General features: G+C 45.7%; 55 protein-coding genes and 2 tRNA genes (1 of these 57 running past the window's edge). 32 read left to right on the top strand and 25 right to left on the bottom strand.

Going from position 1 to position 57,671, the window contains the following annotated elements; translation table 11 throughout:
- The 8 genes in view from DK430_RS08135 to DK430_RS13365 are tightly spaced (at most 37 nt apart) and all read right to left on the bottom strand, a layout consistent with a single transcriptional unit that may run on beyond the window.
- Positions 1-490: the 5' portion of an AMP-binding protein gene (locus DK430_RS08135; RefSeq protein ID WP_109078581.1), read on the bottom strand. It extends 857 nt beyond the left edge of the window; 490 of the gene's 1,347 nt are visible here — the first part of the coding sequence; the start codon lies at positions 488-490; its stop codon lies beyond the left edge, outside the window.
- A complete protein-coding gene (locus tag DK430_RS08130) occupies positions 487-1,035 on the bottom strand; it encodes a COG4648 family protein (RefSeq protein ID WP_109078580.1) in 549 nt (182 codons plus the stop codon). Before DK430_RS08130 ends, DK430_RS08135 begins: the two co-directional genes overlap by 4 nt.
- Before the next feature lie 37 nt (positions 1,036-1,072).
- Complete coding sequence (locus DK430_RS08125) at positions 1,073-2,740, bottom strand: ApeI family dehydratase (RefSeq protein WP_109078579.1); 1,668 nt, start codon at positions 2,738-2,740, stop codon at positions 1,073-1,075.
- The gene (locus tag DK430_RS08120) at positions 2,740-2,991 is read right to left on the bottom strand and encodes an acyl carrier protein (protein ID WP_109078578.1); all 252 of its coding nucleotides are present in this window, start codon (positions 2,989-2,991) and stop codon (positions 2,740-2,742) included. The genes DK430_RS08125 and DK430_RS08120 overlap by 1 nt, the downstream gene beginning before the upstream one ends.
- A gap of 2 nt (positions 2,992-2,993) precedes the next feature.
- Complete coding sequence (locus DK430_RS08115; protein ID WP_109078577.1) at positions 2,994-3,257, bottom strand: phosphopantetheine-binding protein; 264 nt, start codon at positions 3,255-3,257, stop codon at positions 2,994-2,996.
- Positions 3,235-4,017, bottom strand: coding sequence for a lysophospholipid acyltransferase family protein (locus tag DK430_RS08110; protein WP_109078576.1), 783 nt, complete (start codon positions 4,015-4,017; stop codon positions 3,235-3,237). The genes DK430_RS08115 and DK430_RS08110 overlap by 23 nt, the downstream gene beginning before the upstream one ends.
- Complete coding sequence (locus DK430_RS08105; protein ID WP_109078575.1) at positions 4,002-4,745, bottom strand: beta-ketoacyl synthase chain length factor; 744 nt, start codon at positions 4,743-4,745, stop codon at positions 4,002-4,004. Before DK430_RS08105 ends, DK430_RS08110 begins: the two co-directional genes overlap by 16 nt.
- A gap of 6 nt (positions 4,746-4,751) precedes the next feature.
- The gene (locus tag DK430_RS13365) at positions 4,752-5,171 is read right to left on the bottom strand and encodes a hypothetical protein (RefSeq protein WP_239496803.1); all 420 of its coding nucleotides are present in this window, start codon (positions 5,169-5,171) and stop codon (positions 4,752-4,754) included.
- A 177-nt stretch (positions 5,172-5,348) separates the two neighbouring features.
- Between DK430_RS13365 and DK430_RS08095 the strand changes: the two genes are divergently transcribed.
- Entirely contained in the window at positions 5,349-5,774 is a 426-nt protein-coding gene (locus tag DK430_RS08095; protein ID WP_109078574.1) for an excinuclease ABC subunit A, read from the top strand.
- 99 nt (positions 5,775-5,873) lie between these two features.
- Here DK430_RS08095 and yigB read toward each other — a convergent pair whose 3' ends face one another.
- The 3 genes from yigB to dapF are packed head-to-tail and all read right to left on the bottom strand — an operon-like array spanning position 5,874 to position 8,324.
- On the bottom strand, positions 5,874-6,587 hold the full coding sequence (gene yigB / locus DK430_RS08090; RefSeq protein WP_109078573.1) for a 5-amino-6-(5-phospho-D-ribitylamino)uracil phosphatase YigB: 714 nt from the start codon (positions 6,585-6,587) through the stop codon (positions 5,874-5,876).
- Between the two features lie 12 nt (positions 6,588-6,599).
- Entirely contained in the window at positions 6,600-7,490 is an 891-nt protein-coding gene (gene xerC, locus DK430_RS08085) for a tyrosine recombinase XerC (RefSeq protein ID WP_109078572.1), read from the bottom strand.
- 9 nt (positions 7,491-7,499) lie between these two features.
- Complete coding sequence (gene dapF, locus DK430_RS08080) at positions 7,500-8,324, bottom strand: diaminopimelate epimerase (RefSeq protein WP_109078571.1); 825 nt, start codon at positions 8,322-8,324, stop codon at positions 7,500-7,502.
- 229 nt (positions 8,325-8,553) lie between these two features.
- On the opposite strand from dapF, the gene asd reads away from it, so the two are divergent.
- A complete protein-coding gene (asd, locus tag DK430_RS08075; protein ID WP_109078570.1) occupies positions 8,554-9,666 on the top strand; it encodes an aspartate-semialdehyde dehydrogenase in 1,113 nt (370 codons plus the stop codon).
- Positions 9,667-9,732: 66 nt separating this feature from the next.
- Here asd and DK430_RS08070 read toward each other — a convergent pair whose 3' ends face one another.
- Positions 9,733-10,380, bottom strand: a complete 648-nt coding sequence (locus tag DK430_RS08070; RefSeq protein ID WP_109078569.1) for a helix-hairpin-helix domain-containing protein — start codon at positions 10,378-10,380, stop codon at positions 9,733-9,735.
- A 250-nt stretch (positions 10,381-10,630) separates the two neighbouring features.
- Between DK430_RS08070 and clpB the strand changes: the two genes are divergently transcribed.
- The gene (clpB, locus tag DK430_RS08065) at positions 10,631-13,201 is read left to right on the top strand and encodes an ATP-dependent chaperone ClpB (RefSeq protein WP_109078568.1); all 2,571 of its coding nucleotides are present in this window, start codon (positions 10,631-10,633) and stop codon (positions 13,199-13,201) included.
- A 113-nt stretch (positions 13,202-13,314) separates the two neighbouring features.
- Here the strand turns inward: clpB and DK430_RS08060 are convergent, their stop codons facing one another.
- Positions 13,315-13,812 (bottom strand): surface-adhesin E family protein, encoded by a 498-nt coding sequence (locus DK430_RS08060; protein ID WP_109078567.1) that lies wholly within the window; start codon positions 13,810-13,812, stop codon positions 13,315-13,317.
- Between the two features lie 184 nt (positions 13,813-13,996).
- Between DK430_RS08060 and purM the strand changes: the two genes are divergently transcribed.
- Entirely contained in the window at positions 13,997-15,034 is a 1,038-nt protein-coding gene (gene purM, locus DK430_RS08055) for a phosphoribosylformylglycinamidine cyclo-ligase (RefSeq protein ID WP_109078566.1), read from the top strand.
- On the top strand, positions 15,034-15,672 hold the full coding sequence (gene purN / locus DK430_RS08050) for a phosphoribosylglycinamide formyltransferase (RefSeq protein WP_109078565.1): 639 nt from the start codon (positions 15,034-15,036) through the stop codon (positions 15,670-15,672). The genes purM and purN overlap by 1 nt, the downstream gene beginning before the upstream one ends.
- Before the next feature lie 394 nt (positions 15,673-16,066).
- On the opposite strand, the gene DK430_RS08045 is transcribed toward purN, so the two are convergent.
- Positions 16,067-16,405: a YggL family protein gene (locus DK430_RS08045; RefSeq protein ID WP_109078564.1), complete on the bottom strand. Its 339-nt coding sequence runs from the start codon at positions 16,403-16,405 to the stop codon at positions 16,067-16,069.
- Positions 16,406-16,435: 30 nt separating this feature from the next.
- A complete protein-coding gene (gene trmB / locus DK430_RS08040) occupies positions 16,436-17,191 on the bottom strand; it encodes a tRNA (guanosine(46)-N7)-methyltransferase TrmB (RefSeq protein ID WP_109078563.1) in 756 nt (251 codons plus the stop codon).
- Positions 17,192-17,407: 216 nt separating this feature from the next.
- On the opposite strand from trmB, the gene mutY reads away from it, so the two are divergent.
- The 5 genes from mutY (at position 17,408) to DK430_RS08015 (ending at position 20,244) form a co-directional block, all read left to right on the top strand.
- Entirely contained in the window at positions 17,408-18,547 is a 1,140-nt protein-coding gene (gene mutY / locus DK430_RS08035; RefSeq protein WP_109078562.1) for an A/G-specific adenine glycosylase, read from the top strand.
- Positions 18,525-18,800 (top strand): oxidative damage protection protein, encoded by a 276-nt coding sequence (locus DK430_RS08030; protein ID WP_109078561.1) that lies wholly within the window; start codon positions 18,525-18,527, stop codon positions 18,798-18,800. The genes mutY and DK430_RS08030 overlap by 23 nt, the downstream gene beginning before the upstream one ends.
- Before the next feature lie 5 nt (positions 18,801-18,805).
- Positions 18,806-19,885, top strand: coding sequence for a membrane-bound lytic murein transglycosylase MltC (mltC, locus tag DK430_RS08025; RefSeq protein ID WP_109078560.1), 1,080 nt, complete (start codon positions 18,806-18,808; stop codon positions 19,883-19,885).
- A 203-nt stretch (positions 19,886-20,088) separates the two neighbouring features.
- Positions 20,089-20,164, top strand: a tRNA-Phe gene (locus tag DK430_RS08020).
- A 4-nt stretch (positions 20,165-20,168) separates the two neighbouring features.
- Positions 20,169-20,244, top strand: a tRNA-Asn gene (locus DK430_RS08015).
- Between the two features lie 139 nt (positions 20,245-20,383).
- Here DK430_RS08015 and DK430_RS08010 read toward each other — a convergent pair.
- On the bottom strand, positions 20,384-20,977 hold the full coding sequence (locus DK430_RS08010) for a YajG family lipoprotein (RefSeq protein ID WP_109078559.1): 594 nt from the start codon (positions 20,975-20,977) through the stop codon (positions 20,384-20,386).
- 102 nt (positions 20,978-21,079) lie between these two features.
- Here DK430_RS08010 and DK430_RS08005 point away from each other — a divergent pair, with 102 nt between their 5' ends.
- From DK430_RS08005 to DK430_RS07950, 12 genes are all read left to right on the top strand, one after another.
- Positions 21,080-21,391, top strand: coding sequence for a BolA family protein (locus DK430_RS08005; RefSeq protein WP_109078558.1), 312 nt, complete (start codon positions 21,080-21,082; stop codon positions 21,389-21,391).
- Positions 21,392-21,748: 357 nt separating this feature from the next.
- A complete protein-coding gene (locus DK430_RS08000; RefSeq protein WP_109078557.1) occupies positions 21,749-23,089 on the top strand; it encodes a Na(+)-translocating NADH-quinone reductase subunit A in 1,341 nt (446 codons plus the stop codon).
- Positions 23,090-23,091: 2 nt separating this feature from the next.
- Positions 23,092-24,345: an NADH:ubiquinone reductase (Na(+)-transporting) subunit B gene (locus tag DK430_RS07995; protein WP_109078556.1), complete on the top strand. Its 1,254-nt coding sequence runs from the start codon at positions 23,092-23,094 to the stop codon at positions 24,343-24,345.
- Positions 24,338-25,123: a Na(+)-translocating NADH-quinone reductase subunit C gene (locus tag DK430_RS07990; RefSeq protein ID WP_109078555.1), complete on the top strand. Its 786-nt coding sequence runs from the start codon at positions 24,338-24,340 to the stop codon at positions 25,121-25,123. The genes DK430_RS07995 and DK430_RS07990 overlap by 8 nt, the downstream gene beginning before the upstream one ends.
- Positions 25,123-25,752, top strand: coding sequence for an NADH:ubiquinone reductase (Na(+)-transporting) subunit D (locus DK430_RS07985; protein WP_109078554.1), 630 nt, complete (start codon positions 25,123-25,125; stop codon positions 25,750-25,752). The genes DK430_RS07990 and DK430_RS07985 overlap by 1 nt, the downstream gene beginning before the upstream one ends.
- A gap of 3 nt (positions 25,753-25,755) precedes the next feature.
- Positions 25,756-26,352: an NADH:ubiquinone reductase (Na(+)-transporting) subunit E gene (gene nqrE, locus DK430_RS07980; protein ID WP_109078553.1), complete on the top strand. Its 597-nt coding sequence runs from the start codon at positions 25,756-25,758 to the stop codon at positions 26,350-26,352.
- Positions 26,353-26,363: 11 nt separating this feature from the next.
- Positions 26,364-27,599: an NADH:ubiquinone reductase (Na(+)-transporting) subunit F gene (gene nqrF, locus DK430_RS07975; protein ID WP_109078552.1), complete on the top strand. Its 1,236-nt coding sequence runs from the start codon at positions 26,364-26,366 to the stop codon at positions 27,597-27,599.
- Positions 27,600-27,757: 158 nt separating this feature from the next.
- A complete protein-coding gene (locus DK430_RS07970; protein WP_429696972.1) occupies positions 27,758-28,846 on the top strand; it encodes an FAD:protein FMN transferase in 1,089 nt (362 codons plus the stop codon).
- Between the two features lie 74 nt (positions 28,847-28,920).
- Positions 28,921-29,181: a (Na+)-NQR maturation NqrM gene (gene nqrM / locus DK430_RS07965; RefSeq protein WP_109078550.1), complete on the top strand. Its 261-nt coding sequence runs from the start codon at positions 28,921-28,923 to the stop codon at positions 29,179-29,181.
- A gap of 4 nt (positions 29,182-29,185) precedes the next feature.
- Complete coding sequence (locus tag DK430_RS07960; protein WP_109078549.1) at positions 29,186-29,560, top strand: hypothetical protein; 375 nt, start codon at positions 29,186-29,188, stop codon at positions 29,558-29,560.
- 233 nt (positions 29,561-29,793) lie between these two features.
- On the top strand, positions 29,794-30,948 hold the full coding sequence (gene mnmA / locus DK430_RS07955) for a tRNA 2-thiouridine(34) synthase MnmA (protein WP_109078548.1): 1,155 nt from the start codon (positions 29,794-29,796) through the stop codon (positions 30,946-30,948).
- Between the two features lie 75 nt (positions 30,949-31,023).
- The gene (locus DK430_RS07950) at positions 31,024-31,845 is read left to right on the top strand and encodes a hypothetical protein (RefSeq protein WP_109078547.1); all 822 of its coding nucleotides are present in this window, start codon (positions 31,024-31,026) and stop codon (positions 31,843-31,845) included.
- A gap of 95 nt (positions 31,846-31,940) precedes the next feature.
- Here the strand turns inward: DK430_RS07950 and DK430_RS07945 are convergent, their stop codons facing one another.
- The gene (locus DK430_RS07945; protein WP_109078546.1) at positions 31,941-32,585 is read right to left on the bottom strand and encodes a hypothetical protein; all 645 of its coding nucleotides are present in this window, start codon (positions 32,583-32,585) and stop codon (positions 31,941-31,943) included.
- Positions 32,586-32,849: 264 nt separating this feature from the next.
- Here DK430_RS07945 and pckA point away from each other — a divergent pair, with 264 nt between their 5' ends.
- Positions 32,850-34,466 (top strand): phosphoenolpyruvate carboxykinase (ATP), encoded by a 1,617-nt coding sequence (gene pckA / locus DK430_RS07940; protein WP_109078545.1) that lies wholly within the window; start codon positions 32,850-32,852, stop codon positions 34,464-34,466.
- Between the two features lie 67 nt (positions 34,467-34,533).
- Here pckA and ppx read toward each other — a convergent pair whose 3' ends face one another.
- The 5 genes from ppx to DK430_RS07915 all read right to left on the bottom strand — a co-directional run bounded on the left by ppx (position 34,534) and on the right by DK430_RS07915 (position 45,059).
- The gene (gene ppx / locus DK430_RS07935; RefSeq protein ID WP_109078544.1) at positions 34,534-36,081 is read right to left on the bottom strand and encodes an exopolyphosphatase; all 1,548 of its coding nucleotides are present in this window, start codon (positions 36,079-36,081) and stop codon (positions 34,534-34,536) included.
- A 2-nt stretch (positions 36,082-36,083) separates the two neighbouring features.
- Entirely contained in the window at positions 36,084-39,968 is a 3,885-nt protein-coding gene (tamB, locus tag DK430_RS07930; protein WP_109078543.1) for an autotransporter assembly complex protein TamB, read from the bottom strand.
- A 26-nt stretch (positions 39,969-39,994) separates the two neighbouring features.
- On the bottom strand, positions 39,995-41,755 hold the full coding sequence (gene tamA / locus DK430_RS07925; protein ID WP_162616826.1) for an autotransporter assembly complex protein TamA: 1,761 nt from the start codon (positions 41,753-41,755) through the stop codon (positions 39,995-39,997).
- Between the two features lie 163 nt (positions 41,756-41,918).
- A complete protein-coding gene (gene narL, locus DK430_RS07920) occupies positions 41,919-42,548 on the bottom strand; it encodes a two-component system response regulator NarL (RefSeq protein WP_005578040.1) in 630 nt (209 codons plus the stop codon).
- A 9-nt stretch (positions 42,549-42,557) separates the two neighbouring features.
- Positions 42,558-45,059, bottom strand: a complete 2,502-nt coding sequence (locus tag DK430_RS07915; protein ID WP_109078542.1) for a class I adenylate cyclase — start codon at positions 45,057-45,059, stop codon at positions 42,558-42,560.
- A gap of 155 nt (positions 45,060-45,214) precedes the next feature.
- Between DK430_RS07915 and hemC the strand changes: the two genes are divergently transcribed.
- Genes hemC through DK430_RS07895 form a run of 4 tightly spaced genes read left to right on the top strand, consistent with a single transcriptional unit; the run spans position 45,215 to position 49,615 of the window.
- Positions 45,215-46,141, top strand: coding sequence for a hydroxymethylbilane synthase (hemC, locus tag DK430_RS07910; RefSeq protein ID WP_109078541.1), 927 nt, complete (start codon positions 45,215-45,217; stop codon positions 46,139-46,141).
- Positions 46,142-46,153: 12 nt separating this feature from the next.
- Positions 46,154-46,900 carry a uroporphyrinogen-III synthase gene (locus tag DK430_RS07905; RefSeq protein ID WP_109078540.1) on the top strand — a complete coding sequence of 249 codons (747 nt, stop codon included), beginning with the start codon at positions 46,154-46,156 and terminating at the stop codon, positions 46,898-46,900.
- A gap of 30 nt (positions 46,901-46,930) precedes the next feature.
- A complete protein-coding gene (locus DK430_RS07900) occupies positions 46,931-48,325 on the top strand; it encodes a uroporphyrinogen-III C-methyltransferase (RefSeq protein WP_109078539.1) in 1,395 nt (464 codons plus the stop codon).
- Positions 48,326-48,337: 12 nt separating this feature from the next.
- Positions 48,338-49,615 carry a heme biosynthesis protein HemY gene (locus DK430_RS07895; RefSeq protein ID WP_109078538.1) on the top strand — a complete coding sequence of 426 codons (1,278 nt, stop codon included), beginning with the start codon at positions 48,338-48,340 and terminating at the stop codon, positions 49,613-49,615.
- A 41-nt stretch (positions 49,616-49,656) separates the two neighbouring features.
- Here DK430_RS07895 and DK430_RS07890 read toward each other — a convergent pair whose 3' ends face one another.
- Positions 49,657-50,394, bottom strand: a complete 738-nt coding sequence (locus DK430_RS07890) for a 7-cyano-7-deazaguanine/7-aminomethyl-7-deazaguanine transporter (protein WP_109078537.1) — start codon at positions 50,392-50,394, stop codon at positions 49,657-49,659.
- Positions 50,395-50,658: 264 nt separating this feature from the next.
- On the opposite strand from DK430_RS07890, the gene DK430_RS07885 reads away from it, so the two are divergent.
- From DK430_RS07885 to DK430_RS07870, 4 genes are all read left to right on the top strand, one after another.
- The gene (locus tag DK430_RS07885; protein ID WP_109078536.1) at positions 50,659-52,737 is read left to right on the top strand and encodes a TonB-dependent receptor domain-containing protein; all 2,079 of its coding nucleotides are present in this window, start codon (positions 50,659-50,661) and stop codon (positions 52,735-52,737) included.
- 284 nt (positions 52,738-53,021) lie between these two features.
- Positions 53,022-53,318 carry a hypothetical protein gene (locus DK430_RS07880; protein ID WP_109078535.1) on the top strand — a complete coding sequence of 99 codons (297 nt, stop codon included), beginning with the start codon at positions 53,022-53,024 and terminating at the stop codon, positions 53,316-53,318.
- Between the two features lie 155 nt (positions 53,319-53,473).
- On the top strand, positions 53,474-54,085 hold the full coding sequence (locus DK430_RS07875; RefSeq protein ID WP_109078647.1) for a sigma-70 family RNA polymerase sigma factor: 612 nt from the start codon (positions 53,474-53,476) through the stop codon (positions 54,083-54,085).
- Positions 54,075-54,266: a zf-HC2 domain-containing protein gene (locus DK430_RS07870; RefSeq protein ID WP_109078534.1), complete on the top strand. Its 192-nt coding sequence runs from the start codon at positions 54,075-54,077 to the stop codon at positions 54,264-54,266. The genes DK430_RS07875 and DK430_RS07870 overlap by 11 nt, the downstream gene beginning before the upstream one ends.
- 86 nt (positions 54,267-54,352) lie before the next feature.
- Here the strand turns inward: DK430_RS07870 and greB are convergent, their stop codons facing one another.
- Complete coding sequence (gene greB / locus DK430_RS07865; RefSeq protein WP_109078533.1) at positions 54,353-54,835, bottom strand: transcription elongation factor GreB; 483 nt, start codon at positions 54,833-54,835, stop codon at positions 54,353-54,355.
- A 113-nt stretch (positions 54,836-54,948) separates the two neighbouring features.
- Between greB and DK430_RS07860 the strand changes: the two genes are divergently transcribed.
- On the top strand, positions 54,949-57,264 hold the full coding sequence (locus DK430_RS07860; RefSeq protein ID WP_109078532.1) for a Tex family protein: 2,316 nt from the start codon (positions 54,949-54,951) through the stop codon (positions 57,262-57,264).
- Positions 57,265-57,428: 164 nt separating this feature from the next.
- Here the strand turns inward: DK430_RS07860 and DK430_RS07855 are convergent.
- Positions 57,429-57,671: EF-Tu C-terminal domain-related protein (locus DK430_RS07855; protein WP_479873616.1), on the bottom strand; the 243-nt coding region annotated here is incomplete at its 5' end.

The raw sequence follows: 57,671 nt of genomic DNA, 5'->3' as shown, positions 1-57,671 counted from the left end.
CAGGGAAAGGTAAGGATTGACGAATCGCCTCCGACTCCAGCCACATTTGCGCGGCGGTTTTCACCAGAATCTTTGGCTGCCCGCTGCTGCCGGAGGTTTTTAGCCAAATTTCCGTTTGATTATTCAGAGAAAAGTGCGGTCGTTTTTCCACGTATTTTGGCGTTATGCCATAATTGGCAAACAGCGCGTCGTCAAACAGAAAATCGGCATGTTCTTTAATCCATTGCTGATTTTCCGCCAGTAAATTGGGCGGCAACAAAATCCGCACGCCGGCATGAAAACATGCCAACATGGTGCAAGCAAACAGGGCGGCATCATCAAACCAGAACGCCACGGATTTCACCTTATCCTGCGCCAGCTGATCGGCAATTTGCCACGCACGTTCGTAAAAATCCGCCCATTGCCAATCCGGGTTGCGGGAAATCAGCGTTGTCGCTTCCCTTTGATTGGTTAAGAAATTGCGGTTATTCAATAAATTAGGGGTATTCATAGTGATTGTTGTTTTTTCACTTTTTGTCGAACCAGCCATTCGCCCGCCATCACAACACCGATGAAACAATAGGAAAGCACGCCGGTGTATAACGCCCAAAAATCGTAGTATTTCAGCCAGATTGCCGAAGCGGTGATGACAATATTAATGATAAATACGCCGCACCACAGTTGGGTGACTTTGCGCGTATAACGTACGCCTTGTTCACTTAAATCGGGCGTTTGCAGGCGGGCGAGACGCTCCACCACAGTTTGCCCGCGCCACAGGCTACCGCCGAATAAAGACAGCATTAAGCCGTTGATAATAATGGGATACCAAAACATGGTTTCCACGGAACGGGTGATACCGACGACAGCTAAAATCAACGCCATTGCCCAAGCAAAATAACGTTGCCCCTGTTGTTGAAAGCTCCCTTTCGCCGCCCATAATAGCGCCATAATCCAAGGCAGGTAAAACAACGGCGTTTGATCTTCGGCAAACAACCAAATGATGGGATAGGTTATGCCGGTGAGGCTAAGTAACACATTGATCAGAAATTTCATCATCTTTGTTCCATGTTGAAACCATGGACGGACATTACTGCTACGCCAAAGCCAACATCGCGACGCCGCTACAACAGATTTCATCGTTTACTTTTAACTGAAACGTGATTTTATCCTGCGCTTCATTGGCGAGCAGTTGCAAGACGAAAGTATCATTCGGACGAAGGAATTTTTGGAATTTCAGCTTATCAACCCGCCGGAATGAGACCTTGCGCCCGAGAAATTCATTTGCTTTCTCACTAATCCATTGCAATTCAATCACGCCCGGCACCAACGGAAAATCGGCGAAATGGTCTTTTAAATACACTAAATCCAACGGCACTTTGCCTGTCGCCTGATATTGCCGTTCGCTTTTTTCTGCACTAAACCAAATCGGTTCCCGTTGCGGCTCCACACAAGTGCGGTTAAATTCCAGCTTGTTTATTTTCGACTGGCTGTTGCGCGGCAGTTTATCGGTGAGACGCCAGAAACGCGGGATTGCTGTTTTATCCTGCGTTTCCGCTAAATACGTTTTGAATTGTTCGATAAGATAACGACGTCCTTTTTCACGAAAAATATCAATGCCTTGTGCATTTAAACCGACCCACGCCGCCAAACGGGCGACTTCCGGGTGTTGGGCAATATAGCAATCGTCCACCCAATCATGTTGTAGCAATTTGCCCTCAATGCCCGCAAGAGACGTGCGTTTATCGCCGATTTTCACAATGCGATCGCTACGTCCGAGCAAACGGAATCCGCCTTCCAGAAACTCCACCACGTCGGCGGTTTGCTCGCGGGCGGAAAGCCAACAGCCTTCAATCCATAATGCACCGTTTTGATCACTGCCTAATTGGCTGTTCGGCAAGGTTTGCCATAAATGGATGTCATCACGAATAGCGATAGGGCCGGTTTCCGTGCTGCCGTAAATTTCCACCACCGGTTGTTGCAACACTTGACGCATTTGTTCGGAAATATCTTCCGCCAAGGCACCTCCGGAAGAAATCACGCCCGTAATGCTTTTCGGCATGTTGGTGTTCGCCCAGTCGATTCGCGTTAACATGGCGGGGCTGCTGACCACCACCGTATGGGTGTTTTTTTGCGCTTCACTGATGATACATTCCGGATAAAACTGTTGTTTGCGTCCGATTTGCCAGCCGTTTACCAAAGACATCATAATGTGCACGGTTAAGCCATAAATATGCTGGATGCTGACGGTGCTTAACGCAGTGATATCATTGCCCGCCTTAAACGGCAATGCTTTCGCGAGCGCTTCTGCGCCAAGCCACATTTGTTCGGCAGTTTTGATGATCGTTTTCGCTTCGCCGGTGCTACCGGAGGTTTTCAGCCGAATTTCCGTCTGGTTGGCGTAATCAAAGAGCGGTCGATTTTGCGGGAGTTTTTCAATATGGAGGGATTGACCGAAGCGATCAAAATGTTCCGCCGTCGGTTGGTCGATGTCGCTGTCGGTAAGCCACAGATCGGCGTTTTCATTCACCCATTGCACGCTTTCGTGGGTAAAATTCGGCGGGAATAACACCCGCACATTGGCGTTCCACGCGGCTAAAAGGGTACAAGCCAGTTTAGCGCCGTCTTCCAACCAAACCGCAATAGCGCGAATTCGGCGCTGTTGCAATTCGGCGGCAATTTGGCGGGCTTTCCGCTCAAAATCGGCATAGCGCCATTCCGGATGATTGGCAATGAGGCTGTTATCGGTATATTTGAAGAACATTATTGTGCGTTTTGGCTCAGTTTCAGAACGGCTTTAACCACATCGTCCACGGTGCGCACATTGCGGAAATCCTCCGCTTGTAATTTGTGTCCGGTTTTCCGTTTAATGTGGTCGATTAAATCAATGGCATCAATGCTATCAATTTCCAAATCTTCATAGAGATTGGTTTCCGGTTTGATACGTTCCGGTTCAATTTCAAATAAAGATTCCAACGCTTCACTGAGCAAGGCGCGGATTTCCTGTTCGGTCATGGTTATACCTCACCTTTTTGGCTGCGGATAAATTTGGCTAATGTCGCGACGCTTTCAAAATGATCGCGCAGTTGGGTTTGTTCGCTGTCCAGTTGCAAGCCGAATGTTTTTTGCACCGCCAAACCCAACTCAAGGGCATCCACGGAGTCCAATCCCAAGCCGTCATCGCCGAACAGGGCAGTGTCGTTATCAATGTCTTCGATAGCAATGTCTTCTAACGCGAGGCTATCAATAATAAGTTGTTTAAGTTGTTGTTCCAGTTCCATTTTCGTTGTCCTTTGTCTGTGTGTTGAAATAATTTTCCAGATATTTGGTTAGACGGCGCGATGCCATGGGAATCGATTGTTCTTTCAGCCAATCCTGCGGATCAATATCGTCGCCCACAATCAATTCGTATTGAATGCGTTTATGCGGGATTTTATACCACGGCTGACCTTTTTTAAAATTCAGCGGATTCATGCGAATCACCACCGGGGTAATCACTTTGGCACTGCGTAAACCGATGGATACGGCACCGCGATTGAGTTTGACCTCACCGTCCCAACCTGTGCGGGTGCCTTCGGCAAACAACAGTAATGCCTCGTTCTGTAACACCTCATGGCTTTGTTCCAGTAATTCGACGGACTCCGTATTAGGCAGAAAACCGCAGGCTAAAATTTGGTTACGCATGGTGGGGTTATTCAATAATTCTTTTTTTACGATACAGTTTAATGTAGGCACTTTGCCTAAGATAAGCACGACATCCAATAAGGACGGGTGATTCGGCAAAATCAACTGCCCGGCGCGTCCGAGTTTCTCAAAGCCTTTATAGTTAACTTCCAATACGCCGGCGTAGGATAAATAACGAACGAAATAATACCAAATACCGCCCACAAAACGGCGGATTTTCAGTTGGGTTTGCAGGGTACTCTGTTTGCGTGCGTAAGGATACAACACGAGCTGAAGCAATGTGCCCGCTACACCCCAGAAAAGAAAACCGATAGCCGTGAAAAAAAAGCGGCGGAACCAATCTAGCTTTTCTGCCATAACCAAGTTCCCCCGGTGTTATTCGGCGTTTGCCATTGCGAACAATTAAGGTGCTGATTTTTCACCCATTCCAAGGCGGTATCCAAAATATCGACATTTTCAGGCACCGGATTCGTTAAGCTCAACTGATATTGCTCGCCGGCTTCAACAACCAATGCCAACGCATAGCTAAAAGGCTGACGTACGACCGGATACACATTGTAACGTTGTTCCAACGGCGATTCGGCTATCACTACCAACACTTTTTGCGCCCCTTCTTTGAGTAACAAATAGGCCTCCAGTAACGCCACTTCCAGATTATCTTTATTTGCCGTTAATGATGTGGTTTCCGCTTTAACCTGACGCAATTCAGACCATTGCCCGATAAGTGCATTATGTACCGATAAACTGAAAGACGTCGGCGACACATCGCCTTCCGTCAATAACGAATACCACAATGCAAAGTTACGATTAATTTCACTGTTTCCGGAGGCATACACTACCGGCAAATTGGATTGTTCTTCAACTAAATCCCAAGCGGCTTCAAAAAACAAGCGGGCGGAATCGCTTAAACGACGGCGTTTAAGCGGTGGCAAAAAGGCAAGTTTAGGCGCAAAATCGGCGAAATTAGCCTGATTTTGCTGCCAATGGGCATAACCCGATTTCCAATCGTCGGCACTTAACTGCTTATTACACACGATCTTCCAATCGGCTATGTTGAAAGAAAACTGACAAATAGTCTGTGTCATTACGGATTACTGAAATAATTGATTAATCATTAAGTCTGTTTGACCTTGTAAGCCCACTTGATCAACGCGATCTTTCTCATCGCCACGACGTTTATACGTCAGAAAACCTAAAGATTGCTTACTTGCAACATCCCGTAGATCCAATTTCGCTCGGGCGATAATACGGCTATTTCCTTTGACAGTGAAAAATAAAATACGATCACAATTGCCTTTTTCTTTTACGAATTCGGCAGAAATACCTTTATTCTTCAAACTTTTTTTCAACGCACCCACAAAGTCATCCGGCGCATTGTAGGTATTGCCTTTCAGGCAAAGGTGTTTCATGTTGTAATCGGAGGCATTGACGGGGCGAAGATCGGCAACGCCGGAAGAGCAGGCTGTTAAGCCGAATGCCGCCAAACAGACGGAAAGCTGGAATTTTTTCATAGCATCCTCGGGTTATTAACGAATAAAAACAAAAAATCAAAATTTGCCCAATTTTACCTAGGCTCCCCGCCGAAAGCAATTGGCGCACCGCAAGAAAACGCTATATATTCTTTGTTAATGGAATAAAAATGCTATACTTAGGACGCTTTTTATTTGTTCACTATTAAGGAGATGTTCATGAAACTGATGATGAAATTAGGTCTTGTCGCCGCCACCGTGCTGATTGCCGCTTGTGCCCCGCGTGATACTACCCACCATTATAGCATTCAAAGCGCATTGAATTCCCCTGAAGCACAAGGCGTAATCAATCCGAGCGTAAAACTTTACTTCGGCAAACCGGCGCCGGGGAAAGTGGTCGTCGCTAATGCGGTTACCAACAAAAAAACCAACGCGGCTAACAAATCCGATGAAAAAGCCTGCCAACGGGCTTTCTTGTCCGCCGTAAAACAATTACAGGACAAAGCACAAGTCTCCGGCGCCCGCAAAGTGGGTAACATCGTGAGTTATTACAAGAAAAATGTTTATAAAAGCACCAGCCAATACGAATGCCACGCCGGTCATCTTATCGGTGGCGTAGCCTTAAAAGGCGACATCGTGAAATAACAATAAGGAATGGACGGGAGGTCTCATATCCTCCCGTTTTATCAGAAAAGCTATTTTGAAGAAGGCTTACCAAAAACGTTGAAAAAAACGACCGCACTTTTACGCGTATAACGCCAACAGTTCCGCTAAATCCCCCATTTCCACCGTCGGTAAAAGACGCGCTTCGCTAGATTGTCGAACGGATTCCCCGCTTAAATTTAACCACACCGACTGACACCCCGCCTGTATCGCGCCCTGTACATCCGTCACGAGATTATCACCCACATGCAAAATCTGCTTGGGCAGCACATGAAAATAACGCGCGGTTTGTCGGAACAAATCTTCATGAGGCTTTGCCCGCCCATGTTCGCCGCCGCGCAATACCAAATCAAAGTCGTTAAAACCGATACGCGCAGGTTCCACGTTGCCGTTAGTAATCGCCACCAGTTTATAGCGGGATTTCAGCCGTTGCAGGATCGCAAAACTTTGGCTCGGTACGTCAATTTGATGGCGCCAATGGAGGAAATAATCCATGGCGGTTTGCGAAACGCCGGCAATTTCCACCGCACTTTTGCCCCGTTCTTGCAGCAACGCCTGCAAGCTGCGCAAACGCCATAAGGTGACATCTTCCGCCAGCAACGGGTTTTGTTGTGCGACAGCTTTCTTACGTTCCGTCCACATTTGCAGGGTGAAATCCGCAATGCCGCCATGTTGCCGCACAAAACCGACGAATTCCTGTTCCGCCGTGACGATCACTTGAGCATTATCATAAAGGGTGTCGTCCAGATCGAAGCTGATGACCTGAAAAGGCATTAAAGTGCGGTAGAATTTCATGGCGTTTTTCCTTTATTTTTTACGTTTCGCACGCGGATGGGCGGCATCGTACACATCGGCTAAATGTTGGAAATTCAGGTGAGTATAAATTTGCGTCGTGGATAAATTGCTGTGTCCGAGCAACTCTTGCACGGCGCGCAAATCGGAACTGGCTTCCAGCATGTGGGTGGCAAAGGAGTGACGCAGTTTGTGCGGATTCAAATGGCTGTTCAGCCCTTGCCGAATACCCCAGGTTTCCAACCGCATTTGAATGGCACGATGGGACATACGATTGCCCAGTTGGCTGACAAACAGCGCCTCGTCTTTCGGGTTAAATAACAACCGCACTTTCAGCCATTGCTGAATGGCGTGGGAGGCATAACGCCCAAGAGGCACGACCCGCTCCTTGTTACCTTTACCAATCACCCGCACTTCCCGCGCGCGAAAATTAATGCTGTTGAGATTCAGCCCTTGCAATTCCGACAATCGTAAGCCGGAGCTATACAACAATTCGATAATCGCCCGATCGCGAATATCAATGGGCTCTTTGCTGTCGTTGGCGAGTAACAGTTGAACCTGCTCGGTATCAATATTTTTCGGCAAATGCTTCGCCTGTTTCGGCGCGGAAATACCTGTCGCCGGATTGACTTTCAACTCGCCCTGCTGCACCAAATACGTGAAAAAACGGCGCAACGCGGAAAGGCGTAGCGCCAGACTTTTTTCTTTTAGCCCGTCCTGTTTACTGCTTTGCACCACCACATAACGAACCACACTTGCGCTGACCTGTTGCCACCGGGCAATGCCCGCTTCCTGCAAAATCGCCGAAATTCGCGTCAACTGGCGCTGATAATTGCTCAGCGTATGCGGGCTCACTTGGCGCTCAATGCGCAAATAGGTGAAGTATTTTTGCAGGGCGTTTTGCATAAGCGATTCCTACAAATAAACCACGCCGTCATAAACGTGAGTGGCGGAGCCCGTCATGTAAAGCGGATGTCCTTCGCCCTGCCATTCGATAGTCAAACTGCCGCCGGGCAAATCCACCTGCACTTCGTTATCCAGCAAGCCTTGCATAATGCCCACCGCCACCGCCGCACAAGCACCGCTGCCGCAAGCTTGGGTTTCGCCCGCACCGCGTTCATACACGCGTAATTTAATATGTTTACGATTCACCACCTGCATAAAACCCGCATTGACACGCTCCGGAAAGCGTTCATGATTTTCCAGCAACGGCCCCAACTTTTCTACGTTAGCGGTTTGAATATCCTCCACCTGCACCACGCAGTGCGGGTTGCCCATAGATACCGCGCCACACAGCACCGTTTGGATTTCCGTGCGTAGAATATAATTTTTCTCGAATTTATTGGCGGTAAACGGAATTTTATTCGGCTCCCAAATGGGCTCGCCCATGTTCACCCGCACGTTGTCATCCTCTTTCACGGTCAATACCATTTTGCCGTTTTGCGTGCTGACGGCGATGTCTTTTTTATTGGTTAAGCCTTTGAGCGTCACAAAACGGGCAAAACAGCGCGCGCCGTTGCCACATTGCGCCACCTCGCTGCCGTCCGCGTTAAAAATACGATAATGGAAATCCAGATCGGGATCATAAGGCGGCTCCACCACCAGCAACTGGTCAAAACCAATGCCGCGATGGCGATCCGCCAGCCGTTTAATGGTGTCCGTCGGAAAATAAACGTTCTGCGTCACCGCATCCACCACCATAAAATCATTGCCCAACCCGTGCATTTTGGAAAATTGCATGTGTATCCTTAAATTCATTCAAACAATGCCGAGCATTATAATCAGCCCTATTCGCTGAGTAAATCTATTGCTTCTATACCTGAGAGGAGAAAAAGTGCGGTGGTTTTTTCAATTATTTTTAAAAACGAAAAAAATATCGGAAAAACACTTGCTTTTGTGCGTGATCTCTTGCTATTAATTAAGCCCTTACACAACATCTTTTCAATCTCTCATCTAGAAGGACAAACTTATGAAAAACGTTGGTTTTATCGGTTGGCGCGGAATGGTGGGTTCCGTTTTAATGGATCGTATGCAGCAGGAAAATGATTTTGCGAACATCAATCCGATTTTCTTTACCACTTCCCAAGCAGGACAACCTGCACCGACTTTCGGCGGCAAAAACGCCGGCACCTTGAAAAATGCGTTCGACATTGAAGAACTGAAAAAACTCGACATTATCGTGACCTGCCAAGGCGGCGATTACACCAACGACGTTTATCCGAAATTGAAAGCCACCGGCTGGAACGGCTACTGGGTGGATGCGGCATCTGCGCTGCGTATGGAAAAAGACGCGATTATCGTGTTGGATCCGGTCAATCAACACGTGATCAGCGAAGGCTTGAAAAACGGTGTGAAAACCTATGTAGGCGGTAACTGCACTGTCAGTTTAATGCTCATGGCGTTAGGCGGATTATTTGAAAAAGATTTAGTGGAATGGATTTCCGTTGCCACTTACCAAGCCGCGAGCGGCGCCGGCGCGAAAAATATGCGTGAATTGTTGGTGCAAATGGGCGAATTAAACGGTGAAGTGAAAGGCTTGCTGGCGGATCCGAATTCTTCCATTTTAGACATTGAACGCGCCGTCACCGCAAAAATGCGCGACAAAGATTTCCCGATTGACAACTTCGGCGCACCGCTGGCGGGCAGCCTGATTCCTTGGATCGACAAATTATTGGAAAGCGGTCAAACCAAAGAGGAATGGAAAGGTTATGCGGAAACCAACAAAATTCTGGGCTTGAGCGATAACCCGATTCCGGTAGATGGCTTATGCGTACGTATCGGTGCTTTGCGTTGCCACAGCCAAGCGTTCACCATCAAACTGAAACGCGACATTCCGCTTGCCGAAATCGAACAAATTTTAGCCTCTCACAACGAATGGGTGAAAGTGATCCCGAACGACAAAGAAACCACCTTGCGTGAACTCACTCCAACCAAAGTCACCGGCACATTAAGCGTTCCGGTCGGGCGTTTACGCAAACTTAATCTCGGGCCGGAATATTTGGCGGCATTCACTGTGGGCGACCAATTATTATGGGGCGCGGCAGAACCGATTCGCCGTATTTTGGTGCAGTTGGTGAAATAATTAAACCGATTCCAAAAACAAAGGGCTGTTCAACACAGCCCTTATTTTTATCCGTCATCCGCAGGATTAATTAAAACGCACGTGGGATTTCACTTTTTCTAATGTAGAATCGCCAATGCCCGGCACGTTGGACAACTCGTTTAGATTTTTAAATTTGCCGTTTTTCTCACGATATTCAACGATCGCCTTGGCTTTCGCTTCACCGATGCCGGACAGGCTTTCTAATGTCGCTGCGTCGGCGGTGTTAATGTCCACTTTTTTGCTACGTGTGATTTTGGCTTTATTTTCCACCGCACTTTTCTCTTTGGTTGTGGATTTATCTTCCACCGGCGCCGGTTTTTCATTTTTGAATTTATCTTTTACTGCCTTTTTCCCTTCTGAAAATTTTTCTTTGGTGGCATCTTTCGCTTCGGTGAATTTTTCCTTAGTGGCGTCTTTCGCTTCAGTGAATTTTTCTTTGGTGGCGTCCTTCACTTCGGTAAATTTCTCTTTGGTCGCCTCTTTCGCTTCAACAAAAGTTTCTTTTGTCGCGTCTTTGACTTTCACCGCGCCTTCTTTGACTTTGCCGCCCACGGTTTTGCTCTCTTCCTTCACGGTTTGCCAGGCGGATTTCGCCCCATCCTTAACTTCCGAAAAGACGCTTTCTTCTGCGAATACGGTGGTGGAAACGGTCATGGCGACGGCTAAAGCAAGCAGCGATTTTAATGATTTCATGTTTTCTTCCTTTTCTGATGAATGAAAAAACACGGTGAAAACGCACCGCACTTTTCTCTGTTAAATGTTCTCGTTAGAACAAAAAGAGGCAGGAAAAGTTCAAGCGAAACAAAACCTATCAAATCTAAAAAATCAATAGGCAACATTAAAAAATTTAATTTTTTCCCTTGAAATCTTTTAAAACGATCTTATTTAATTTTGGCGAACAAATGTTCAATTGAACATCCATGAACTTTCAAGGGAAGAGATTATGAATATTGAAAAATTTACCACAAAATTCCAACAAGCCTTGGCGGAAGCGCAATCTTTAGCGGTCGGCAAGGATAATCAATATATTGAACCGGTGCATTTATTGAGCGCATTGTTAAATCAACAAGACGGCTCTGTAGCGCCGATTTTAACCGCCGGCGGCGTGAACGTTGCCGTGTTGCGTAACGAACTTAACACCGAACTTGCCAAACTTCCGCAAGTATCCGGCAATGGCGGCGACGTGCAAATTTCCCGTCAGTTGCTTAACATCTTGAATTTGTGTGACAAATTGGCACAACAACGGCAGGATAAATTCATTTCGTCCGAAATCTTTTTGCTTGCGGCGTTAGAAGAAAAAGGCGCCGTAAGCGATATGCTGAAAAAGTGCGGTGCGAAAAAAGAACAAATTTTACAAGCCATCGAGCAGATTCGCGGAGGACAAAAAGTGAACGATCAAAATGCGGAAGAAAGCCGTCAGGCATTAGAAAAATATACCATCGACTTAACCGCCCGTGCAGAAAGCGGCAAATTGGATCCGGTGATTGGACGTGACGAAGAAATCCGCCGCACCATTCAAGTGCTACAACGCCGCACCAAAAACAATCCGGTGCTCATCGGTGAACCGGGCGTGGGTAAAACCGCCATTGTGGAAGGGTTGGCGCAACGTATCGTGAATGGCGAAGTGCCGGAAGGCTTGAAGAACAAACGCGTGCTTTCCCTTGATATGGGCGCGTTAATCGCCGGGGCGAAATATCGCGGCGAATTTGAAGAGCGACTGAAAGCCGTTTTAAATGAACTTGCCAAAGAAGAAGGCAGAGTGATTTTATTCATCGACGAAATTCACACCATGGTGGGCGCGGGCAAAACTGACGGCGCCATGGACGCGGGCAACTTGTTAAAACCAAGTTTGGCGCGCGGTGAATTGCACTGCGTGGGCGCAACCACTTTGGATGAATACCGTCAATACATTGAAAAAGACGCGGCGCTTGAACGTCGTTTCCAAAAAGTGTTTGTGGGCGAACCGAGCGTGGAAGACACCATCGCCATTTTGCGCGGCTTGAAAGAACGTTATGAAATCCATCACCATGTGCAAATTACCGACCCGGCAATCGTGGCGGCGGCAACGCTTTCTCATCGCTACATTTCCGATCGTCAGTTGCCGGATAAAGCCATCGATTTGATCGACGAAGCGGCATCCAGCATTCGTATGGAAATTGACTCCAAACCGCAACCGTTGGATCGTTTGGATCGCCGTATTATCCAGCTCAAACTGGAACAACAGGCGTTACAAAAAGAGGATGATGACGCCAGCCGTAAACGTTTGGAAATGTTAGAAAAGGAATTGGCGGAAAAAGAACGGGAATACGCCGAATTAGAAGAAGTGTGGAAATCCGAAAAAGCCGCGCTGTCCGGCACTCAACACATTAAAGCGGAATTGGAAAACGCCCGTACGCAAATGGAACAAGCCCGCCGCGCCGGTGATTTGAGTAAAATGTCCGAGTTGCAATACGGAAAAATTCCGGAATTGGAAAAACAATTAGCGGCGGCAGAAGGTGCGGAAGGCAAAGAAATGACCTTGCTGCGCTATCGCGTAACTGATGAGGAAATCGCCGAAGTGCTTTCCCGCGCCACCGGCATTCCTGTCGCCAAAATGATGGAAGGCGAAAAAGAAAAATTATTGCGCATGGAAGAGTTCCTGCACAAACGGGTTATCGGTCAAAACGAAGCGGTGGATGCCGTGGCAAACGCCATTCGTCGTAGCCGTGCAGGTCTAGCGGATCCGAATCGTCCGATTGGTTCTTTCTTATTCTTAGGGCCGACCGGCGTGGGTAAAACCGAGTTGTGTAAAGCGTTGGCTTCCTTCTTGTTCGACAGCGAAGACGCCATGGTGCGAATCGATATGTCCGAATTCATGGAAAAACACAGCGTATCCCGTTTGGTGGGCGCACCTCCGGGCTATGTGGGCTATGAAGAAGGCGGTTATTTAACCGAAGCGGTGCGTCGCCGTCCGTATTCCGTGATTTTGCTCGACGAAGTGGAAAAAGCCCATCACGATGTGTTCAACATTTTGTTGCAAGTGTTGGATGACGGTCGTTTAACCGACGGACAGGGCAGAACCGTGGATTTCCGTAATACGGTGGTGATCATGACGTCCAACCTTGGTTCCGACTTGATTCAGGAACACGCCCAAAAAGGCTACGACACCGTGAAAGATATGGTGATGGAAGTGGTCGGTCGTTATTTCCGTCCGGAATTTATCAACCGTATCGACGAAACCGTGATGTTCCATCCGTTGAACAAAGAGAATATTCGTCAAATCGCCGATATTCAATTAAGACGCTTGACCCGTCGTATGGAAACCCATGGGTATGTGTTGAGCTTTACCGATGCAACCCTTGATTTCATCAGCGACATCGGTTACGACCCGATTTTCGGTGCACGTCCGCTCAAACGGGCAATTCAACAGGAAATCGAAAATCCGTTGGCGCAACAAATTTTATCCGGCGCCTTGCTGCCTGATAAAGTCATCGATGTGGATTATGTGGACGGTCAAATCGTGGCGAAGCAATAAGCCGTAACCGCTTAAAAACAAAAGCTATTTAGTGAAAGCTAAATGGCTTTTTGTCATCTCGAGACAGTAAAGTGCGGTTAAAAAAACATTGAGAATGTTGACCGCACTTTTTCCTACTTCCGCCGATACATATTCGCGCACATCACTTGCCCCAAGATGTACAGAGAGGATTGCGGTTGCAGTGTGATAGTGTGCTGGGATTGGCGCTTCGGTGCAGTGCGGATGCCATCGCCCCAGAAATCGGCGTAGAAATCACTACGCACATGGGTGAAATGGAAATTTTCACAATTCAGAATTTTATATTGACGTATGGATTTGGCGAAAAGCGTCGGATACTCTTTAAACACATATAACCCTTTATCCAGGTTAATCACCGCATCAAAGTAAATCAAACGTTTGTCTTGGTTATCTACCCAAACGGAATCCATATCCACATAATAAAAAATGCCCGGTACGAGTTGTAAAAAACCGGTTTTGGTGTCTTTCGGCGGGGTAATCGGCACCTCGTCCTGCTGCGCCGTTGCGGCATTTTTCGCCGAGGTGTGGGTTGAATGGAAATTTGTGCAGGCAGCCAATAAAAGTGCGGTAAGAATTACGATCGTTTTTTTCATATCAGACTCCTTTTGCATTCCGACCTCTTATTTCCTATGTCTTTCATTTTGGCACAATTCGGGGGGAATAGCTAACTGAAAGCACCTCCGACAAGAAAAATCCCTTGCATATATCGCAAACGATTGCGTAAGCGTGATACAATGCGCATCATTTTTTCGATCCAGCAATTAACAGGAAGCAATCGTGAGCAAACAATCCTTAAGTTACAAAGATGCCGGCGTAGATATCAACGCCGGCAACGAATTAGTCGAACGCATTAAGCCTGAAGTCAAACGCACAACCCGCCCTGAAGTCATGGGCGGCTTGGGCGGCTTTGGTGCGTTATGTGCCATTCCGGCGAAATATAAAGAGCCGATTTTGGTTTCCGGCACCGACGGCGTAGGCACAAAACTGCGTTTAGCCATTGACTTAAACCGCCACGACACCATTGGGATTGATTTGGTTGCCATGTGTGTGAACGATTTAGTGGTACAAGGGGCGGAACCGTTGTTCTTCCTGGATTATTATGCCACCGGCAAATTAGACGTGGATGTCGCCGCCAGCGTGATTAAAGGCATCGCCAACGGTTGCGAACAATCGGGCTGTGCCTTGGTCGGCGGTGAAACGGCGGAAATGCCGGGCATGTATCATCAAGGCGATTACGACCTTGCCGGCTTCTGCGTAGGCGTGGTAGAAAAATCCGAAATCATCGACGGCAGTGAAGTCAAAGTCGGCGATGCGTTAATCGCGCTCGGTTCCAGCGGGCCACACTCCAACGGCTATTCTTTAATTCGTAAAGTGGTTGATGTGTCAGGTGTCAATCCTGCCGAAGCGCAATTAGACGGTCGCCCGCTCGCCGATCACTTATTGGCACCAACTAAAATTTATGTGAAATCCATTTTACAGCTCATCAAACATGTTGACATACACGCCATAGCCCACTTAACCGGCGGCGGCTTCTGGGAAAATATCCCGCGTGTTTTGCCTGCAAGCGTCAAAGCCGTGATCAATGAAAATAGCTGGCAATGGCCGGCGGTATTCGATTGGTTGCAGCAACAGGGCAACATCACCGACCATGAAATGTACCGCACCTTTAACTGCGGCGTGGGCATGATTGTGGCACTGCCGCAGGAAGATGTGGAAACTGCTCTCGGTTTATTGCACCAAGCCGGCGAGAAAGCTTGGGTTATCGGTGAAGTACAACATTTAGGCAACGACGAAGAACAAGTGATTATTCGCTAATGAAAAAAATCGTTGTTTTACTTTCCGGCGAGGGAACGACTTTGCAGGCGATTATGGATGCCTGCAAGTCTTCCTACATCCATGCCGAAATCGTTGGCGTATTCAGCAACAAGGCGGATGCTTTCGGGTTACAACGGGCAAAAAGTGCGGTCATTTTTCACCGCACTTTTTTACGCCGTGATTTTGCCGATAACGCAGAAATGGATCGCCGCATCGGCGATGAAATCGAATGCTTACAGGCGGATTTAATCGTACTTGCCGGTTACATGAAAATCCTCAGCCCTGAATTCACTCAACGCTTCGCCGGTAAAATTCTGAATATTCACCCGTCTCTGTTGCCCAAATACCCCGGACTCAATACCTATCAACGCGCCTTGGATGCCGGCGAAACCGAACACGGTATGAGCATTCATTTCGTTAATGAAGATGTGGATGGCGGCGCCGTCATATTACAGGCGAAAGTGCCTATTTTCCCCGAAGACACCGTTACCGACATTGAGGAACGGGTCAAAGAACAGGAACAGCGTTTTTATCCTTTAGCCATCAAATGGTTTATAGACGACCGCCTAAAACTGGTCGGCAATCAGGCTTATTTAGATGGTGAGTTGCTGCCGGCGCAGGGATATGCGGTGGATTAGATAAAAAGCAAGAATATAGATGAAGCAATTGCAAAACTTAATCAGGCTTTGGATGAGATTGAAGATAAAGACTCTCAACTTGAGGAACAAAATAATGTCCAATTTTGGCTTGGGATCACTCCATTAAGGCTAAAGGAATCACCGAAGCAAAAAAATTGTTTGAACAAGCAATTGGTTAACGAGATGAAAAAAATGCCCGAATGTTAAGGTTTCTCGTTCATCATTGCCAATTTATACCAATCCTCCGATGAAGAAAGATTAAACCAAAAAAGTTTCCATAGTATTGGAAACTTTTTCTAGCCGTCTTCTTTCTCTAATAAAAAAATGAGAAACGTGTAAAAAAATAACCGCACTTTACAAATAAAAATGCGGTTATTAAATAAGAAAAGTAACATTACTTAGTCGGATAATCCCACCAAATATCAAACAACTCACTCACTTCAACTTGTTGTAAGCCGTTTTGGGTTAACCAGTTTTTCACTAATTCTTGGTGAGAAGCATCGCATTTGCCGATTTTTTCCAAGCAAACCAAACCTTCCCAATGTAAATAGCCGCTGCCTTCGTAAGCCAGTCCGTTTGGTTGGATGACGTCGCTGATGAAACGGTCAACGGTGCTGTCGATTTGCTCCACGGAAGTGCCTTCGGCGAATTGCCATTGCACCAAAAAGCCTAATTCTTGGAATTCTGCGATGTGCATTTTTTTGCGTTGTCTTTGATTACGTTTAATAGCCATGATGATGTCCTTTTGTTGAGGTGGATGAAATTAGGATTTGACGAAATACAAATCCCACACGCCATGCCCGAGGCGATGACCGCGTTGTTCGAATTTGGTCAGCGGGCGAAAATCGGGGCGGGGGATGTAGTCGTTTGCGGCGGAGGTGTTACGCAACTGCGGATATTGTTGCAATACCTCTAACATATGTTCCGCATAATTTTGCCAGTCGGTTGCCATGTGAATGAAAGCACCTGCTTGCAATTTGTTCAATAAGCCGTCGATAAAGTGCGGTTGTACGATACGACGTTTGTGGTGTCTGGCTTTGTGCCATGGATCGGGAAAGAACAACTGCATACCGCCGAGGCTGTGATCGGCAATGCTATCACGCAGAATTTCAGTGGCGTCGTGGCAAATCACGCGTAAGTTGGTGACGCCTTTTTCTACCGCGTAGGCGATACAGGCGCCGACACCGGGTGTGTGCACTTCAATGCCCAAATAATTTTTATCGGGATTTTGCGCTGCCATGTCTACTAGGGAGCTGCCCATACCAAAGCCGATTTCCAAAATGACGGGGTTGTCGTTACCATAAATTGCTTTGAAATTAAACGGCTGCGCTTGATAGTCCAAGCCCAACGCCGCCCAATTTTGGTTCATGGCGTTTTTTTGATAATCGCTCAAGCGCCCGGTGCGTAACACGAAGCTGCGCACTTTGCGCTTATAACGCCCGTCTTCTGTAAATTCGGCGGCTTCAACGGTTTTGCGTTTCTGGTCGGCAAAGGTCGGTTGTAATTGTGTGTCTAACATGAATTCTTGACATTGTTGTGTGCGGAAAATTTTAGCGGCTGATTATAGGCTGTTTCCGAACCATTGGCAATTTAGCCAATCAAACAAAAGGTATTTGTTAATCTTTAGTGAAGCAGGTTCGGGCTTTGTGTTAAACTTTGTCGGTTTTTTGTTTTATCGGGCGGCTGAAAAACACTTGAATTTTCAACCGCACTTTTAGTGAATTTATCAGGATTTATGCAGGCTCAATCATCTCCCAACGCGCCTTTTGCCCATGCCGTGCTGACGTGGTATGCCAAATTCGGGCGGAAGCACTTACCGTGGCAACAAAATAAAACTTTATACGGCGTTTGGTTGTCGGAAGTTATGTTGCAGCAAACGCAAGTGGCGACGGTGATACCCTATTTCGAGCGATTCGTAAAAACGTTTCCGAATTTGACCGCACTTGCCGATGCGCCGTTGGACGAAGTGCTGCATTTATGGACGGGTTTGGGCTACTACGCGCGGGCACGCAATTTGCATAAAGCCGCGCAGATCATGCGGGATCAGTATAGTGGCGAGTTTCCGATGGAATTTGAGCTGGTTTGGTCTCTGCCGGGAGTGGGGCGCAGTACGGCAGGGGCGGTGTTGTCTTCCTGTTTGAATGCGCCGTATCCGATTCTGGACGGCAACGTGAAGCGGGTGTTGTCCCGTTATTTTGCCGTGAGCGGTTGGCCGGGCGAAAAGAAAACGGAAGAACGGTTGTGGCGATTAACGGCAGAGATGACACCAACGGAACAGGTGGCGGATTTTAATCAGGCGATGATGGACATCGGCGCCATGGTGTGTACCCGTTCCAAGCCAAAATGCGATCTTTGCCCGTTGAAAACCGATTGCAAAGCGAACGCCGAGCAAAACTGGCAGGCATACCCGGGCAAAAAGCCGAAGAAAGCCCTGCCAGAGCGGGAAAGTTATTTTTTGTTGTTGGAAAAAGACGGCAAAATCGCCTTGCAACAACAGGAAAATAAAGGCTTATGGGGCGGGTTGTATTGTTTCCCGCAGTTTGCCGAAAAGCAGGCACTGCTGGCGTATCTGGCGGCAAACGGCATCAAGCAATATCAGGAATGGACGGCATTTCGCCACACGTTCAGCCATTTCCACTTGGATATTTATCCGATTTATGCACGAACGGACGAGCCAAAATTATCGGTAGACGAGAACCGCTCCGATTGGCAAAAAGTGGCGGAAAAGGGGGCGGAATATCAATCTGACCTATTAAGTGCGGTCAAATATTGGTATGATCCGCAAAATCCTGAACCTATCGGGCTGGCAACGCCCGTGAAGAATTTATTAACTCAATATGTAAGGAATCATTATGGCAAGAATGGTGTTTTGTGAACGTTTAAAACAAGAATCCGAAGGGTTGGATTTTCAGCTGTATCCGGGGGAATTGGGCAAACGTATTTTTGATTCTATTAGTAAACAGGCGTGGGGCGAGTGGATGAAAAAACAAACCATGCTGGTGAATGAAAAAAAATTAAACATGATGAACGCGGATCATCGTAAATTGCTGGAACAGGAAATGGTGAATTTTTTGTTTGAAGGTAAAGATGTGCACATTGAAGGTTATACGCCTCCTGAAGCGAAATAAGTAAAATGAAGAAGTATTTAATTTTAGCCTTAATTCCTTTTTTATATGCTTGTGGCGGCGGTACGTCACACCACAAGGGATTAGATTATGACGAAGCCTTTGCGAAAGATACGCGCGGGTTGGATATTTTAACCGGGCAATTCGCCAATAATATCGACCGCATTTGGGGGGTGAACGAGCTGTTGGTGGCGAGCCGTAAAGACTATGTGAAATACACGGATCGTTATTATACCCGTAGCCATGTCAGTTTTGACGAAGGTTTGATTACCATTGAAACACAGGCCGATTTGAACCGTCTGCACAATGCCATCGTGCATACCTTGTTGATGGGGTCCGATGCCAATGGCATTGATTTATTTGCTTCCGGCGACGTGCCGATTAGTTCCCGTCCGTTCTTGGTCGGGCAGGTGATTGATAATCAGGGCGGATCCATTACGGATCAGTTTACCGCGGGAAATTTCGCCACTTATTTAATTCAAAATAAATTGCAAACCCGCCGTTTGGCGAACGGTCATCAGGTGCAATTCGTAGTCATTCCGATGATTGCCAACCACGTTGAAGTGCGGGCGCAAAAATATCTGCCGATCGTGCGTAAAGTGGCGCGTCGTTATGGGTTAGACGAAAGCCTGATTCTTGGCATTATGCAAACGGAATCCAGTTTTAACCCGTATGCGATAAGCTATGCCAACGCCATGGGCTTGATGCAGGTGGTACCACATACCGCAGGGCGCGATGTGTTCCAAATGAAAGGCATGAGCGGTCAGCCAAGCAAGGCTTATTTATTCGATCCTGAGAAAAATATTGATGCCGGTGCGTCTTATTTGTGGCTGTTGCAAAACAAATATCTGGACGGTATTACCAATCCGACCTCAAAACGTTTTGCGATGATTTCCGCTTATAACAGCGGTGCTGGTGCGGTGTTACGCGTATTCAACGATGATAAAGACATGGCGATGATGCAAATCAATCAGCTTTATCCGGAACAGGTGTATCGTATTTTAACCACCAGCCATCCGTCCGCTCAGGCGAGAAATTATTTGGTGAAAGTGGACAAAGCACAGAAAAGTTATCGTGTGCGTCGCTGATTAGCCGGGTGTTTTTTCGTGCCCGCTGAGGTGTTTTTCAGCGGGCATTGTTTTATATGAGAAATAATAAATTCGACAAAAATGTAGCATTTATATACGTTTCGCTTGTTAAATGCACAACCAAGTTAATAATTTCCACTTTTTTAAAAATAGAGGTTGACTTGAAATCGAAAAAAACGTTTAATACGCACCACTGACGAGTTGCCTCGATAGCTCAGTCGGTAGAGCAGGGGATTGAAAATCCCCGTGTCGGTGGTTCGATTCCGCCTCGAGGCACCACTATTCCTCCTTAGTTCAGTCGGTAGAACGGTGGACTGTTAATCCATATGTCGCTGGTTCAAGTCCAGCAGGAGGAGCCAAATTCGAGAAAGCCGCTAAGTTATTAGCGGCTTTTGTTTTTTCTGTTTTTGTATCAGGATAATTATCTTAAAAAACACTTGAAATTCTGACCGCACTTTAGAAAAACACTAAAAAGTGCGGTCGTTTTCAACGGCGTTTTTAGTTCGCGTATTGATTAATCGCGTTGGAAATTTCCTGATCTTTGTAAATGGATTCCACTACTTCATTGAAGGTTTCGCCTAGCACTTTTTGGATTTCTTGATTTTTAGCGGAAAATGCGCCGGAGTGGGTGCGGCTGGCATTAATATTTTTAGTGAATTGCCCTCTGCGACCTTGTACATGAATGGCAAGTTGAATTTTGCTGTCAATGTCGTAGCGTAAGTTGCCTTGGTTTACTTTGGCGAAGAACTGCTGAATATCCACAGTGACGGCGGCATTTGAGTTGTTTGCCATACCGATACGGAATCCTTTGCTGACCAAATCCTGTTGTTCTACTTGTTGGAATAATTGAGTGACTTCAGGTGAAGCGAATAATTTGAATAACTGCCCTTGGTTAACGTAGCTACTGATTTCCGGCGCATTACGCATATCGCGGGTGGTGACATAAACGACGGCGGATTGATTGACATTCATTGAGGCTTTCGGTGCCGGTGGCGTGAATGTCAGCGTGCTGGGTTCGCTTTGACAGCCGGTTAACAATACGCTGGAAAGGAAAAGTGCGCCCAATGTAAGAGACTTGATCTTAAATTTCATAATATCCTCGATAGGTTTGAACAAAACGAGGTTATTCTTACAAACTTGCGGCATAAAGTATAGTATCGCCGCGTAATAATTGATTTTTAGGGACGGATTATGATGACCAAACAACAAGAATTGGAACAACGATTACAGCTGGAATTTCGACCGCACTTTATTGCTGTTGAGAACGAAAGCCATATGCATAGTTCGGGGCGTGGTGCGGACTCGCATTTTAAAGTGGTATTGGTCAGCGATGCCTTTGAAGGCGTAGGAAAAGTTGCCCGCCATCGTCAAGTTTATCAATTTTTAGCGCAGGATTTGCAACAAGGCATTCATGCCTTGGCGCTTCATCTTTATACATCATCCGAATGGGAAAAGTTAGGACAACAATTTCCTAAATCACCAAATTGTGCCGGTGTGGGACAATAATTTACCTCTTTATAATTATGCACATAAAAAGCAAAAATTGATTTTGTGCAAAGAAAGTGCATATTTTCATGAAAAATGAGCAAACAGTCGGCTTTCAAAGTGGCATGGAAGTTATTATTTGGTTAAAATAAGACATTTATTTTAGCAAAAATTTAACGTTTTTATGGGCGTGCAAGCCCGTGAAATCAAGACAGAATTTGAGTTTTATTTTTATCGGTTGGAGAGTGGTTATTCGGGCGTAATGCGGTATCGCGCTGCTTTCTTCTTTAATCATTTCAACAGCCATCACTCAAGACGAGGTAATAACCTTTTGGGTTATTGCTGTATTTTTAATCTAACAAAAGTAGTGCAAACAATATGATTACGATTAAAAAAGGCTTGGATCTTCCTATTGCGGGAAAACCGGAGCAAGTAATCCGTGACGGTAATGCGGTCACTGAAGTTGCTTTGCTGGGTGAAGAGTATGTGGGAATGCGTCCTTCCATGAAGGTTCGCGAAGGAGATGTGGTAAAAAAAGGTCAGGTGCTTTTTGAAGACAAAAAGAATCCGGGCGTTATTTTCACCGCACCTGCCGGCGGCACAATCACAGCAATTCATCGTGGCGAAAAGCGTGTATTACAGTCAGTGGTAATTAAGATTGAAGGCGATGAAGCGCTTTCTTTTGATAAATATCCGGCGGCTGAGTTAAGCTCCTTAAGCGCGCAGCAAGTACGCAAAAATTTACAGGAATCCGGTTTGTGGACAGCGTTTCGCACCCGTCCGTTCAGTAAAGTCCCTGCAGTAGACAGCGTACCTTCATCTATTTTCGTCAATGCCATGGATACCAATCCGTTAGCGGCGGATCCTGCAGTGATTATTGCTGCGTCCGAAAATGATTTCGTAAACGGTTTAACGGTATTAAGCCGTTTACATGAAGGCAACATTCATTTATGTAAAGCGCCTGATAACAAAATTCCGGCATCACATGCAAGCAATGTGATTGTTAACGAATTTTCAGGCCCGCATCCTGCGGGTTTAAGCGGTACCCATATTCACTTTATCGATCCCGTCGGTGCGCATAAGACCGTTTGGTATATCAGCTATCAAGACGTGATTGCTATCGGCAGATTATTTACCACCGGGGAACTTAATGTTGAACGTGTCGTTGCTATTGCCGGTCCGCAAGTGAAAAATCCGCACTTAGTACGTACCCGCATCGGGGCAAATCTTTCCCAATTAACTGCAAACGAATTAAAAGACGGTGAAAATCGCGTGATTTCCGGTTCCGTGTTAAGCGGTACGAAAGCTGCAGGCCCGGTGGATTACTTAGGTCGTTACGCGTTACAGGTTTCCGTGTTGGAAGAAGGGCGTGAGAAAGAGTTTTTAGGCTGGATCACACCGGGTGCAGATAAATTCTCCATTTCCCGTACTACGCTTGGTCATTTTGCGAAGAAATTATTCAATATGACTACCGCAGTGAATGGTGGCGAACGTGCGATGGTGCCAATCGGTGCTTATGAGCGTGTTATGCCGTTGGATATTATTCCGACTTTATTGTTGCGTGATTTAAGTGCGGGAGACACAGACAGTGCGCAGGCTCTGGGTTGTTTAGAGTTAGATGAAGAAGATTTGGCTCTTTGTACCTTTGTTTGTCCGGGCAAAAATGAATATGGTCCGCTGTTGCGTCAAGCCTTAGATAAAATCGAGAAGGAAGGTTAAAAATGGGGTTAAAACATTTTTTTGAGAAAATAGAACCCGCGTTTTTACCCGGCGGAAAATATGAAAAATGGTATGCCCTATTTGAAGCGACATACACCTTTTTATATACACCGGGTACAGTTACGCATAAAGCGTCCCACGTTCGCGATGCTTTAGATTCAAAACGTATGATGGTGCTGGTTTGGCTGGCGCTTTTCCCGGCAATGTTTTACGGGATGTATAACGTTGGTGCGCAATCCTTAACTGCATTAGGTCAGTTGGGTGCGGTAGACATTTTTAACCAAAATGTAGCAACCAATGTGGCTAACGACTGGCATTTTGCTTTGGCTAATGCTTTCGGCTGGTTATCACAAGATGCGGGCGTGCTATCCAAAATGGGGATCGGCGCGTTATTCTTCCTGCCGATTTACGCCGTGGTATTCTTTGTGGGCGGTTTCTGGGAAGTGTTGTTTGCGATGATTCGTAAACATGAAATCAATGAAGGTTTCTTCGTCACTTCCATTTTGCTTGCGCTTATCGTTCCGCCGACATTGCCGTTATGGCAGGCTGCGTTAGCAACTACTTTCGGTGTTGTAGTGGCGAAAGAAGTGTTCGGTGGAGTTGGTAAAAACTTCATGAACCCGGCATTGGCAGGTCGTGCTTTCTTATTCTTTGCCTATCCGGCACAAATTTCCGGCGACTTGGTTTGGACGGCAGCAGACGGTTTCTCCGGTGCAACCGCGCTTTCTCAATGGGCAAGTGGCGGTCAGGCCGCATTGCAACACGCCGTCACCGGTCAACCGATTACTTGGATGGATGCCTTCCTCGGCAATATCCCGGGCTCTATCGGTGAAGTTTCAACGCTCGCGTTAATCATTGGTGCGGCAATTATCGTATTTGCCCGCATTGCATCTTGGCGAATTATCGCCGGTGTGATGATCGGTATGATCGCAACCTCTACGTTATTTAATCTGATCGGTTCTGCAACTAATCCAATGTTTGCGATGCCTTGGCATTGGCACTTGGTGTTGGGCGGCTTCGCATTGGGTATGTTCTTTATGGCGACCGACCCGGTTTCTGCGGCGTTCACCAACAAAGGTAAATGGTGGTATGGTGCATTAATCGGTGTGATGTGCGTATTAATTCGCGTGGTTAACCCGGCCTATCCGGAAGGTATGATGTTGGCGATTTTGTTTGCGAACTTATTCGCACCGATTTTCGACTATATCGTGGTTCAGGCAAATATCAAACGTCGGAGAGCAAGAACAAATGGCTAAATTTAATAAAGATAGCGTAAGCGGTACGGTAACCGTTGTTGTGTTATTGAGTCTGGTTTGTTCTATCGTGGTTTCAGGTGCCGCCGTAGCCCTTAAATCCAAACAAGATGAACAAAAAGCCCTTGACGTTCAACGCAATATTTTAACCGTTGCAGGTTTGATGAAAGAAGACAACGCTTCGGTTATCAAAGATACCTACAACAAATTTATCGAACCTCGCTTGGTAGATTTGCAAAGCGGTGATTTCGTGCAAGCGACAAAAGAAGAAGCGGAACGTTTTGACCCGAAAACAGCAATAAAAGACACCGCACTTAGTCAGTCTATTCCTGCCGATGAAGATAAAGCCGGCATTAAAGTGCGGGCGAAACAAGCCGTGGTTTATTTGGTAAAAGACGAACAAGGGACAGTAAGCCAAGTGGTTCTGCCGATGTATGGTCGCGGTTTATGGTCAACCATGTACGGGTTCGTTTCCGTTGCGCCGGATGCCAATACCATCAAAGGAATTACCTACTATGACCAAGGTGAAACGGCAGGTCTTGGCGGTGAAATCGCTAACCCGCGTTGGCAGGCTCAGTTCGTCGATAAGAAATTATATGACGAGCAAGGCAACCAAAAATTCAAAATCTACAAAGGCACATCAACCGATAAAGAACATGGCGTAGACGGTTTATCAGGTGCAACCTTAACCTCAAATGGTGTTCAAGGTTCATTTGATTACTGGTTCAGCCAAAACGGTTTTGGTCCATTCTTAGCAAAATTTAAAGCGGGGGCAAGATAATGGCTGATGCAAAAAGCAATTTAAAAGCACTTTTGCTTGATCCGATTGCGAAAAACAACCCAATTGCGTTACAAATCTTGGGTATTTGTTCTGCATTGGCAGTAACTACCCAACTGCAAACGGCCATCGTAATGGCGATTGCGGTATGTTTGGTGACCGGTTTTTCCAGTATGTTCATTTCAATGATTCGTAACTACATTCCGAACAGTATTCGTATCATTGTGCAACTTGCGATTATCGCCTCTTTGGTAATCTTGGTTGACCAGGTGTTGAAAGCTTTCGCTTACGGCTTGTCCAAACAACTTTCCGTATTCGTCGGTTTGATTATCACCAACTGTATCGTAATGGGGCGTGCGGAAGCCTTTGCCATGAAATCCCGTCCGTTAGAAAGTTTCGTGGACGGTATCGGTAACGGTTTAGGCTACGGTGCGATTTTATTAATCGTAGCAACCTTGCGTGAACTCATCGGTTCCGGTCGTTTACTGGGCTTCCCGGTATTACAAACCATTCAAGACGGCGGTTGGTATCAACCGAACGGTTTATTCCTTCTTGCACCAAGTGCGTTCTTTATTATCGGCTTCGTAATTTGGGGCTTAAGAACGTGGAAACCTGAGCAACAGGAGAAATAATCAATGGAACATTATATTAGCCTATTTGTGAAGGCGATCTTCATTGAAAACATGGCGCTTTCCTTTTTCTTGGGAATGTGTACTTTCCTTGCCGTATCTAAGAAAGTGTCAACGGCATTTGGCTTAGGCGTGGCGGTAACGGTGGTGCTTGGTATTTCCGTACCGGCGAACCAATTCGTGTATGAGCATGTATTGAAAGACAGCGCTTTGGTTGAAGGCGTGGATTTATCGTTCTTAAGCTTTATCACTTTCATCGGGATTATCGCGGGTATCGTTCAAATTCTTGAAATGACCTTAGATAAATTCTTCCCGGCGTTGTATAACGCACTTGGGATTTTCCTTCCGCTCATCGCCGTAAACTGTGCGATTTTCGGGGGCGTATCCTTTGCCATCCAACGTGAATATACTTTCGCAGAATCTGCCGTTTACGGTATCGGCGCGGGCTTGGGTTGGATGTTGGCAATCGTTGCGTTGGCGGGCTTAACTGAGAAAATGAAATATTCTGACGTGCCGGCAGGTTTACGCGGTTTAGGGATCACCTTTATCTCCGCAGGCTTGATGGCGCTTGGCTTTATGTCATTCTCCGGTATTCAGTTATAAGGAGTGCATAAATGAGCGAAACTACAATTCTTTTACTCGGTGTTGCAGCCTTTACCGCTATCGTTTTGGTGCTCGTTGCAATCATCTTGTTTGCTAAATCCAAATTGGTGGATTCCGGCGATATTACCATTCAAATTAACGACGATCCGAACAAAGCCATTACCTTACCGGCAGGCGGTAAATTGCTCGGTGCCCTTGCCAGCAAAGGTATCTTCGTGTCATCCGCTTGCGGTGGCGGCGGTTCCTGCGGTCAATGTGTCGTGAAAGTGAAAAGCGGCGGCGGTGAAATTTTACCGACCGAGCTATCCCACATTACCAAACGTGAAGCGAAAGAAGGCTATCGTCTGTCTTGCCAAGTCAACGTGAAAGGCAACATGGATATCGAATTGCCGGAAGAAATCTTCGGCGTGAAAAAATGGGAATGTACCGTTATTTCTAACGATAACAAGGCAACTTTCATCAAAGAACTTAAATTGGCGATTCCTGAAGGTGAAGAAGTGCCGTTCCGTGCCGGCGGTTATATCCAAATTGAAGCGGAACCGCATACGGTTTACTACAAAGACTTCGATATTCCGAAAGAGTACCACGAAGATTGGGACAAATACGATTTATGGCGTTATGTGTCAAAAGTGGACGAGCATATTATCCGCGCTTACTCCATGGCGTCTTATCCGGAAGAAAAAGGCATTATTATGCTGAACGTGCGTATCGCAACACCTCCGCCGCGTGTGCCTGATGCGCCTCCGGGACAAATGTCCTCTTATATTTGGTCATTAAAACCGGGTGATAAAGTGATTATTTCTGGTCCGTTCGGTGAATTCTTTGCGAAAGAAACCGACGCCGAAATGGTGTTCATCGGTGGTGGTGCGGGTATGGCGCCAATGCGTTCCCACATCTTCGACCAGTTAAAACGTTTACATTCCAAACGTAAAATGTCCTTCTGGTATGGTGCCCGTTCTAAACGTGAAATGTTCTATGTGGAAGATTTCGATCATCTGCAAGAAGAAAATCCGAACTTCCAATGGCATGTGGCGTTATCCGATCCGTTGCCGGAAGACAATTGGACAGGTTACACCGGCTTTATTCACAACGTGCTTTATGAAAACTACCTGAAAAACCATGAAGCACCGGAAGATTGTGAATACTACATGTGCGGACCTCCGGTCATGAACGCTGCGGTAATCAAAATGTTGAAAGACCTCGGCGTTGAAGATGAAAACATCTTGTTGGATGACTTCGGTGGTTAATGCCTTGTAGGTTTAAAAACATCGTAAAAAATGACCGCACTTTATGTTGAAGTGCGGTCGAAATTTACAGCGTTTTTCATGTTGATTCATCACACGCAAACCAATTTCAACAGTTGGTTTGCGTGTGATCCATTTCATATCAGGAAAGTATTGTGCAAATGACGAAATCTCTCGCGCGCGGGTTTGCCCTTGCCGCGATGGCGTTGGTATTAAGCGCCTGCGATCAACCGACGGCATCGCAACAAGCGAATTCGCCGCAAACGGCGACGCCAAAACATGAAGCCGAAATCGTATCCCTTACCGGTAAAACCATGGGAACGACTTATCACATTAAATATGCAAACAACGGCGACGTTTCTATCGCATCACAACAGGCGCACGAACAAATTGATGCGATTTTAAAAGATGTAAATGCGAAAATGTCCACTTACATGAAGGATTCCGAACTCAGTCGTTTTAATCAAAACATAGAAACCAACGCGCCGATTGAAATTTCTGCGGATCTTGCCAAGGTGGTGAAAGAAGCGATTCGCTTAAATCAGGTGACACAAGGCGCATTGGATATTACTGTCGGACCGGTGGTAAATCTTTGGGGCTTTGGTCCGGAAAAACGCGTTGAAAAACAGCCGACGGCGGAGCAAATCGCCGAACGCCAAGCGTGGGTGGGCATTGATAAATTGTCACTTACTGAAGAGAGCGGGAAGTTTTTCCTAACAAAAGCCATGCCGCAACTTTATGTGGATCTTTCCTCTATCGCCAAAGGCTTCGGCGTCGATCAGGTGGCAGATTATCTGGAAAGCATTAAGGTACAAAACTACATGGTGGAAATCGGTGGCGAAATTCGTGCCAAGGGCAAAAATGCCGAAAGCAAGCCATGGCAAATCGCCATTGAACGCCCGACCTTTGACGGCAAACAAGCCGCCCAGCAGATTATCGGTTTGGAGAATATGGCGATGGCGACATCAGGCGATTATCGTAATTATTTTGAACAAGACGGTGTGCGCTTTTCCCACGAAATCGATCCGAAAACCGGCTATCCGATTCAACACGCCTTGGCGTCAATCACCGTGTTAACACCGACTTCCATGACCGCCGACGGGCTTTCCACCGGCTTATTTGTGTTGGGAGAACAAAAAGCGTTGGAAGTGGCGGAGCAGGAAAAACTGCCGATTTTTATGATTATCAAAGACGGCAAGGGCTATCGCACGGAAATGTCCTCGGCGTTCAAGCCGTTCTTGGCACAGTAAAAAAACACAGCTAAAAATGACCGCACTTTTTTGTCATAAGTGCGGTGGATATTGAGATTATTTATGGAGCGATTATGAAATTATTTTTAGTGACTTTCGGGATTTTCATCCTCATCATCTTAGCCATGGCACTGGGTTATATCGTTAAACGCCAAGCCCTTAAAGGCAGTTGCGGCGGGTTGTCTTCCTTAGGTATCGCCAAAGCCTGCGACTGCGACAAGCCTTGCGACACACTTCAATCAAAACTCGATGCAGGTGACGAACAAGCCAAAGCGGAATACGAACAAAAATTTGCGAAGAAAGATGATGACTCGCAGTTTTATGAAGTGAAGTAAAACCATGAAATTATCAAAATTTATTTCTTCTTCGTTTTTATTAATGATTTCATCTTTTGCTTTTGCCGGGCATTATCCCGCAAAGGTAAATTCGGATATTAATCTTTATGCTGATGCTGAGTTTAATAAAGCGGTTGTTTCAGTCAAAGAAGGCGCATGGCTAAATACGATGCCAATGTTTTCCACTGCTGAAGTGCGTTATGGCATGGGCTCACTTTATATTTCAGAAGAAGATGCAAAGAAATTAGTCGATCATAAACCATTCGCAATTGAAAAAGGTATTTTTCATGATGATGAAGATGATAGCGGTAATGCATCTTCTCCTGATGTGCTTGTCCAAAAAGATACACCTATTTATAGCAAGTCCGTCTTAGATTAAACCGAAAATGAAATAAAAGATATGCCAACCTTACTTATATTGAAAGCAACAGACATCCCTTGTCCGACGTTTAAAGAGGTGGTCGGAAAATCAGGAAAAACCTTTTACAAAATTTCTTTTAATGATGAACCCTCTTATATTCTGAAAGAGGATACTTCAATTATTCATTAAAAGAACATTATTATTGTTCAACAACCAATGTGCTTCGCCTTAACCGAAGTTACGGGAGAATTATGTTAACTTCAAACACTTATAACCAACGCTTTCCAAAATTAACCCCAGAACAACTCGCCGAAAATGCCACTAAAAAAGTGATTTGCGGGATGTCTGGCGGGGTCGATTCCTCCGTTTCCGCTTTCATTCTTCAACAACAAGGCTATCAAGTAGAAGGCTTGTTCATGAAGAATTGGGAAGAGGACGATGATACGGATTATTGCACCGCGGCAGCGGATCTCGCCGATGCGCAAGCCGTATGCGACAAGCTTGGCATTAAATTACATAAAATCAATTTTGCGGCGGAATATTGGGATAACGTGTTTGAACATTTTCTCAGCGAATACAAAGCAGGACGCACGCCGAATCCGGATATTCTGTGTAACAAGGAAATCAAATTTAAAGCGTTCTTAGAATACGCGGCGGAAGATTTGGGGGCGAATTATATTGCTACGGGGCATTATGTTCGTCGTGCAGGCGATGATGACAACGCTCAGCTATTACGTGGTTTGGATGCCAATAAAGATCAAAGCTATTTTCTTTACACCTTAAGCCACAAACAAGTGGGACAAAGCCTATTCCCCGTCGGCGATATTGAAAAGCCCATTGTGCGTGCTATCGCGGAAGATTTAGGCTTGGTCACGGCGAAGAAAAAAGATTCCACCGGCATCTGTTTTATCGGTGAGCGCAAATTTAAAGATTTTCTGGCGCGTTATTTGCCGGCACAACCGGGCAATATTCGCACGGTGGACGGCGACATTATCGGTCGTCATGACGGTTTGATGTATCACACTTTGGGGCAGCGCAAGGGCTTAGGCATCGGCGGTGTAAAAGGCGCAAGCGAAGAGGCTTGGTATGTGGTGGAAAAAGATCTGGTGAATAACGAACTGATCGTGGCGCAAGGGCATGATCATTCTGCGTTGCTTTCTACGGGCTTAATTGCGCAGCAATTACATTGGGTCGATCGCCAACCGATTCGCTCAACTTTACGTTGCACGGTGAAAACCCGTTATCGCCAAACGGACGTGCCTTGCACCATTGAGCCGATTAACGACGAAACCATCAAAGTCATTTTTGACGAACCGCAAATTGCCGTCACCCCGGGACAATCGGCGGTGTTCTACTTGGATGAGGTTTGCCTTGGCGGCGGTATTATTGAACAACAATTAAAATAAATGCGAATTAAAAGTGCGGTCAAAAATTCATGTGTTTTTTTGACCGCACTTTTTTGTTACTTAAGGACGACGTTTATGCAGCGTATTTTATTAGGATGTATTTTAACTCTGTTTTCCACCGCACTTTTTGCCAACCTAAAAACCGATTTAGCCTTATTAAATCTGAAAGGGCCGGTTAAAAAATGGGAAAGGAAATTAATTGAACGGGACAGTTCTCGGGTTGAGGAACGCGAGACTACTTACTTTAATCCGCAGGGGTTCAAAACCAAAGAAGAGGTTTTGGGGCATTTTACACAGGTGCTAAACTTTGTTTATGACGAACAAGGGCGTTTGGTGAAATCGTTTTCGGATGGTGATAATCATTTTACGGAGTATCACTATCGTGCCAATTCGGATGGTACTCTGACCGTCATTCAGGAATTCAAACCGGAAGGCGATTCAAAGCGAGTGATATCTGAAAATACCTATGATAAGAATGGGTTGTTGTTGATTGAAAAAACAGAAGACGAGTCCTGTGAAGAGGATTGTGAAAAACTTGAAAACGGACTGAATAAATACCGTCACCATTATGATGAATACGGCAATATTGTAGAATCCCGAAATGAAATATTTGGCGGTGAGCCTTTTAAATATGTAAACAAATATATTGAAGGGAAATTAGTTGAACAAACGCAATTTGCACATGGAGGACGGGAAGTGACGACCTTTGATACTCATGGACATAAAATTAAATTTGAAGTGTTTCCCCCTTACGGTTTCGGCGACGGTCGCATATCTTCCGTCATCAGGTGGAAAAATACGTTGGATAGTCATGGAAATGTGGTGAAAATTGAAGCGTTTGATGAGAATAATCATCCGACCAACACCATTGTTGAAAATTCATACGAATATTATTAGGGTAAAGTGCGGTCAAAAAAACACTTAAATTTTTCACCGCACTTTACCCAACAAAAAGCCACCTTTTTAGGTGGCTTTATTTTTTCGTGGGAATGTCAGTTTTTCACAAACTCGCTGAAGGTGAGTTCATATTCATCACCGTCGCGGTTATAGGAAATAAATCGAGGGAATTTTTCGCCTTCGTGTTTTTTCACCACAATGTCTTTATTGCCGGTTTTAAATTGATAGGTGATTTCGGTCACGTCCTGTTTGTTGTATTTAATCTGTTTTTTACTGGTGTTCAGCACCACATTTTCCATCGGGTAGAGTTTTTTGCCGTTGGTGATTTGGAAGCTGTTCGGCAGTTTATCGTAGTAACTCAACTGGAATGCCACCGTGAATAAATCGTAGGTCGGCAGGGTTAAGTCTTCGGTTTTTAAGCCGTCTTTCACTTTGCCGTATTCAATTTTGCGGTTGGCGATTTTGGCTTCCGCATAAGGCTTGTCGTTACGTGTGTCTTTATAACTTAACATATTGAAAAAGTTGCTACTTTGTGCGCCTTTGGACGTGAATTGAATGTTGTATAACGGCACGTTGATGTTGGCTTTAATGGTATATTCAAAGCCGTCTGTTTTAAAATGCACGTACGCAGGCATTAAATAATTGGAGCTGTATTTGATGTTTAAATCCACGGGATCCGCAGCCCATGCGCCGGGGATGTAAAGTAAAACGGCAAGTAAAAAGGTTTTGAATAATTTCATGTTGTTCCTTTTGAGTAGTGGAGTCATTGTGTTACTTAGAACGGGGGCTGAATCATAAGTTCCCGTTGAAAGTGCGGTGGTTTTTTATATTGTTTTTAACGTATAGCGAAAATGCTTCTCAAATTGGTGGATAAATTTACCCTAAAACCCAATAAAAAATAAAGTAATGTTCAAATATTTGATCAAGCTAACAGTTTTTGGGTAGAAATTTTCATAGAATATGCTCAATTTTTAATTTTAACTTTTAACACAATGAGGTGAAGTATGACAGATGTAAACAAAGTAATTAAAGAACTTGAAGCAATTGGTATCCATAACGTAAAAGAAGTGGTTTATAACCCAAGTTATGAACAACTTTTTGAAGAAGAAACCAAACCGGGTTTGGAAGGGTTTGAAAAAGGAACCTTAACCACAACCGGCGCGGTAGCCGTGGATACCGGCATTTTTACCGGACGTTCTCCTAAGGATAAATATATCGTTTTAGATGACACCACCAAAGACACCGTGTGGTGGACTTCCGACGCGGCGAAAAACGACAATAAACCGATGACGCAAGACACTTGGGCAAGCTTGAAAGACATTGTTACCAAAGAGCTTTCCGGCAAACGTTTATTTGTTATCGACGGTTTCTGCGGCGCCAGTGAAAAAGACCGCATTGCGGTGCGCATCGTGACCGAAGTGGCATGGCAGGCGCATTTCGTGAAAAACATGTTTATTCGTCCGACCGATGCCGAACTCAAAGATTTCAAACCAAGCTTCGTGGTGATGAACGGTTCTAAATGCACCAACCCGAACTGGAAAGAACAAGGTTTGAATTCCGAAAACTTCGTAGCATTCAACTTAACCGAACGCATTCAATTAATCGGCGGTACATGGTACGGCGGTGAAATGAAGAAAGGTATGTTCTCCATGATGAACTACTTCTTACCGTTGAAAGGCGTGGGCGCAATGCACTGTTCCGCTAACGTAGGTAAAGACGGTGATGTGGCTGTGTTCTTCGGTTTATCCGGTACCGGTAAAACCACCCTTTCTACCGATCCGAAACGCGAATTAATCGGTGATGATGAACACGGTTGGGATGATGTAGGTATCTTTAACTTTGAAGGTGGTTGCTACGCGAAAACCATTCACCTTTCCGAAGAAAACGAACCGGATATTTACCGCGCAATCCGTCGTGATGCATTGTTAGAAAACGTGGTTGTTCGTGCAGACGGTTCCGTGGATTTCGACGATGGTTCAAAAACCGAAAACACCCGTGTGTCTTACCCGATTTATCACATCGATAACATCGTTAAACCGGTTTCCCGTGCAGGTCACGCAACCAAAGTGATTTTCTTAACCGCAGATGCATTCGGTGTATTACCGCCTGTTTCTAAATTGACACCGGAACAAACCAAATACTACTTCTTGTCCGGCTTTACTGCGAAATTAGCGGGTACAGAACGTGGTATTACTGAACCGACTCCAACATTCTCTGCCTGTTTTGGTGCGGCATTCTTAACCTTACACCCAACCCAATATGCGGAAGTGTTGGTTAAACGTATGCAAGCGGCAGGTGCGGAAGCTTACTTGGTGAATACCGGTTGGAACGGCACAGGCAAACGTATCTCCATTAAAGATACACGCGGCATTATCGACGCCATCTTAGACGGCTCTATTGAAAAAGCCCAAATGAGCGAATTACCAATTTTCAACTTGGCAATTCCTAATGCATTACCGGGTGTTGACCCAGCCATCTTAGATCCGCGTGATACTTACGCAGACAAAGCGCAATGGGAAACCAAAGCGAAAGATCTTGCCGGTCGTTTCGTGAAAAACTTCGAAAAATACGCGACTAATGCAGAAGGTAAAGCCTTAATTTCTGCCGGTCCTAAAGCGTAATCGGCGTTAAATAATAAAAATCCCCGTGATGAGAAAATCGCGGGGATTTTTTTATGTGTCATTTAAGTTAATTTGCCGACAGACTTAATTCCAGCGTTTGTAAAAAACGATTTTCCAATGCCAGATCGCTCTTCACCAATGGATTATGTTCCAGGTAATTTGCTTCAAATTCCAACTGCCAGTTATTTAAAGTGCGGTCGGTTTTCAGGGTGATTTTTTCGGTTTTCTCGGTGGCCTGACGGGAGCGGTTGATGATCGCTGCCAAACGTAAAATACGAACGAGGGCTAACACATCTTTTTCGTGATAACGGGAGAATTTGAACATCTCCGGCAGTTTGAAATTGCCGCTATGATAGCGCACCAGCGTAGAAAGCAGGCGATGTTGTTCGTTATCAAAACCGGGCAGTTCCGTGTTGTATAAAATATACGCGGAATGCTTTTGCATGGCTTTGTGATTAATTACAATGCCCACTTCATGCAAACGCGCCGCCCAGAAAAGCACATCTTGCATTTCCGGAATCAGTTCGGCATTTTGCCAAGTGCCATATTGGTTAAACAGCAATGCGGCGCTTTGATACACCCGTTCCGCCTGTGCCTGATCGATATTAAATTGCTCCGCTAAACCGAGCGCCGTGCGTTCCCGAATATTATTCACCTGAAAATTTTGTTCCAGACTATACATGACGCCTTCGCGTAATGCTCCGTCGGAATAACGCATTTTATCAATGTGAAAGTTCTCAAATACCGCGCTTAAAATCGCCAGACCCGGCACGAAAACATCGGCACGATCGGGGTTCAAGCCGTTAAACTTCAGTTGATTAAAATGGGCGTATTGTAGGGTTTGCTCAATGAGTTGATTTAAGCGATACGCTGTGATCGTGCCGTTGGCATCGATATTTTCACAAATAACCTGATGAACGGTTTTAATCGTACCCGACGAACCGAGCACTGATTGCCAGCCGAGATTGCGATATTCCCAAGCGAGATCTTCGATTTTATTTAATGCGCTTTGTTTGGCTTGACGGAAATTTTCCTCGCTGATTTCGCCGTTCGGAAAAAATTGTTTGGCAAAGCTGACACAACCCATGTGGCGGCTTTCGTAAATTAACGGCGTGAAGTTATCGCCGATAATCATCTCCGTGGAACCACCGCCAATGTCGATAACGAATTTCCGCCCGGTTTCCGGCTGGGTGTGGCAAACGCCGGCATAGATGGTTTTGGCTTCGGTTTTGCCACTGATGATATTAATCTGATAAGGAAAGACCTTAGCGGCTTGACGTAAAAATTCATCGTTATTTACGGCGCGGCGTAAGGTGTAAGTGCCGACGACGCTGACGTTTTCGGCGGAAAATCCCTGCAAACGCTCGGCGAATAACGCCAGACAATTTACCCCACGTTCAATCGCCGCTTGGTTTAGTACCTGGTGTTCATCCAACCCTTCGGCAAGTTGCACTTTTTGCTTCAAGCGGGATAACACTTGCAATGTGCCGTTGACGATGCGGGCGATGATCATGTGAAAGCTGTTGGAGCCCAAATCAATGGCGGCGATTTCACGGACTTCGCCACGTCGTGCATGGAGTTGGTTAGCTTTATTCAGTAAATTTTCGTTATTCATAGTTAAAATTCAAATTGATACAGTAAATCAAAGGCTTGATTAACGCCCGAAACGGATTGTACATAAAGTTGCGGCAGCAGGCGATAACGCAAGGTGACTTCGGCTAAACCGTCAAATAATCCGACGCCATATTTAACTTGTAGTCGCGGCGTAATGCTGCCGCTTACTTCCACTTTTGAGCTGTCGCCGACTCCGGCTGTACCTAGATTCAGATCTTTGATGCCGAAGGCTTTACCGATGCCGCCGACCACATTGCCGCTTTTGGCAAGCCCCATGCCTAAGAGTGCAGCCCCCACGGAACCGCTGGACGCGGCATCTCCGCTACTTTCTAAAGAGCGTCCGCTCAGAATATAGGATAGGGCTTGATCCTGCGGCATTCCCGGTTCAGAGAAAATCGTTACGTTTGGCGCGGTCGCTATGCCGTTCACTTTCACACCGGCAGTGACGCTTGCATCTTCCATGGCTTCCGGATTCCGAATCGCTTCGATATTCAGCATGGGTTGTGAAGGTTGACCGACAAAACTGATGAGTCCTTTACGAATCAGCAAGTCCTGCCCGAAGGAGGCGTAACGACCATTTTTCAGGTTTACTTCGCCGTAAAGCCCCAGATTGCCTTTTTCCTGTTTCACCGAGAGTAATCCGTGCAAATGGGTTTTTAAACCGTAAGCGTTGAGGCTGACATCATCACCGATATTGATTCTTAAGTCAGAACGAATTGCCATGCCGCTTTGGGTTTCAGAGGGTAAATTTTTCGGCAGATTTGTTTTTTCTTTACCGTCCAAAATCACTTCGTCGGAACTCACTGCCACGGCACTGTCAGGCAGGCTTTCAATGGCAATGCGCGCCCAAGGAATATCAATATTGCCGGACAATTCCAACAGTTTTGGCGTGGCGCTGATGTCGATATTCGGGCTGATTTGCAGTCTTGCCATGGACGGAATATCCACTTTAAATTTATCCGCCTCGGCGTGTAAACGGGTGCGCCAGTCATTTACATTTTTCCAATTTGCTTCACCGCTTAGGTTTAAACGGCTGTCGGCGGTTTTTACGTAACCTTGTAGTGTGGAGCTGGTGCCGGCAAAGCGCAGTGTTAACTCACTTTCGGTAATGTCAAAAGGCAACGAACGTATTTTGGCACCGAGTTTGTTGAGGCGAACATCACCGTTAAGGGTCGGCGCCGTTAAGCTGCCGCCTAAAGTCAGATTCGCGTTAAGTTCGCCGTTGACCTGTTCGCCACCATTAAGCAGTTGATTGGCGAGATTGAGATTTAGGTTTTGAACATTGAAAGTACCGGCCAGTTTACGCGCGTTGACAATATCCGAGAGCTTCAAATCCGTTCCGATTCTGCCTTGATTCTGAATATGAATATCGGATTTCAGCGCCAGATTATTGTTCGCCAGATTCGCGTTTAAGCTGATTTGCGGAATCGCTAAGCGGAATGTTTTGCGATCCACTTTTTGCGTCACAGACAGATTATTGCCGTTAACTTGCACTTCGGCGAGTAACGGCTTGTCGGTAAACCAGGCTACTTTACCTTTGCTGTTTAATTGCCCGTTGAGTAATTCCTGTTCAAGCAGTTTATTGACGAACGCCAGATCGAAGCGTTTGATGTCAAAGGGCACTTCGCCGTTAGCGCCCACTTTAAAGGTTTGCGGGAAGCATAAATCTGCCTGACTGTGCATCCAGCAATGGGCGGAGATCGTCGCTTCGGCGGTTTTATTATCATAGGTGACGGCAACATTCTGGTTGGTTTGCAGGTTGCCGAATTCCGATTTAATCATCATTTGGCTTAGCGTGCCTTTCCATTGCTGTAAAGTGCGGTCGAAATTTCCGGTTAAATTTAAGTTGGCGGCGACTGGGTTGCCGTCTGATTGTAATTGCAGGCTATGTTTTTGTTCATCGCCGCTTGCCGTTAATTTGAGTTGATTGACGTTAATGTCATTGTAATTAAAGCCGTTTAAATTTACCTCAAGCTGACCTTTAATGTGTTCCGTACCGTTAATGTCGCCTTTAATCAGCGCCTGATTCAGGTGCATTTGCTGAAAGGTAAAACGGCTGGCGGTTAAATCTGCATAGATGTGCGGATTGGCGAGGCTGCCGTTGAGTTTCACATTGCCTTTTAAGCCAGCCGATAAATCTGCCCATAAGCCTTGTAAATTCGGTGCGTTAATGTTCAGATTAAAATCCGATTGATCGCCGATATGTCCTTGTGCGTTGATTTTATTCTCGCCGTAAGTGAGCAATAACTGCGGCACATTAAGCAATTGCCGGTCACCCGCCGTTAAGTTGCCTTTTAAGTTGAGCGGACGTTGGGACAGCGTTCCTTGAATATCCAACTCTGGCACATCAACTTGCCAACCGTTTGAGTTCGCTTTACCTTGCGAGCTTAATTTGCCCGATAACACTGCCGGGAAAGCGGCTAAGTAATTGCCTAAATTGATTTTGGCAAGTTGTAAACGGCTGTCCCAGGCAATGCCGTCACGCCAGTTCAGATTGCCTTGCAGTTCCGCCGAGCCGTTTAAGGCTTTCAGCAACAAACGGTTAATTTCCACGTTAGATAAATGGCTGACCGCTTGTAACTCAAGGGTATTATTGGGAATGCCCATGCCGCTGACCGCACCGGTTAAATTGACTTGCGCCGCCAGTAAGTCACCGTTCACGGTTAAATCCAACCCATGAATTTTTAGCGGATCTTTATTATCAACCGGATATTGCGCTTTGTCGGCAACGAAATGTAATGTTAACGGTAGTTTTGGCGCGGCAGGTTGAACTTTTGCCTCCAGTTTTGCCTCTGCCGCCCCTTGGGTCTGCAACAAAAGTGCGGTCGTTTTTTTCAGCGTTCCTGAAAGGGATAACTCTATTTTACTTGCCGGCAGCAGCACTTCGTCGTTTTGTTTGAAGGTGTTGAAATCGCCCGACAGATTGAATTGCACCGGAAAATCTTCGTTTAGTTGCATTTTCCCGTTCGCCGTTAAATCGCCGAGATTGCTATGCACGTCAAATTTTTGCAACTGCACCACATCATTGGTAGCGTCCGCTTGCAGTTCGGCGGAGGACACCTGAATATCCTGCAGCGTTTCCTGTTTTTCATTAACGAGTTGATATTGCCAGTTTTTGCCGTCAATGCTTTGAACGTGCATATCAAACGGCAACTCGATTTTTTGCAAATCGGCAAGCAGCGGTCGGCTCAAATTCTGTTCTACTTTTTCCCAGTTAATCGGCGGGCTTGGTTCTGCCTTTTCTGTTTTGATTTCGTTTGTTTTCTCGGCGTTTTCATCCATTTGCTGAAGAAAACGGAAATCATGGATTTGGGTGGGAGATACGGTTAAACCCGTTTCGTTATTTAATGTCGCGGCGGTGTGAAAGGTTGCCAACGTCATGTGGTGTTTATCGATCAATAAACTTAACTCACTCACCGCAACCTGCTTAATGTGCACGCCAATGGGCAGGGAAATCCGCTTCATCGGCGCACTTTCTTTGCGTGTCGGTTCCGATGGGGGCAACAGGGCGGTATCAATTTGAACGCTTGGTTGTTGTAGGCGGATGTCATCAATACACATATCTAAACGCCACAAGCAGCTTAACTGCATTTGAAGGCGGGCTTCGGCTACTTGTGTGCCGATGCCTTCCGTTTGAAAACGGAGATTTTTCAGCACCAAGCCTTCACTCAAGTTACCTTCGATTTGTTCAATGGAAAGGGCATCGACAACATCATCCGCCCAGCGAATCAGCCGGTGCTGCCCACTTTCCGTGGCGAGCATGCCGAGCAGGGCAAAAACAGGTAAAAAAACGACCGCACTTACGGCGCATAAAATGCGACGCCACTTGCTTTTTTTTCTTTTTGGCTTTGACGGCGTTTGCAAGGCTTGTTCCGTGTGTTCTGTCATGTTCTTATCCGTTCTGCTAATTCTTGTTATAACTCGGCGCCCAGCCCGATATAAAATTGAATATTTTTGCTGTTGTCCTTATCGCGCACCGGTGTGGCAATATCGAATTTTATCGCGCCCACCGGCGATGCCCAACGCACGCCGACACCGGTGCCGTAGCGCAATTCGTTGGTATCGAAAGCGTTTGCCGCCAGCCCGCTATCCACGAACGTGGCAAGCCACCAGTCCGGATAAACCTGATATTGATATTCGATGGAGCCGGTGAGTAAGCGCGAACCGCCGATAAGTTTGCCGTTGCGGTCTTTCGGCGAGATTTTTTTATAGCCGTAACCGCGCACGCTACGATCGCCGCCGGCAAAGAAGCGCAAAGACGGCGGAATACGATGAATATTGGCGGTATTCAGCACACCGATTTCCAAGCGGGTGAGAAACCGATGGTTTTGTGCATAGGTGCGAATCCAAGCAGTCGATGCCTGAATTTTCCAGAAATCTACGTCAGACAGCCAAAATTTGCGTCCTAAATCAAAGGTGATACGTTGTGAATCGCCCCAATCGGGAAACGCACCGCCGCGCAAACGGGTGCGGGTTAAGGACGTAGTCGGATACAGCAACAGTGTCTTATCGGAAATATCCGCCTGCGTAAAGGAATCGTGACGCACCCTTAAACCTAAAGAATATTGCCAGCCCGTCGGGTGGTTCCAGTAGCGCAAAGCGGCGAGCGTGGAGGCGGTGGTTTTGGTGTCGTTTTTATTTTCATTTTCAAAACCCGCCGAATATTCATAGTAATAATTCAGCGGATTTTTCAATAAAGGGTGTTTGTAAGTCAGTTCTAAGGTCTGTTTCGGCGACGAAAGATACAGATTGCTTCTGACGCTATGCCCGCGATCGTTAATCCAAGGCTTGGTCCAGCTCCATTGCAGACGCGGACCCACATCGGTGGAATAACCGATACCCACGTTCATGATGTTTTTCTTACGCGGATAAAGCAACACATCCAGATCCACCAGCTTCTTTTTATCGTCCAAATGAGGTTGCAACAGCACCGAACTAAACCAGTTGGTTGAAGAATAGTTATTGGTGAGGGTGGAAAGGTCATTGAGCAGATAGTCTTCACCGGGTTGAATATTCAGCATATTACGCAAATAGTCTTCGCGAATTTGCGCGTGTTGGAAATTGATTTTGCCGTAGCGGTAGCGTTCGCCGCTGTTAAAATCCAACTTCCACCATGCCTGATAAGTGGAGGGCATTACTTCTAAGCGGGAGGTTGCAAATGCCGCATCAAAATAGCCACGGGTCAGAGCAAGTTGTTGCAGGGCGCTTTTGTAATTGTCGTAGGTTTCGTGATTGAGGATCGTGCCGGGTTTCGGTACGTTTCTTTCCAGTTTAACAAATTCCGGATCTTCATCCGCCTGCCCGCTGATAAGTACATCGGTGGCGGCGATTTTCACCGGATTGCCTACGGTGACATGGGCGATTAATAAAGGTTTGTTGGGCTTGGCACGATTTTTGAGTTCAAAACTGACCGCACTTTCGTAGTAACCGAAGGCGCGCAAGCCCTTATCCACCGCTTGACGCACTTGGTCTTGATAGCGCTCGGAGCCGTCCATTTCTTCTTTTTCAATGGCATTGGTATAAATGTGCACGTTTTCATTTAATTTGTTGTTTTTAATTCCCGCGATTTGCAAGTCCACGAGATGTTCCGCCCATAAAAACGGCGGCCAAAACAAACAAATGCCGAAAACGGTTTTCGTTGCCCAATGTATTATCTGCTTGCCCGATTGCTTCATACCTACCCCAAAAGTAAAACGCTTGTAGTGTACCCGTTAGGCTAAAGCCCTGCAATGCAAAGTGCGGTGGATTTTCAAAATATTTCTTGAGGTCGGTCAAGGGGTTCTCATAAAAATAGCCGGCGATAATACCGGCTATTTGAGAGGTTATTTGGAAAACGGCTTAGCCGTTTTTATGTTCGAAATACAACACCGTCGCCGCCACGCGGGAATGGACGTTCAGTTTGCGCAGCAAATTACGAATATGCACTTTCACGGTTTCTTCCGAAATGAATAATTGCCCTGCAATTTGCTTATTGGAAAGCCCGGTGGCGATTAAACGCAAGACGTCCATTTCGCGATCGGTGAGGGAATAAATGGGCTCTTGCGAGGATTGACGTTCCAGTAATAGATTTTTGATGGAATCGCTTAAAATTACTTCCCCTTGGGCGATTCGTTTTAGCTGGGAAAGCAAAGTGTCGGGTTCGGTGTCTTTTAATAAATAACCGTCCGCGCCGGCGTCAATTAAGGTGAAAATGTCATTTTTCGCATCGGAAACGGTGAGGATCACGATTCGCGCATCCACCCCTTCGGCCCTCAAGGCTTTAAGCGTATCCAAGCCGGATAAGCCTTTCATGTTGAGATCCAAAATGATCAGGTCAGGCGAGGTTTGTAATGCCAGATTAATGCCTTCGGTGCCGTTTCCTGCGCCGCCGACAACCTCAAAACCTTCTTCCAATTCAACAAGTTGTTTGATACCACGGCGCATTAACGGGTGGTCGTCAATAATTAATACTTTTAATTTATCAGTCATATAAAACCTTTAGGATAACGCCAGACGGCTGTGGAACGGAACGATTGTCGTACCTTCCTTGGTGGCAACCAGTTGATAAAATTGTGGATAGTTAAAATCACGTTGCACAATTTTATACGGATTCTCATTTTCATCCAAGCCTGAGAACTGATAAATTCGGTTTATCTCGTGAATTTTTTTCTCTTTGGTGCCGTCGCAGTTGCGATAAATCTCAATACGATTCAGTTCATCCAAAATATACACGTTGAAACTGCCGTTTGCGTTATCTTCAAAGAAAAATTGCAGAAAACCTTCACTGGCGAACATGTCGATTTCGTGCGGATATTTTTGCGGTTTGGCTATTTTTGGTTCGGTAGCTTTTACCTTCGCATTAAGTGCGGTGTCTAATTGGCGTGTTTTGTCAACTTCCGCCTGATGGATTTCCTGCAAACTGATACCGCGCTCTTCAAAGAAAAATTGCCAGTTTTTACCCGCCACGCGTAACAGGTTATTTTTCGGCGGCGCGGCGGTTCCCACTTGAATGCTGATACATTTATTAATCAGCGTGGTAACAATGCGACGCAAGGCGTGGCGATAATAACGGCTGTAACAGAACACCTGCACCTGCTTCGGTAACGGTGCGCCGCGATAAATTTTGTTGGAAAGCACTTTTAACGCCAATAAAATTGCGTTTGCACCTTCAAAATGTAGGGTGCGGATTTCATTCCACACGTTGCGATAGGTGAGATCGATACTGCCCACTAAGCTTTCTTCATTCGGTCCGAAGCTGAATAAATCGCTGGATTGAATGCTGGATTTGACATCCGTTAAATGTTGGGTCGGATCTTGCGTTAAGTTGACGATAACCGCCAGATTACGAATTTCACAAGGGTGGCTTAACTCGGAATTGCCGGTGAACGGGCTTTCCGGCGGGAAAGCCAGCCGTAAATCGGTGACATATTGGCGCAGGGTTTTTAAATCCACATTTTCGCTGGTAATAAACAGCTCGGTGTTGGCGGTCAGTAAGCGGTTAAAATAAGCCCACGCCACCAGTTTATTCAGGCTTTCGTTGTATTCCGTGTAACGCGGTCGGCTGAAGCCTTGCACCGTCGGTGTTTGATTCACCAAATACCAACCGTCTTTAAAGCGGCGGTTGTTTTTCACTTCAATGAAGGTGAGATATTTTTCCGATAAATCCACTGCCAGCTGCGGATTGAGCAGGGTAACTTTGCCTGGCAACTCCTCAAATGCGGTATAGAGTTTGCGGGTTAAAATACTCATATCTTGCGGAATAATGCTGGCATTAACCTGATGTTTGCGGGCAAAATTCACCAAGTTGCGATAACTTAACATCAGGAATTTAATCAAGTCGTTGTGTACTTTGGTGGTTTGTTTGATTTTCCATTGCGCACGGTGATTTAGATGCTCCAGCTGACCGCACTTCCAGCCCCATCGCTGTGTGAGTTTGAGTAATTCGTCCAGACGCCAGTTGCTTTGTTCCGGTTCCACTTCATTTTCATGGACTTTAATATAAAAACAGCAACGCACGAAATCCAGGCGCTTGAATTCCTTTTGTTGGGTCAAATAAGCGGTAACCCGCTGTAACATGGCAAGATAAGCGTCAAATTTATGTTCCGGTTTTAATTGATTGCTCAATAGCGCCTGTTTGAACTCGCGGGCGATCAAAAAGGTGTTGGGGTAATCGTGTGAATAGGCTTCCAGCAATAAAATTTTGAGCAAGGATTTATATGGATAATCGATCCCTTTATACAGCTGCCACAGGCTTGCGCCGAAATATTCGTTTGCGGATAAACTGCCTAAACCGCCGAAATCCACCCAATCGTTTAAATCCAGTTCGCCATTTTGCGCCAAACGTTCAATTTCCCCTTCGTAATCCGCTTCATTTTCAATAGGCAAATGCAACCATAACAACGGTTTACCGGCAAGCCGAATGGCGGAACGGTAAAATTCATCCAGTAGCAACATATATTGCGCCGAACCGCAGTTTTCAATGCCGACAGGTTCCGTATCCTGAAAACAACGAAAGCGCTTTTGATCCATCAGATAGAAGTTAATTTCCACGTGAAACCGCTTCGCCCATTGTTGAATCAGCTCGGTTTTTTGTTGTAATAATTGACGGGCGGTTTGGCTTAAATCTTCCCGATGGCAAACCCAAATGTCCAAATCGGAAGACGGCGTTTGCGCAATGGAGGCGATGCTGCCCATAACATACACGCCGTGAATCGCCCGCTCGCGAAAAGTGCGGTGGGATTTTAAAATGTTTTTGATGCTATCTGGCGAATAGTTATGTTTGAGATAATTTTGCTGAAATTTATTGGCGATAAAATGCGTAATTCCGCCCGGCGCGTCGGCAACATAGCCGGGCAAATCGGGATGGTTGAAATGTAACAACAGCGGAATGAGCCGAAAAACTTGTTGAAAGGATTCAGGCGTGTCGGCTAGGGTGCGCTTTATGCGTAGTTTATCTAAATAATCTACACGTTTGCGGGCTTTATTGAGATCAAACTTCAAGTAATATCCTAACCTATGACAACGGGAAGACTGAGTTGGCGCTTACTCTACCATCGGCGCGCGCCGAAAGCAAAAAAATTAAATGGAAACTGACATTTCGGGCTAACAATGATAGGATAAGTGCTTATTATATCATTAAGAAATATTTTATTCTCATGACGCAAAAACGCTTAAAAATTGCTACCCGCCAAAGTCCGTTGGCATTATGGCAGGCAAATTATGTGAAAGACCGCTTGCAGCAGTTATATCCCGATTTAATCGTAGAATTGGTGCCAATGGTAACGAAAGGCGATGTGATTTTAGATTCGCCGTTGGCAAAAATCGGTGGCAAGGGTTTGTTCGTGAAAGAGTTGGAAAACGCCCTGCTGAATAAAGAAGCGGACATTGCCGTGCATTCCATGAAAGACGTACCGATGCAATTTCCCGTAGGGCTTGGCTTGGCGGTGATTTGTAAGCGGGAAGACCCGCGTGATGCATTCGTGTCAAATTCTTACCGCACTTTAGCGGAATTACCGCAAGGCGCGGTGGTGGGCACATCCAGCCTACGTCGTCAGTGCCAGTTGAAAGCCTTGCGTCCCGATTTGGGTATTCGTTCTTTGCGCGGCAACGTAGGCACGCGCTTAAGTAAATTAGATAACGGCGACTATGACGCTATTATTTTAGCTTCTGCCGGCTTAATTCGTTTAGGCTTGGCGGGGCGTATCGCCTCTTTTATTGACGTGGAACAGTCTCTGCCTGCCGCCGGACAAGGCGCAGTAGGCATTGAATGCCGCAGCGATGATGTTATCGTGCGTCGATTACTGGCACCTTTGGCGGATGCGGAAACTACCTCTTGCGTGCTGGCGGAACGTGCCATGAATAATCGCTTACAAGGCGGTTGCCAAGTGCCTATCGGCGGTTATGCGGTGTTGCGTGACGGTGAGTTATATTTGCGCGCTTTAGTGGGCAGCACAGACGGCTCGACGATAATTCGTGCGGAAGGTAAAAGTGCGGTGGAAAATGCCGACGTTTTAGGCGTGCAAATCGCCGAACAGCTTTTGGCACAAGGGGCGGATAACATCTTGCAGGACATTTACGCGTAAGGAAGAAATCGTATGGCAGTTTTGGTTACCCGCCCTGATGAGCGCGGTCAGCAACTGGTGGATATGTTGGCGAAAGCCGGCGTGGTTGCCATTCATTTGCCTTTATTTCGTATTGAAAGCGGTGCCGAACTCAATGAATTACCGAATAAACTGGCGCAATTGAAAAGCGACGATTATGTCTTTGCCGTGTCAAAAAGTGCGGTGGATTTCGCCTTTAAAACCTTAAGCGCGACCGGCTTTGTGTGGCGTGAAGATTTGCAATATTTTGCCGTGGGGCAAGGTACGGCGCAGTATTTTGCCGCCATGACGGAATTACCTGTGCATTACCCGACCGCGCAGGAAAATAGCGAAGGTTTATTGCAATTGAACGCCATGCAGGATTTATCCGGAAAAACCGTGCTGATTCTGCGCGGTAACGGCGGGCGCGAATTGTTCGCCGAGCAGGCGCAGCAACGTGGTGCCAACGTAGAAATCGTGGAATGCTACCGACGGGAACCGATCGTTTATAATAACGCCGAGCAAACCAGTATTTGCAAGCGTGCGGGTATTCAAACCATTGTGGCGACCAGTGCTGAAATCCTTACGCAATTAGTGGATTTTGTGCCGCAAAATGAACATAATTGGTTAAAAAGTTGTCAACTTATTACAGTAAGCGAACGCATTGCCCATTTGGCGCAAGCGTTAGGTTGGCAGAATGTGGTGATTTCTCCGCGTGCGGACAATCAATCCATATTACAAACGCTATTACAATGTCGTTAAATAACTCTTTCTTTTTTATAGGTATAAATTATGGCTAACAAGAAATCCAATCCTCCGAAAAACAACGCGGAAATTGAACATAAAATTGAAGTCAGCGAAGATCTTGATTTAGCGACACAAGATACCACGCCTAATGAACAGGTTGAAACCAATGCAGAGGATAAGATGGAAACTATCAAAAAAAATGAACAAAAAGTCACGCCATCGGAACAACAACCCATCGTGCACGAAACCGTTGTAGTGAAAAAAACCGGTTCCGCCTTAGGTTTACTAGCGTTGTTAATCGCGCTGGGTTTAGGCGGCGCGGGGTATTATTTCGGGCAATTACAGGTTGATGAAATACAGCAAAAACTGACCGCACTTGAAAGTCAATTACAACAAAAGGGTGCTTCAAATCGTGCCGATGTGCCTGATTTTCGTGCGGAAAAAGATCAACTGGCGAAATTGACCGAGTTCTCTCAAGTAGCGAGCGATCAAATCAGTGCGTTGAATCAGAATCTGTCCGCCAAAGAACAAAGCCTGTCGGCGTTGCAACAACAGGTGCAACGTTTATCTAATCAAGCCAAGGCGGATCAGCCGAACGATTGGTTGCTGACCGAAGCGGATTTCCTGTTAAACAATGCCTTGCGTAAATTAGTGTTGGATAACGACGTGGATACCAGCGTGTCCCTGCTGAAAGTCGCCGACGAAACCCTGTCAAAAGTTGCTATGCCGCAAGTGGCGCAGGTGCGCAGTGCCATTAATGCGGATTTAAAACAATTATTATCCCTAAATAACGTGGATCAAAACGCCATTATGCAGAGTCTGTCCCAGTTGGCGAATAATGTGGATGAGCTTACGGTACTGGATGTGAATTTTGATGAAGACCCGAGCAACGATAAATTGACGGATTCCTTGGACGATTGGAAGGAAAACGCCGAGAAAAGTGCGGTCAGTTTTTTAAATCATTTTATTCGCATTACACCGAAGAAAGCTGACAATAAAGCTTTGCTCGCGCCGAATCAGGACATTTATCTGCGCGAAAATATTCGCTTACGTTTACAAATTGCGATCTTAGCCGTGCCGCGTCAACAGGACGATTTATATAAACAATCGCTGGAAACCGTGGCGTCTTGGATTCGTACTTACTTCGACACCAACACCGAAACGGCGCAAAATTTCCTGAAAACCCTCGATGATTTAGCGGAGCAATCCATTTATGTGGATGTACCGACCCGATTAAGCAGTTTGAATGCGTTGGACAAGTTATTGGATAAACAACCGCAGGAAGTGCAAAAAATAACCCTTTCTGTGGATAAAGATTTAACCGATGCCGATGATAAACCGACAACCGAAAAACCTGCTGCCGAAACACCGGCGACCGATGCAGGTTCCGCACCGGTCGGTGAAACCCGCCAAGAAGCCAATCAGGCTGAACAGCAATAGGAGAAATAGATTATGTTCAGAGTGCTATTTTTGATGTTGTTGCTGTTAGCGGGCTTAATTGCCGGCCCGTATTTGTCGGGAAAACAAGGCTATGTGCGCATTGAAACGGCAAGCAATATTATTGAAATGTCCATTACCACGTTGGTGATTTTCTTTGTGATTGCGTTGGCGGTGGTGTATAGCATTGAAGTAGCGATTAGCCGCTTTTTCCGTTTGAGCAATAATACGTATAGTTGGTTCTCCCGTCGTAAACGGGCGAAAGCACAAAAACAAACGCTCGAAGGGTTAATGCGCATGGATGAAGGCGATTATTCCAAAGCGGAAAAACTGATCGGCAAAAATGCCAAACATTCCGACGAGCCGGTGCTGAATTTTATTAAAGCGGCTGAGGCCGCGCAACAACGGGGCGATGAATTCAGTGCCAACCGTTATTTAATTGAAGCAACCGAAATCGCCGGCTCTGACAGTCTGGTTCTGGAAATCGCCCGCACCCGCATTTTGTTGCAACAAAATAAACTGCCGGCAGCGCGCAGTTCCGTGGACAGCTTGTTGTTGATGGAAGGACGCAATAAGGAAGTGCTAAAGCTGGCGGTGGATATTTATTTGAAATCCAAAGCTTACCAAGCGCTAGATAATATTCTGGAACAAGTGGAAAAATCCGGTTTGTATTCGCCGCAAGAATTTGTGGAATTACAACATCGAGTGGAAGACGGTTTGCTGGATGAAAAAATGAACGAAGAGGGCGTTGACGGTTTATTGGATTGGTGGGACGAACAACCGCGTAAACGCCGTAACGACGCCTATGTCAAGCTGGCGCTCATTAGCCGTTTAATTGATGCCAATGATCATGAGTCCGCTTATGAATTGATGCTGGAATTGGTGAAAAAACTGGATGATGAAAATAGCCCACTAAATCAGGCGTTATTCAAGCAAATCAGTCGCTTGCAACCGGAAGATAACAGCAAGCTGATTAAATTTATCAGCAAATGGTTAAAAGGCGCGAATCCGTCGGTGCAATGCGGTGCCAATCGTGCGCTGGGTTATTTATATGTGCGTAACAATGATTTTGCAAAAGCCAATGAGGTGTTTAAAGCGTTAATTGCCAATAAAGACAAATTAGAGCCGGCGGACATTACCATGGCGTCTTATGTCTTTGAGCAAGTAGGGGACACCACGGCGGCAGCGCAATTACGCGAGGAAGGTCTGCAATCCATGATAGCAGCGCGCAAACCGCAGGCAGCGGAAAAAACACCTGAAAAAGAGACCGCACTTCTTGCGCAAAAAGAGTAATTTCTATCAATAAAAATGCCCTGAATCGTCAGGGCATTTTTTTATCCGTTCGCTTCTTCTATTTTTCCGTCAAATTCTGTTTGCATGGAAGCCGTCAGGCTTTCAATTTTGCGTAGAATCATATTTAACACGACGCCGTAAGCGGGTACGAAAAGCAATAAGCCGATGAATAACTTGAATAAATAATCCACAAAACCGATTTCCATCCAATGTTCCGCCATGAACGGATCGCTGCTGGCGTAAAAAGCGATAGCGAAAAATAAATAAGTGTCCGCCATGGAGCCGAACACCATAGAACTGGTCGGTGCAATCCACCAGGTTTTTAGTTGGCGTAAACGATTGAATACCAACACATCTAATAACTGTCCGAATACATAAGCACAGAAGCTTGCCACCGCAATGCGGAACACAAACAAATTGAATGCCGTTAATGCCTGCAAGCCCTGATATTGGCTGTCTGAAAACAGAGTGGAAACCACATAACTGATAATCAGCGCGGGAATCATCACCACAAAAATAATCCAACGGGCTTCTTTGGCGCCGAAAACCCGCACCGTTAAATCCGTTGCCAGGAAAATAAACGGAAAGGTCAGCGTGCCCCAAGTACTGTGAAACATGAAATCTTCCTGTGCGCCGAATAACGTAAGCGGCACATGCACTTCAAACGGAATTTGCACAAGGTAGTTGCTGGCGGTGATGATAAAAATGTGGAAAAAACTGAGCAAAACCAATGCCCGACGTTTTTGCTGATCGTTAAAGATCGAAAATGAATATGTCATTTGAATTACCTTTTTAGTTTAAATTGGGGTTAGGGAACCCAGTAAATCGCGATTTTGCAAAAAAATGCAGGGCGCAAATAATACTGCATCACAAAAATAATTCAACCGAATTAAATAACCTAAGGCTTGCCCCTATGAAAAAATGTTCTAAAAAATAAGTGAGTTTTTAGCAAATACAAAGCATTCTCATTTGAAAGTGTTGTTAATGTTTAGTTAAAATTGGCAGGCAGTATTTTATGTGTTTAATTCATTTTGGAGCATTTTATGCAAAAACAACCTATTTTTATGCTAAGTCTGCTTAGTGTCGCGTTATTTTCAAGTTATGGGTATGCGGAAGAGACAACAGAATCGCTTGCCCCCATTGTGGTTACCGCAGCAGGTACCGTTCAAGATTTAAAAGACGCGCCGGCAAGTATCAGCGTAGTGAATCAAGAATCCCTTAAACAACATCCCGTTACCCGTTTGGAAGAAGCCTTACAGGATATTCCGGGTGTTCATGTCAGTGGCAGTAATGTAAATAGATCGGATATTTCTATTCGTGGTTTACCTGCGGATTACACGTTAATTATGGTTGATGGTCGTCGTCAAAACACCCGTGAATCCCGACCAAATGGCAATGGCGGTTTTGAAGGTGCATTTATTCCACCGATTAATGCCATAGAACGTATTGAGGTTGTCCGTGGACCAATGTCTTCACTTTATGGCTCCGATGCTATGGGCGGTGTTGTTAATGTAATCACTAAAAACGTTACTAAAGAATGGACAGGTTCTGCATCTGTAGGATTTACTGCACATGATAAAAGCACTTTTGGCAATGGACATCATGGTAACTTTTTTGTTTCCGGTCCATTAGTGCAGGATAGATTAGGTCTGCAAGTTTACGGCGGAGCCGATTATCGTCCTGAGGATAGTATTATCGGCGGTTCCAACAGAAATAAAAATCGTAATTTAAATGCTAAACTTTCTTTCACGCCGACCGATAAACAAACCTTTATTCTTGAAGGCGGGCGTCATTTGCTGGAAAAAGATGAGACGCCGGGAAAATCTTTAGCATTGACCACAACACGCGGTGCGAGTGTTGCACAAAATCAACCGGGCTCCACCCGTGCAACAAGAAATCATTGGTCTTTTACTCACCAAGCCGATTGGAATTTTATGAGTTCTGAATTAAGTTTGTATCAAGAAAAAGCAAAACGTGAAGTGACCACTAATGGCGTAATGAACTCACGCATACCGGAAATTACAAATACAGTATTTGATGTGAAGTTTATGTTGCCTGTCGCTAATAATTTCTTTGTATTTGGTGGGCAATATCAACATGCAAAATTGGACGATGATTCTGTCTCCGGAGTAAACAGAGTCACCAGAACGGTAAATGGAAGAACTCAAACACGTTTAGTGCCGGTTTATCAAAATACAGAAAATAAAATTCATCAATATGCTTTCTTTTTGGAAGATGAAATTAACTTTTCCGATAAATTCCTGCTTACGCTGGGAACACGTTTAGATCATCACCAAAAATTTGGTACACACTGGAATCCTCGCGCCTATGCCGTTTACCATATCAACGATACTTTCAGTGTAAAAGGTGGGATTGCTAAAGCATTCCGTGCACCAAGTATTCGTGAATTAAGTGAAGGCTATGTCACTTCTACCGAGGCCGGTGCAGGTGTTATTTATGGTAATCCAAACTTAAAACCGGAAACTAGCGTCAATGAAGAGTTTAGCCTTGTTTATAATCACGAAAGCGGGGCTAATGCGACCATAACGGTATTTAATACGGATTTTAAAAATAAACTTACCAGCCATTACACCGGAAATACAGATCCAATTACAGGTGCCAAACTTTATGAATACAGCAATGTAGGTAAAGCAAATATTAAAGGAGTAGAGGTCAGCTCACATATTCCATTTAATGATCACTGGAATGTTGATTTATCTTATACATATCAACATTCAAAACGTAAATCGGATGAAGATATTTCTGCTTCAGGCGTGAGTTTGAGAGGCTTACCGCTAGACAATACACCGAAACATTTTGCCAGCGCTAAATTGAACTGGATTGTAAATGATAGTTTGAGTGCCTACACACGCGTAGCTTATAAAGGTAAGCAAATTTGGGCTAATCCGCGTAACGGTGACGCCAGAAATACTTACCGTAGCCGTGCGGGCTATACAACAGTAGATTTAGGCACGACTTATAAATTTAATCCAAATGTTTCATTAAACTTCGCTGTTTTGAATATTGGTAATGAAATTGGTGAGCGTGTTGATGCAAATGGCGGCAGTTGGACTGTGGAAGATGGACGTCGCTTTTGGACAAATCTGAATATCACATTCTAATGTTATAAAATAAGCAGAGTCCAATGTTAAAAGTGCGGTAGGAAAAACACTTAATTTTTTCACCGCACTTTTTTATATCATCTATTTATAAAATGCCTTTAAAAACAATTGGCTGCCCCTATCTTGTCTTCCCGTCAATAAAAAACGCCAAAAAATTCAAAATTCTTTGTAAGAAAATGATAGTCAACGCCGTCTAATGCCCATACGTGAAAATCGCAAGGTTTTCCGGTACAAAGCAAAGCACTTTCCTATAAACAAATCTCACAATCTAAAAGGAGTTTATGATGAAAAAAACAGCATTATTCGCCACATTTGCCGGCGTATTTGCCATGACAATGGCAACGCAAGCTTCAGCCGATATGAAAGATATGAAACCGATGGAGCAAAAAATGGAACAAGGTATGCAAGATGCTAAAGGTATGGCGCATACCATGAAAGATGACAAAGCCATGATGGAGAAAAAAATGGATAACACCATGCAAGATGGCAAAATGATGGAGAAGAAAAAAGATAAAATGATGAAAGATGGCAAGTCCATGGAACATAAAATGGACAAAGAAATGAAAGATCACAAAATGTGATCTATTAGGCATAACGATAACAATAAATCTCTCTTCTTGGACTTGTGATGAGCAAGTCCTTTTTTGCTATCATACACGATGATATTGTGAATGAATCATGAACCGCCACTTATACAGGTTTATCAAATAAATGGATTTCAATAATGTCTTCTACAATGCAATTTTCTTTTCAACATATTTCCCCTCAACAAATTGAGGACATCCGCCGGCAAATGCTGAAATTTGCTACGTTGCAGCTACGGGATGAAGATTTGGCGGAGGATGTGGTGCAGGAAACGTTGGTGAAAGCGTATCAACACGCGACCTCATTTAAAGGGGCTTCTGCGCTGAAAACTTGGTTTTTCGCGATTTTGAAAAATCAAATTATCGATTTGATTCATTATCGTAAACGCACGGTGAATGTGTCGGAAATTTATGACGATGAAGACGAAGCGGATGAGCCGAATGCCTTTTTTGATCGAAATGGTCATTGGGATCGTAGCCATTTCTCTCCGCAAGTCTGGCAGGAACCGGATAATCAGGTATATAAGCGGGAGTTTTGGATGATTTTTGAAGCCTGTCTGGATCATTTGCCGGCGCAACAGGCGCGTGTGTTTATGATGCGGGAATATTTGGAAATGAAAAGCGAGCAGATTTGCGCGGAATATGATTTGTCCGTTTCTAATCTGCACGTTTTGCTTTATCGCGCACGCTTACAATTACAAGCCTGCTTATCTAATAACTGGTTCGATGAAAAGAAAAAAGTGGGAAAAAATCATGAAGTGTAAACAGGTCACTAAGTTAATTTCCGATAGCCGGGAAACGCCGCTTTCCTTGTTGCAACATAGCCAAGTTTATATGCACTTGGCGATTTGCCCTTATTGCCGCGCATTCGCCAAAAATTGCGCGAAAATGCACGATATGATGCGTGAATTTACCGAGTATCAGGAAGATAAAAAAGCGTCGTAATCAAGACTTCCGAAGAAAAAGTGCGGTCAAAAATTTACATGTTTTTTTGACCGCACTTTTTGCCTCTAAAACAGGCGGTTTGAAAACTATTCGGCTTTTTCGTACCAAATTCGGTTTACATATAATTGAATTTTGCCGGAAGGCGTATCCACCGTAATTTCATCGTCTTCCTGCTTGCCGATTAAGGCGCGTGCCACGGGCGAATCAATGGAAATCCAGTTCTTCGCCGGATCAAATTCGTCACAGCCCACAATGCGATATTGCTTTATATCGCCATCTTCATTTTCCAGTTCTACCCATGCGCCGAAAAACACTTTGCCTTCCTGTTTCGGCGAATAGTCCACTATTTGTAATACTTCCAATCGCTTGGTGAGAAAACGTACGCGACGGTCAATTTCCCGTAGGCGTCGTTTGCCGTAAATATACTCCGCATTTTCACTGCGATCGCCCAATGCCGCCGCGTCAGACACCGCCTGCGTCACTTGCGGGCGCTCTTCTTTCCATAAAAATTTTAATTCCCGATCCAGCACATTCCAGCCTTGTCGGGTGATGTAATTTGACTTTGTCATAATAACGTCCTCAACTGCCGCAAAATTATACCGAAAAAGGAACAAACATTTGAGCCTCTTGTCCAAAAACAGTATTCTATGCCCGTTTTTTTCATCATTAAGAAGTACATATCATGTTAAATCAACAAATCAGCCGGCTTATCGCGCAGGAATTAAATGTACGCGATAACCAAATTCTCGCCGCCATTCAATTATTAGACGATGGCAATACCATTCCTTTTATCGCCCGTTATCGTAAGGAAGCCACCGGTGGGTTGGATGACACCCAATTACGTCATTTTGAAACCCGTTTGATTTATTTGCGCGAGCTGGAAGAACGCCGTCAAACCATTCTGAAATCCATTGAAGAACAAGGTAAATTAACGGACGACTTGCGCGACAAAATCCAAGCCACGCAAAGTAAAACCGAGTTGGAAGATCTCTATTTGCCGTTCAAACCCAAACGTCGCACCAAAGGGCAAATCGCTATTGAAGCAGGGCTTGAGCCGTTGGCGGATTTACTGTGGAATGAACCAAAAACCGATCCGGAAACGGCTGCCGCCGAGTTTGTGAATGCCGAAAAAGGCGTTGCCGATACGAAAGCCGCATTGGATAGCGCCCGTTATATTTTAATGGAACGTTTTGCCGAAGATGCCGGTTTGTTGGCGAAAGTGCGGGATTATTTGAGTAAAAATGCGCTGCTGGTTTCCAACGTGCTGGAAGGCAAAGAAACGGAAGGCGCGAAATTTCAGGATTATTTCGAGCATCAAGAATTGTTCAAAAATGTGCCTTCACATCGCGCATTGGCGATGTTCCGTGGGCGTAACGAAGGCATTTTACAATTAAGCTTGAATGCGGATCCTGACGCGGAAGAGGGCAGTCGCCAAAGTTATTGTGAAGAAATTATCCGTGATTACTTGGGCGTGCGTTTGAGCGGTCAGCCGGCGGATAAATGGCGTGAACAAGTCATCGCTTGGACGTGGAAAATCAAGGTCGCGCTGCATTTGGAAACCGAACTCATGGCAACGTTACGGGAAAAAGCGGAAGATGAAGCCATTGACGTTTTTGCCCGAAATCTGACCGCACTTTTAATGGCGGCACCGGCGGGCGCGAAAAACACCATGGGCTTGGATCCGGGCTTGCGCACCGGTGTGAAAGTTGCTGTGGTGGATAACACCGGGAAATTGTTGGCGACAGATACCATTTATCCACATACGGGCCAAATGGAACATGCCATGTTGTCCATTTTCCAATTAATTAAACAGCATAACGTGGAATTAATCGCTATTGGCAACGGTACGGCGTCCCGTGAGACGGAGCGTTTCGCTAAAGATGTGATTAAAGAAATCAAAGAGAACAAGCCGCAAACGGTGGTGGTCAGCGAAGCGGGGGCTTCCGTGTATTCTGCCTCCGAATTGGCGGCGCAGGAATTCCCGAATTTGGACGTGTCTTTGCGCGGCGCGGTGTCTATTGCCCGTCGCTTGCAGGATCCGTTGGCGGAATTGGTGAAAATCGAACCGAAAGCCATCGGTGTGGGGCAGTATCAGCATGATGTGAACCAGAGTCAATTGGCGCGCAAATTAGATGCGGTAGTGGAAGACTGCGTGAATGCAGTGGGTGTGGATTTGAATACCGCTTCTGTGCCTTTACTGGCGCGAGTGGCGGGGATGACCAAAACCATTGCGCAAAATATCGTTGCGTATCGCGATGAAAACGGACGTTTTGACAGTCGCGAACAGCTGAAAAAAGTACCACGTTTAGGTCCGAAAGCCTTTGAACAATGCGCCGGCTTTATGCGCATCGCTGCAGGAGACAATCCGCTAGATGCCTCCGGTGTGCACCCGGAAGCCTATCCGGTGGTGGAAAAAATCTTGCAGGCAACGGAGCAATCCATTCAGGATTTAATGGGCAACGCCGGTTTGGTGCGTCAGCTGGATGCAAAACAGTTCACTGATGAACAATTCGGTTTGCCGACGGTGCAGGATATTTTCAAAGAATTGGAAAAACCGGGACGTGACCCGCGCGGTGAATTCAAAACTGCGACCTTTGCCGAAGGGGTAGAAGAAATCACGGATTTAAAAGCCGGCATGATTTTGGAAGGCACGGTGACCAATGTAACTAATTTCGGTGCCTTTGTGGATATTGGCGTACACCAAGACGGATTGGTGCATATTTCTTCGCTAAGCGATAAATTTGTAGAAGACCCGCATCAAGTGGTGAAAACCAGCGATGTGGTGAAAGTCAAAGTGTTGGAAGTGGATGTGGCGCGTCGCCGTATTGCATTGACGATGCGTTTGGATGAAAGTGCGGTAAAAAATGACGGTAAATCCGACCGCACTTTATCGGCAAAACCGCGTTCCAATAATGCCCGCCAAGAACGTGGCAATCCACGGGCGAATCATGCCATGGGTAATGCCTTTGCCGATGCACTGAAGAATTGGAAGAAATAGCAGACTTTAGATTCGCCAAAAACAGTTGAAATAATGACCGCACTTTAGGGCGATAAAGTGCGGTATTTTTTAGCCTATTTTCGCTATCTTGTCATCACATAAATTTTAACTAAACAAAAAGGCGTATCCTTTGATACGCCTTTTTAGGTTGGTTGTCTTATCAATTATTTGATAATTTTAGCTACCACACCTGCACCTACTGTACGGCCACCTTCACGGATAGCAAAACGTAAACCTTGGTCCATCGCGATTGGGTGGATTAGGGATACGGTCATTTTGATGTTATCGCCGGGCATAACCATTTCCACGCCTTCAGGTAACTCGATAGTACCGGTTACGTCAGTCGTACGGAAATAGAATTGTGGACGGTAACCTTTGAAGAATGGAGTATGACGACCACCTTCTTC

Source organism: Aggregatibacter kilianii, assembly GCF_003129965.1.
GTDB classification, from domain to species: Bacteria; Pseudomonadota; Gammaproteobacteria; order Enterobacterales; family Pasteurellaceae; genus Aggregatibacter; species Aggregatibacter kilianii_A.
The sequence above is the reverse complement of the archived record's forward strand: the minus strand, read 5'-3'. Positions and strand labels throughout refer to the sequence as shown.

Excerpts from the sequence above, each read along its gene's own strand:
- DK430_RS08130 (WP_109078580.1), bottom strand. The coding sequence starts at position 1,035 with ATGATGAAATTTCTGATCAATGTGTTACTTAGCCTCACCGGCATAACC.
- DK430_RS08125 (WP_109078579.1), bottom strand. The coding sequence starts at position 2,740 with ATGTTCTTCAAATATACCGATAACAGCCTCATTGCCAATCATCCGGAA.
- DK430_RS08120 (WP_109078578.1), bottom strand. The coding sequence starts at position 2,991 with ATGACCGAACAGGAAATCCGCGCCTTGCTCAGTGAAGCGTTGGAATCT.
- DK430_RS08115 (WP_109078577.1), bottom strand. The coding sequence starts at position 3,257 with ATGGAACTGGAACAACAACTTAAACAACTTATTATTGATAGCCTCGCG.
- DK430_RS08110 (WP_109078576.1), bottom strand. The coding sequence starts at position 4,017 with ATGGCAGAAAAGCTAGATTGGTTCCGCCGCTTTTTTTTCACGGCTATC.
- DK430_RS08105 (WP_109078575.1), bottom strand. The coding sequence starts at position 4,745 with ATGACACAGACTATTTGTCAGTTTTCTTTCAACATAGCCGATTGGAAG.
- DK430_RS13365 (WP_239496803.1), bottom strand. The coding sequence starts at position 5,171 with ATGAAAAAATTCCAGCTTTCCGTCTGTTTGGCGGCATTCGGCTTAACA.
- DK430_RS08095 (WP_109078574.1), top strand. The coding sequence starts at position 5,349 with ATGAAACTGATGATGAAATTAGGTCTTGTCGCCGCCACCGTGCTGATT.
- yigB (WP_109078573.1), bottom strand. The coding sequence starts at position 6,587 with ATGAAATTCTACCGCACTTTAATGCCTTTTCAGGTCATCAGCTTCGAT.
- xerC (WP_109078572.1), bottom strand. The coding sequence starts at position 7,490 with ATGCAAAACGCCCTGCAAAAATACTTCACCTATTTGCGCATTGAGCGC.
- dapF (WP_109078571.1), bottom strand. The coding sequence starts at position 8,324 with ATGCAATTTTCCAAAATGCACGGGTTGGGCAATGATTTTATGGTGGTG.
- asd (WP_109078570.1), top strand. The coding sequence starts at position 8,554 with ATGAAAAACGTTGGTTTTATCGGTTGGCGCGGAATGGTGGGTTCCGTT.
- DK430_RS08070 (WP_109078569.1), bottom strand. The coding sequence starts at position 10,380 with ATGAAATCATTAAAATCGCTGCTTGCTTTAGCCGTCGCCATGACCGTT.
- clpB (WP_109078568.1), top strand. The coding sequence starts at position 10,631 with ATGAATATTGAAAAATTTACCACAAAATTCCAACAAGCCTTGGCGGAA.
- DK430_RS08060 (WP_109078567.1), bottom strand. The coding sequence starts at position 13,812 with ATGAAAAAAACGATCGTAATTCTTACCGCACTTTTATTGGCTGCCTGC.
- purN (WP_109078565.1), top strand. The coding sequence starts at position 15,034 with ATGAAAAAAATCGTTGTTTTACTTTCCGGCGAGGGAACGACTTTGCAG.
- DK430_RS08045 (WP_109078564.1), bottom strand. The coding sequence starts at position 16,405 with ATGGCTATTAAACGTAATCAAAGACAACGCAAAAAAATGCACATCGCA.
- trmB (WP_109078563.1), bottom strand. The coding sequence starts at position 17,191 with ATGTTAGACACACAATTACAACCGACCTTTGCCGACCAGAAACGCAAA.
- mutY (WP_109078562.1), top strand. The coding sequence starts at position 17,408 with ATGCAGGCTCAATCATCTCCCAACGCGCCTTTTGCCCATGCCGTGCTG.
- DK430_RS08030 (WP_109078561.1), top strand. The coding sequence starts at position 18,525 with ATGGCAAGAATGGTGTTTTGTGAACGTTTAAAACAAGAATCCGAAGGG.
- mltC (WP_109078560.1), top strand. The coding sequence starts at position 18,806 with ATGAAGAAGTATTTAATTTTAGCCTTAATTCCTTTTTTATATGCTTGT.
- DK430_RS08010 (WP_109078559.1), bottom strand. The coding sequence starts at position 20,977 with ATGAAATTTAAGATCAAGTCTCTTACATTGGGCGCACTTTTCCTTTCC.
- DK430_RS08005 (WP_109078558.1), top strand. The coding sequence starts at position 21,080 with ATGACCAAACAACAAGAATTGGAACAACGATTACAGCTGGAATTTCGA.
- DK430_RS08000 (WP_109078557.1), top strand. The coding sequence starts at position 21,749 with ATGATTACGATTAAAAAAGGCTTGGATCTTCCTATTGCGGGAAAACCG.
- DK430_RS07995 (WP_109078556.1), top strand. The coding sequence starts at position 23,092 with ATGGGGTTAAAACATTTTTTTGAGAAAATAGAACCCGCGTTTTTACCC.
- DK430_RS07990 (WP_109078555.1), top strand. The coding sequence starts at position 24,338 with ATGGCTAAATTTAATAAAGATAGCGTAAGCGGTACGGTAACCGTTGTT.
- DK430_RS07985 (WP_109078554.1), top strand. The coding sequence starts at position 25,123 with ATGGCTGATGCAAAAAGCAATTTAAAAGCACTTTTGCTTGATCCGATT.
- nqrE (WP_109078553.1), top strand. The coding sequence starts at position 25,756 with ATGGAACATTATATTAGCCTATTTGTGAAGGCGATCTTCATTGAAAAC.
- nqrF (WP_109078552.1), top strand. The coding sequence starts at position 26,364 with ATGAGCGAAACTACAATTCTTTTACTCGGTGTTGCAGCCTTTACCGCT.
- DK430_RS07970 (WP_429696972.1), top strand. The coding sequence starts at position 27,758 with ATGACGAAATCTCTCGCGCGCGGGTTTGCCCTTGCCGCGATGGCGTTG.
- nqrM (WP_109078550.1), top strand. The coding sequence starts at position 28,921 with ATGAAATTATTTTTAGTGACTTTCGGGATTTTCATCCTCATCATCTTA.
- DK430_RS07960 (WP_109078549.1), top strand. The coding sequence starts at position 29,186 with ATGAAATTATCAAAATTTATTTCTTCTTCGTTTTTATTAATGATTTCA.
- mnmA (WP_109078548.1), top strand. The coding sequence starts at position 29,794 with ATGTTAACTTCAAACACTTATAACCAACGCTTTCCAAAATTAACCCCA.
- DK430_RS07950 (WP_109078547.1), top strand. The coding sequence starts at position 31,024 with ATGCAGCGTATTTTATTAGGATGTATTTTAACTCTGTTTTCCACCGCA.
- DK430_RS07945 (WP_109078546.1), bottom strand. The coding sequence starts at position 32,585 with ATGAAATTATTCAAAACCTTTTTACTTGCCGTTTTACTTTACATCCCC.
- pckA (WP_109078545.1), top strand. The coding sequence starts at position 32,850 with ATGACAGATGTAAACAAAGTAATTAAAGAACTTGAAGCAATTGGTATC.
- ppx (WP_109078544.1), bottom strand. The coding sequence starts at position 36,081 with ATGAATAACGAAAATTTACTGAATAAAGCTAACCAACTCCATGCACGA.
- tamB (WP_109078543.1), bottom strand. The coding sequence starts at position 39,968 with ATGACAGAACACACGGAACAAGCCTTGCAAACGCCGTCAAAGCCAAAA.
- tamA (WP_162616826.1), bottom strand. The coding sequence starts at position 41,755 with ATGAAGCAATCGGGCAAGCAGATAATACATTGGGCAACGAAAACCGTT.
- narL (WP_005578040.1), bottom strand. The coding sequence starts at position 42,548 with ATGACTGATAAATTAAAAGTATTAATTATTGACGACCACCCGTTAATG.
- hemC (WP_109078541.1), top strand. The coding sequence starts at position 45,215 with ATGACGCAAAAACGCTTAAAAATTGCTACCCGCCAAAGTCCGTTGGCA.
- DK430_RS07905 (WP_109078540.1), top strand. The coding sequence starts at position 46,154 with ATGGCAGTTTTGGTTACCCGCCCTGATGAGCGCGGTCAGCAACTGGTG.
- DK430_RS07900 (WP_109078539.1), top strand. The coding sequence starts at position 46,931 with ATGGCTAACAAGAAATCCAATCCTCCGAAAAACAACGCGGAAATTGAA.
- DK430_RS07895 (WP_109078538.1), top strand. The coding sequence starts at position 48,338 with ATGTTCAGAGTGCTATTTTTGATGTTGTTGCTGTTAGCGGGCTTAATT.
- DK430_RS07890 (WP_109078537.1), bottom strand. The coding sequence starts at position 50,394 with ATGACATATTCATTTTCGATCTTTAACGATCAGCAAAAACGTCGGGCA.
- DK430_RS07885 (WP_109078536.1), top strand. The coding sequence starts at position 50,659 with ATGCAAAAACAACCTATTTTTATGCTAAGTCTGCTTAGTGTCGCGTTA.
- DK430_RS07880 (WP_109078535.1), top strand. The coding sequence starts at position 53,022 with ATGAAAAAAACAGCATTATTCGCCACATTTGCCGGCGTATTTGCCATG.
- DK430_RS07875 (WP_109078647.1), top strand. The coding sequence starts at position 53,474 with ATGCAATTTTCTTTTCAACATATTTCCCCTCAACAAATTGAGGACATC.
- DK430_RS07870 (WP_109078534.1), top strand. The coding sequence starts at position 54,075 with ATGAAGTGTAAACAGGTCACTAAGTTAATTTCCGATAGCCGGGAAACG.
- greB (WP_109078533.1), bottom strand. The coding sequence starts at position 54,835 with ATGACAAAGTCAAATTACATCACCCGACAAGGCTGGAATGTGCTGGAT.
- DK430_RS07860 (WP_109078532.1), top strand. The coding sequence starts at position 54,949 with ATGTTAAATCAACAAATCAGCCGGCTTATCGCGCAGGAATTAAATGTA.